Source organism: Pseudomonas sp. ok266 (assembly GCF_900110195.1).
Taxonomy (GTDB): domain Bacteria; phylum Pseudomonadota; class Gammaproteobacteria; order Pseudomonadales; family Pseudomonadaceae; genus Aquipseudomonas; species Aquipseudomonas neuropathica.
Map to the genome: position 1 here is coordinate 453,671 of NZ_FOCU01000001.1, position 57,034 is coordinate 510,704.

A 57,034-nucleotide genomic window follows, 5' to 3' on the forward strand; every position below is an offset into this window, starting at 1 on the left:
GAGGGCTAGGGTGAGGGCAGCAATATCCACCTGAAACCCTATTCCCAAGAACACCCATTCCCTCCAGAGATTCAAAAGTGGCCCACCCCGCCCAACGCCGCTGGTATCCCATCGTCTTCGCCATCGCCGCGCTGGTGCTGTTGCCCCTGAGCGTTCTGCTGCTCTCCTGGCAGACCATCGATCAACAGATCTGGTCGCACCTGTGGCAAACCCAGATGCCGCGCCTGCTGGGCAATACCCTGACGCTGGTCGTTGGCGTCGGTGTCGGTGTGACGCTGCTGGGTGTTAGCCTCGCCTGGCTCACCAGCCTCTGCGAATTCCCCGGCCGGCGCTGGCTCGACTGGGCGCTGATGCTGCCTTTCGCCATTCCCGCCTATGTGCTGGCCTTCGTTTTCGTCGGCCTGCTCGACTTCGCCGGCCCTGTGCAGACCCTGCTGCGCGAATGGTTCGGCAGCGGCCTGCGGCTGCCGCGCGTGCGCTCCACCGGCGGGGTGATCATCGTGCTGGTGCTGGTCTTCTATCCCTACGTTTATTTGTTGGCGCGCACCGCATTCCTCGCTCAGGGTAAAGGCCTGATGGAAGCGGCGCGGGTGCTTGGCCAATCGCCGTGGCAAGCGTTCTGGCGTGTGGCGTTGCCGATGGCGCGTCCGGCCATTGGCGCCGGCGTGGCACTGGCGCTGATGGAAACCCTGGCGGATTTCGGCGCGGTCTCGGTGTTCAACTTCGACACCTTCACCACCGCCATCTACAAGACCTGGTACGGCTTCTTCAGCCTGTCGAGTGCGGCGCAGCTGGCCAGTCTGTTGCTGCTGGTGGTGATGCTGGTGCTCTACGGCGAACGTCGCGCGCGTGGCGCCAATCGGGCGGGCAACGAGCGGCCACGGGTGAAAGCCCTGTATCACTTGCGCGGGCTCAAGGCGTTCGCGGCGATGAGCTGGTGCGCACTGGTGTTCGCCTGCGCCTTCGTCATTCCGCTGCTGCAACTGATCGTCTGGTTCTGGCAGCGCGGCCGTTTCGATCTGGACGAGCGCTACGCCGGGCTGATCCTGCACACTTTGTATCTGGGCGGCATGGCGGCGCTGATTACCGTAAGCGTCGCGTTGCTGCTGGCCTTCGCTCGGCGACTGGCGCCGACGCCCGCGATCAACTCCGGCGTTGGCCTGGCCAATCTCGGTTACGCCTTGCCGGGTTCGGTGCTGGCGGTGTCGATCATGCTGGCGTTCAGTTATCTGGATCGCGAGCTGGTGATTCCGCTCTCCGGTTGGCTCGGTGGCGCGGGCAAACCGCTGCTGCTTGGCAGCCTGGCGGCGTTGCTGATGGCCTATCTGGTGCGTTTTATTGCGGTGGCGTACGGGCCGCTGGAAAGCAGTCTGGCGCGTATACGGCCGTCTTTGCCCGAAGCAGCACGTAGCCTGGGTGTCAGTGGTCCGCGACTGTTTTTCAAAGTGTATCTGCCGCTGTTGCTGCCCGGCGCGCTGAGCGCGGCGCTGCTGGTGTTCGTCGATGTCCTCAAGGAAATGCCCGCGACCCTGCTGATGCGCCCGTTTGGCTGGGATACGCTGGCGGTGCGGATCTTTGAAATGACCAGTGAAGGTGAATGGGCGAGGGCGTCTTTGCCAGCGCTGACCCTGGTTCTGGTCGGTCTACTGCCGGTCATCGGACTGATCCGCCGCTCGGCGCATCGAAACACTTAGTCGTCAGTCCTGAATCATGCGGCTACAATGCGCGGCATTCGGTGCGGTTCGTCTGACAGACCCGTTCGCTGAAATCGGCTGAAAGCCTTCTATTTCGCGGCTTTCACCCCGTACAGCGGCTGTCCGCACCTTCGCCACGCCCGGAAGGAGAAACCCATGGGACAGCGTACGCCTCTGTATGACCTGCATCTCGCCCTCGGCGCGAAGATGGTCGATTTTGGCGGTTGGGACATGCCACTGCATTACGGCTCGCAGGTCGAGGAGCACCACGAAGTGCGCCGCGATTGCGGGGTGTTCGATGTTTCCCACATGACCGTGATCGATGTCACCGGCACCCAGGCCAAGGCCTGGCTGCAGCATTTGCTGGCCAATGATGTCGACCGCCTGCACCGCCCCGGCCGTGCGTTGTACAGCACCATGCTCAACGAGCGTGGCGGCATCGTCGATGACATGATCGTCTACCGCCTCGACGACGCTTATCGACTGGTGTTCAACGCTTCGACCCGCGATCAGGATCTGGCCTGGATGAACGCGCAGCGCGGCGATTACGACGTGCAACTGCACGAGCGCTCCGAGCTGGCGATGCTCGCCATCCAAGGCCCACAGGCCCGGCACAAGATTGCCGAACTGGTGACCCAGTCGCGCGCCACGCTGATCCAGCACCTCAAACCCTTCGAAGGCTATACCGACGGTGACTGGTTCATCGCGCGTACCGGTTATACCGGTGAAGATGGCCTGGAAATCTGCCTGCCGGCCAATCAGGCGCCTGGGTTCTTCAACGATCTGGTCGGTGCCGGCATTTCCCCGATCGGCCTCGGTGCCCGCGATACCCTGCGGGTTGAAGCCGGGATGAATCTCTACGGTCAGGACATTCACCAAGACGTTTCGCCACTGGCCTCGAACATGGCCTGGAGCATTGCCTGGGAACCGGCCACCCGCCAATTCATCGGCCGTGCTGCGCTGGAGGCGGAAAAAACTGCCGGCATTGCGCACAAACTGGTTGGTCTGGTCCTGGAAGAACGTGGTGTTTTGCGCGCTCATCAAGTGGTTCGCATCGCCGATGTTGGCGAAGGGGAGATCACCAGTGGTAGTTTCTCTCCTACGCTGAGCAAATCGATTGCCCTGGCGCGTGTTCCGATGGCAACTGCCGACCGCGCCGAAGTGGAAATCCGTGGCAAGTGGTACCCGGTACGGGTGGTCAAACCGACCTTCGTACGCCATGGCAAAACTTTGATCTAACCTTTTCCGGCGGGCATGACCGCTGACCCAATTCCTGAGGACACCGAAGATGAGCAATATTCCCGCTGAACTGCGTTTTGCCGAAAGTCATGAATGGGCACGTCTGGAAGCCGACGGCACCGTCACCGTGGGCATCAGCGATCACGCGCAGGAAGCGCTGGGCGATGTGGTGTTCGTCGAGTTGACTGAAGTGGGTAACAAATTCGCCGCTGAAGATCAGGCGGGTGTGGTTGAGTCGGTGAAAGCCGCTTCCGACATTTACTCTCCGATCGCCGGTGAAGTCATCGCCGTCAACGAAGAGCTGAGTGCTTCTCCGGAACTGCTGAACTCCGATCCGTACGGTGCGTGGATCTTCAAACTCAAGCCAGACAATGCAGCTGATCTGGACAAGCTGCTGGATGCCGCTGCCTACAAGGCTGCCATCGGCGAGTAATTGCCCGGCTACACCGCAAAGCCCCGACTTGTCGGGGCTTTTTTATGGGTGTCTGTCAGGCGTTGTGCAACACCGCATTCACCGCAGCGACCGAGCGCTCGACATCCTCCTTGCTCATCGCGGTAAACATCGGCAGCGACACGATCAGCCGCCCGACACGCTCGGCCACCGGCAACATCCCCTCGTTGAAACCGCGCTCGCGGTACAGACTCAGCAAGTGGATCGGCGGATAGTGATAGCCGATCCCGATACCATGCGCCTGCATCTGCTCCATGAACGTCGCCCGCGCAGGCAAGCCGTCCTTGCGCTCCGGCAGTACCAGTTGGAACAGGTGCCAGTTGCTGTTGGTGAAATCCGCCAGCGGCAGTTGGGCGCCATAGGTCGCTTCAAAGTCAGCGCCAAAGCACTGGAAATAATGCCGCGCCAGTTCACGCCGATGCGCCGTCAGCGCTTCGATATGAGCAAACTGGCCCAGACCGATCGTGGCAGCGACATCGGTCATGTTGAACTTGCCGCCCAGGACATCGACGTCCAGGCCATCGAAACCGTTGCGGGTTACGCCCTGCAAGCGGTACTTCTCCGCTAGCCGCGCTTCCTCAGGTGTGTTCAGCACCAGACAACCCCCCTCGGCGCAGCTGACGTTCTTGTTCGCCTGAAAACTGAACGACACGAAGTCACCGGTGGCGCCGATGCGCTGGCCGTTCCAGCTCGAGCCCAGCGCCTGGGCGGCGTCTTCGACGATGCGCAGATTGTGTTTGCGCGCGATGGCGTACAGGCGATCCATGTCTACGGGCAGACCGGCGAGGTACACCGGAATCACTGCTTTGGTGCGTGGGGTAATGGCCGCTTCCAGTTGGTCCAGGTCGATATTGCGGGTCTGCGGATCGATGTCGGCAAACACGGGTGTGGCGCCGACTTCAAGGATCACGTTGGCTGTGGCCACCCAGGAAATCGGCGTGGTAATCACTTCGTCTCCGGGCCCGATGCCGGCGATGCGCAAGGCGATTTCCATGGTGCAGGTACCGGAATTGAAGGTGCGCACCGGGCGCCCGCCAAAATATTCCGACAACTGTGCTTCGAAGGCCTGAACCTTCGGCCCGCTGGTGATCCAGCCGGAACGCAAGACTTCGCCCACAGCGGCAATCGTCGCTTCGTCGATGACAGGTTTGGAAAACGGCAGAAACGGCAGTGTGCTCATGAGGCTTTGATCATCCGCGAGTTGAACGCCTGACGCAGGCGCCACAGCATGGCCCGGAACGCCCTCGGCCGCCAAGCCGTGCGCGACGATATCGACTGCTATGCTGGTTTGACCGTGTTGCATTGACGCCGAGCGCCAGCCAAGAGAGAGCCCGTCATGTCCCAGTTGCCGTCCCTGAGCCAGTTACGCGACCCCGACGCTTTTTTGCGCCGTCACCTCGGCCCCGATGCTGCCGAACAACAGGCGATGCTCGACAGCCTCGGCCTCGGCAGTCGGGTCGAACTGATCGAACAGACTGTACCGCCGGCCATCCGCCTTAACCGCGCACTGGATCTGCCGCCGGCCCTCGACGAACAAGCGGCGCTGGCCAGACTGCGCGGTTACGCCGAGCAGAATCAGGTCTGGACCAGCCTCATCGGCATGGGCTATCACGGCACCCTCACGCCCACGGTCATCTTGCGCAACGTCCTGGAAAATCCCGGCTGGTACACCGCGTACACGCCGTATCAACCGGAGATCGCCCAGGGCCGGCTCGAAGCGTTGCTGAATTTCCAGCAACTGACCATCGACCTCACCGGTCTGGAACTGGCCAACGCGTCTTTGCTCGATGAGGCCACGGCGGCGGCGGAAGCCATGGCGTTGGCCAAACGCGTAGCCAAATCGAAGAGCAATCTGTTCTTCATTGATGAGAACTGTCATCCACAAACCATTTCGGTGGTGCAGACCCGCGCCGAAGGTTTCGGCTTCGAATTGATCGTCGATGCTGTGGATAATCTCAAACAGCACCAAGTGTTCGGTGCGCTGCTGCAATATCCCGACACCCATGGCGAGGTGCGTGACCTGCGCCCGCTGATCGACCATTTGCATGCGCAGCAAGCGCTGGCCTGCGTCGCCACGGACCTGCTGAGTCTGCTGTTGCTGACGCCGCCGGGTGAGTTGGGCGCCGATGTGGTGTTCGGCTCATCCCAACGTTTCGGTGTGCCGATGGGTTATGGCGGCCCGCACGCGGCGTTCTTTGCCAGTCGCGAGGAATACAAACGGGCGATTCCGGGGCGGATCATCGGCGTGTCGAAAGATGCCCGGGGCAACGTTGCGTTGCGCATGGCGCTGCAAACCCGCGAACAACATATCCGCCGCGAGAAGGCCAACTCGAACATCTGCACGGCTCAGGTGTTGCTGGCCAACATCGCCAGTTTCTACGCGGTGTATCACGGGCCGGAAGGCCTGAAACACATCGCCCAGCGCGTGCATCGGCTGACCTGCATTCTGGCCGCAGGGCTTGAGCGCAAAGGAATCAGTCGGGTCAATGCGCAGTTCTTCGACACACTGACGCTGGACGTCGGCGGTGCGCAAACGGCGATCATCGAAAGCGCTCAAGCCGCACAGATCAATCTGCGGATTCTCGGGCGCGGTCGGGTCGGGCTGAGTCTCGATGAGACCTGCGATGAGAGTACCGTGGCCAAGCTGTTCGATGTCCTGCTTGGCGCCGATCATGGGTTGAACGTCGATGAACTTGATGCTGAAGCCCTGAGTTCGGGCATCCCCGACAACCTCCAGCGCAACACACCGTACTTGCGCCACCCGGTGTTCAACGCCCATCACAGCGAAACCGAGATGCTGCGCTATCTCAAACAACTGGAAAACAAGGATCTGGCGCTCAATCAGTCGATGATCCCGCTGGGCTCCTGCACCATGAAACTCAACGCCACCAGCGAAATGATCCCGATTACCTGGCCGCAATTCGCCAACCTGCATCCGTTCGTGCCGCGTGAGCAGGCGGTCGGTTATACGCTGATGATCGAGGAACTGGAGCGCTGGTTGTGCGCAATCACCGGGTTCGATGCGATCTGCATGCAGCCCAACTCTGGCGCTCAGGGCGAGTACGCCGGGCTGCTGGCGATCCGCAAATACCACGAGAGCCGTCAGCAGGGGGCGCGGGAAATCTGCCTGATTCCGTCCTCGGCCCATGGCACCAACCCGGCTTCGGCGCAAATGGCCGGGATGCGCGTGGTGATCGTCGAGTGCGACGAGGCGGGCAACGTCGATCTGGAGGATCTGCAAGCGAAAGCCGCCGAGGCTGGGGATAAGTTGTCGTGCCTGATGGCGACCTATCCGTCGACCCACGGTGTGTACGAGGAGGGCATCAGCGAGATCTGCGAGGTTATCCACAAGTACGGCGGTCAGGTCTACATGGACGGCGCGAACCTCAACGCGCAGGTCGGGCTGACGCGGCCGGCAGACATTGGCGCCGACGTGTCGCACATGAATTTGCACAAGACTTTTTGCATTCCCCATGGCGGCGGTGGGCCGGGCATGGGGCCGATCGGTATTCGTGCGCATCTGGCGCCGTTCGTCGCCAATCATCCAGTGGTGCCGATCGACGGGCCACTGGCGCAGAACGGCGCGGTCAGCGCGGCGCCTTGGGGCAGCGCGAGCATTCTGCCGATCAGCTGGATGTACATCGCCATGATGGGCCCGCAACTGGCGGATGCCAGCGAGGTGGCGATTCTGGCGGCGAACTATCTGGCGCAGCATTTATCCGGCGCATTCCCGGTGTTGTACACCGGGCGCAACGGGCGGGTCGCTCACGAATGCATTCTCGACCTGCGGCCCTTGAAGGCACTGACCGGGATCAGCGAAGAAGACGTCGCCAAGCGCCTGATGGATTACGGCTTCCATGCGCCGACCATGTCCTTCCCGGTGCCGGGCACGTTGATGGTCGAGCCGACCGAGAGTGAATCCAAAGCTGAACTGGATCGTTTTATCGGTGCGATGCTGAGCATTCGTGCAGAAATCACCGAAGTGCAAAACGGCAACTGGCCGGCCGAGGACAACCCGTTGAAACGAGCGCCGCATACCCTGGCGGATGTCACCGGAGTTTGGGAGCGGCCCTACAGCATCGAGCAGGGCATTACCCCGGATGCGCACACCAAGGCGCACAAGTATTGGCCGGCGGTGAATCGAGTGGATAACGTTTACGGCGACCGAAACCTGTTCTGTGCCTGCGTCCCGGTGGATGATTACCGCTGACATTCAGACTGTATGCGGTCCTTGTGGGAGCGAGCTTGCTCGCGAAGACGGCGTGTCAGTCGCCGCATATTTCGGATGTGAAATTGCCTTCGCGAGCAAGCTCGCTCCCACAGGGTTTAGTGCTGGGCTCAGAAGACAGGCAAAAAAATGCCGCTCGATTGAGCGGCATTTTTGTTGGCGGATGGCTTACTCGGAAGCCACGGCATTCTTCGCCAGGATCGCATTCGCCAATTCCATATCGGTCGCCTGCAGGCCTGGATTGTCGGCGCGGACTTTCTGCATCGCCGCTTCCAGATACGGTCCGCGAATGCCGCCATCACTGGCAACGAAGCTACCGGCATCGTCCTGTGCGGCGATGATCAGCTTGTGATCCTTGAAGGTCAGGTAGGTCGAACCGGTAGTGGCACCGGACGAGATGACGTTACGCCAAAAGCTGTCCGCCATGGCCGAACCAACGGGAAGGGACAGCAAGGCCAGAGTGGCGACAGCAAGTTTGAGACGCATGATGAGATGACTCCAGGGGGTTAACTAGGGCCTTGGATCGCCATTCCCCGATCCGGTTCCGTGGCGGCTTATTTCTGCTCGCTCTGCGGCGTCACCCGCAGCACTTCTTCCACCGTCGTCAGCCCCGCCGCGACTTTCTGTGCCCCGGACAGCCGCAAACTGCGCATGCCTTCCTTGAACGCCTGCCGACGAATCGCCGTGAGGTCGGCGTCCGGGGTGATGAACGCCTTGAGGCTGTCGCTCAGTTGCATGATTTCGTAGACCCCGGCGCGGCCTCGATAGCCGGTATCGCGGCATTCCACGCAACCGATGGCGCGTTGTGCGTTGCCCGGTAGCGGCGCTTGCCACGGGCGGGTCAGGGTTTGCCAATCCTCTTCTTCCAGCGTTAGCGGCGCTTTGCAGTGCGGGCACAAGGTGCGCACCAGACGCTGGGCCATCACGCCGAGCACGGTGGCTTTGATCAGGTAGTGCGGCACGCCGAGTTCGAGCAGACGGCTGATTGCGCTGGGGGCGTCATTGGTGTGCAGCGTCGACAAGACCAGGTGCCCGGTGAGCGCCGCCTGAATCGCCATTTCAGCGGTTTCCAGGTCACGGATCTCGCCGATCATGATGATGTCCGGGTCTTGCCGCATCAGCGCGCGCACCCCGGCGGCGAAACTCAGGTCGATGTTGTGCTGCACCTGCATCTGGTTGAACGCCGGCTCGACCATCTCGATCGGGTCTTCGATGGTGCAGAGGTTCACTTCCGGCGTCGCCAGTTTTTTCAGCGTGGTGTACAGCGTGGTGGTCTTGCCCGAGCCGGTCGGCCCGGTGACCAGAATGATGCCGTTGGGCTGGCGGGTCATGTCTTGCCAGCGGCGCAAATCGTCGGCACTGAAACCCAGCTGGTCGAAATCCTTGAGCAGCACTTCCGGGTCGAAAATCCGCATGACCATTTTTTCGCCGAACGCGGTGGGCAGCGTCGAAAGGCGCAGCTCCACTTCACCGCCGTCCGGGGTCTTGGTCTTGACCCGGCCGTCTTGGGGTTTGCGCTTCTCGGCGACGTTCATCCGCCCGAGGCTTTTCAGGCGACTGACAATTGCCATGGTCACCTGCGGCGGGAATTGATAGACGTTGTGCAGCACGCCGTCGATGCGAAAGCGCACCGTGCCTTGTTCACGCCGAGGCTCGATGTGGATATCGCTGGCGCGCTGCTGGAAGGCGTACTGGAACAGCCAGTCGACGATGTTGACGATGTGCGCATCGTTGGCATCCGGCTCCTGATCGCTGGCGCCGAGGTTGAGCAGTTGTTCGAAGTTGCCAAGGTTACCGCTCTGCTGATCGGCATTGCTGGCGCCGCTGACCGATTTGGCCAAGCGGAAGAACTCGACGCTGAAGCGCTGGATATCCGCCGGGTTGGCCACCACCCGTTTGATCGGCAGTTTCAATACGTGGGTGAGATCGGCCTCCCAGCCGGTGACATAAGGCTGGGCGCTGGCCACGGTCACCGAATCGCGGTCGACCGCCACGGCGAGAATCTTGTGCCGTTGCGCAAAGGCATAGGACATCAACGGCGTGATCGCGGCGACGTTGATCTTCAACGGGTCAATACGCAAGTACGGTTGGCCGGCCTGTTGCGCCAGCCACAGGGTCAGGCTTTCCAGGTCGAGGTGTTTGCCCGGACGGCTGAGGTCGTCCAGTTGCTGGCTGGCGATGAATTCCAGTGGATGCATCTGGCCATGGACGGCGTGGCGACGACGGGCATTCAGCGCCTGCTCGGCCGCGTCCTGGCCGATAAAGCCTTGGGCGACCAGTTCACGCAGCACCTCGTTGAGTTCCAGCCAGCGGTCCTGAGTGGCAAGTTGAACGGACATGCGGGCTTCCTTTTGAGCGACAGTGCGCAAAAGGATAGTCGCGGCCCCGCAGACCGTTGGGCCACTACCCGATGAAGCCGTTGCCGGATTTGTCAGCCAGCGGCTTGCGCGGGGGCATCCCAAGCACTGTCGGCGTTTTGCAGATTGACCGAGCAGACGCTGATCAGGTTACGAAGTTTTTCCGCGATCACTTGCGCGCGATGCCAACTGAGACCGCCCATGACCAGGTCGATCGACAGCAGATCATCCATGCGCTGCACATTGACCTGCTCGGGCGTGAGGAACTGCAGTGCGAACAGGTTGAGCACCCGCACCAGCAGATCCGGCTCGGCCTCGGCGAGGATCTGATACTGCGCCAGGCAATGGGCGTTGCTGACGTTCCAGACGTCGGCGCGGGTAGGCGAGGTGGTTACGGCTTCGAGGTGCGGCATGGCGAGTCTCCAAAATCTCTGGAGGAATTTTTACATTCGACGCCGGGTATTTCTTGGCTATGATCGTCGTTATTGACGATTGATCGAAAGGATCAATTCGCAAAATTTTCGATTAGAGGTTTTTCTATGCACAGTGAGCTGGACAGCTACGACCGCAAGATTCTCGCCCTCCTGCAAGAGGACGCCTCGCTGTCGAGCGCGCAGATCGCCGAGCAGGTCGGGCTGTCGCAATCACCGTGCTGGCGGCGGATTCAGCGGATGAAAGAGGAGGGCATCATTCGCGGCCAGGTGACCTTGCTTGATCGCAAGAAGATTGGCCTGAATACGCAGATCTTTGCCGAGATCAAACTCAACGCCCACGGGCGTTCGAACTTCACCGAGTTCACCGAAGCGATTCGCGGCTTTCCGGAAGTGCTGGAGTGTTATGTGCTGATGGGTGCGGTGGATTTTTTGCTGCGGATTGTTGCGGCGGACATCGAGGCGTATGAGCGATTCTTTTTCGAGAAGTTGTCGCTGGTGCCGGGGATTCAGGAAGTGAATTCGATTGTGGCGTTGTCGGAGATCAAGTCCACCACAAGCTTGCCGGTTTGAAGTAAGGCGGCTGGCCTCTTCGCGAGCAGGCTCGCTCCCACAGGGGATTGCATTCCAATGTGGGAGCGAGCCTGCTCGCGAAAGCGGTATTACATGCGCAGAAGCATTTTCCATGCGCGATTCTGGTAAACCGCAATCGCCTGTTGCTTACGCGCGTCGAGCAGTTCGTCAGTGATCGTCGGCTCGTTGGCCAGTTGCGCCAACTTGTTCAGCTCGCCGTACAGACGATCCATTTCCGGGATTTCCAGCACGTTGCGCGCGTGGTGCAGCCAGACCTGAATGCGCTCGATACGCGGCAGTTGTTCAGCCAGATCTTCCGGCTGCTGCTGATAGCGCTGCAATTGCAGGGCCGTAGCTTCTTCGCCCAACAGGCGCGGCAACCAGCTATGCAACTGCGCACCGCCCTGACGATTGCCGCGAACGTTGCGGTCGGCGGTCCAGGTACGGGCCAGCAACCAGCGTGACGTGCTCAGCGAGAACAGACCCCAGCGCGGATCTTCCAGTTCTTCGAGGAACTGCTCCGGCGCAGCCTTGCGTACGTCTTCATCTTCGATACCGGCCTGTACCAGCGGACGCCAGTCTTCCAGCAATGCATCAAGCGCGACGCGCAAATCGTGAGTCGACTGACGCGGCGCGGCCTGGCCGAGGCTGCTGAGCAGGGCGCGCATTTCCGCGAGGTTCTCGACCCAGTCGAGCAACAGGCGCCAGTGGCCGTTGAAACGGTACTGTTCGGCCAGACGCTGGCTGCTGCCGAGCAAATGCCAGCTCAGCGCGGCGAAGGCGTCGTCGAGTTGGGTTTCCGGGGTCAGCTCCGGCGCCGGCAGGCTCAGCGAATAGCTGTTGGCGTCGTACAGACGATAGCCGCGCTCAGCCTTGCTGATGTCACACGGCATCAACGCCAGGGTTTCAGCCAGTTCGGCGGCCAGTTCCAGCAGCGCGGCAGGCTCGCCCTCGCGCAGTTCCAGTTCCAGCTCGCAGATTTCTTCTTTCTGCTTGCCTACCACAACGTGACCGAGATCCAGCGCGGCTTCGATGACCACTTTGCTCTTGCCACGGCCCCAGGCGATTTCGGCGCGCTCGCGGACGAAGTCGGTGGTGAAGATCGGCTTCAGGGTTTTCTTGTCCAGCTCGGCCAGCGACTCGGGCCAGCATTCGCCGTCGAGCTTTTTCACGTCGAGCTTGGCTTTCGGCAACTTCCAGTCGTATTCATTGCGTTCGGACAGACCAGCAACGCTTTGGCCACGGGTCTTGAGGGTTTGAATGACTTCGTCACCGTCCTTGCGCAGGCGCAGGGCGACTTTGGCCTGGGCCAGATCGCGCTCAGGGGTGTCGAAGTACTGGTTCATCAACTCACGGCGTTCCCAGCCACTTTTGTTGCGTTTTTTCAGTAACGGGTGCTCGCGCAGCGCAGCGAGGGTTTCGCGGCTGACGCGGAGTTTGATTTCGGTTTCTTTCTGCATGGCCGGAAAATCCAGGATCGGGAGCGCAGCCGGGGAATATGTGGCTGCCAAGGCCGTGCAGTGTACAGGACTGATTCGTCCTACGCCCTGCGGCGGTTTATTCCTGACGCCGGATGGTTCTATGATGGACTTCAAATCGGGAGTTGGAGTCAGCGATGCCTTTGCCGTCCATGCAAGACCAGTTCGCTGCGCTGATCGCCGCGCCATCGGTCAGCTGTACCCAACCGAACCTCGACCAATCCAACCGCGCGGTGATCGATTTGCTCGCCGGCTGGCTGGGCGACCTGGGTTTCAATTGCGATATCCAGCAGGTCAGCCCCGGCAAATTCAACCTGCTCGCCAGTTTCGGCAGCGGCCCCGGCGGGCTGGTGCTGGCCGGGCACAGCGACACGGTGCCGTACGACGATGCGTTGTGGCAGACCGACCCGCTGAAACTCACCGAAGTCGATGGCCGCTGGGTTGGCTTGGGCAGTTGCGACATGAAAGGGTTCTTCGCGCTGATAATCGAAGCCGTGCAGCCGCTGCTCGATCAGCCGTTCAAGCAGCCGCTGCTGATCCTCGCCACCTGCGATGAAGAAAGCTCGATGTCCGGCGCCCGCGCACTGGCCGAGGCCGGGCGTCCGCTGGGTCGTGCGGCGGTGATCGGCGAGCCGACCGGGCTCAAACCGATCCGCATGCACAAAGGCATCATGATGGAGCGCATCGACATTCTCGGGCAGAGTGGCCATTCGTCGGATCCGCGCCTGGGCCACAGCGCCCTCGAAGCGATGCACGATGCGATCGGCGAACTGCGCGGCCTACGCCTGCTGTGGCAGCGCGAATTCAACAATCCGCAGTTCAGCGTGCCGCAACCGACGATGAACTTCGGCTGCATCCATGGCGGCGATAATCCCAACCGTATCTGCGGCCAGTGTTCGCTGGAATTCGATCTGCGGCCATTGCCGGGCATGGACCCGAAAGTCTTGCGTGCGGAGATTCTGCGCAAACTCAACCCGGTCGCCGAACGCCACCAGGTGAAGATCGACTACAAACCTTTGTTTCCGGAAGTGCCGTCGTTCGAGCAGGCCGAAGACGCTGAACTGGTGCGTATTGCTGAAAAGCTCACCGGCCACAGCGCCGAAGCAGTAGCGTTTGGCACCGAAGCGCCTTATCTTCAGCGCCTTGGTTGCGAAACCATCGTGCTCGGCCCTGGCGACATTGCCTGTGCGCATCAGCCCGGCGAGTACCTTGAAATGTCACGTTTGCAGCCTACCGTGCATCTATTACGGCAACTGATTGAACATTACTGCCTGACCCCGGACAAAGTTCTATGAATTGAACACTGTCCATGTGGGAGCGAGCTTGCTCGCGAAGGCGTCGGGTCAGTCGACATTGATGTATCTGATACACCGCTTTCGCGAGCAGGTTCACTCCTACAAGGGATCTATGTTTTGCCCGATCAAACGCTGTAAATTGCCAGCAACCCAACCCGTATTCATGAGGAGAGCGCGCGTGTCGCCAAGCCTGTTCCGACGATAACCATCAGCCCGCTGTGCGTTTTCCGTTTCGCCCCTTTTTCGGCTGCTATTTATTACAGGCCCAGGTTCATGCCCGAATACGTCAATTGGCTTCGTCACGCGTCTCCTTACATCAATGCCCACCGCGACTGCACCTTTGTCGTCATGCTGCCTGGCGACGGCGTGGAGCATCCTAATTTCGGCAACATCGTCCACGACATCGTCCTGCTGCACAGCCTCGGCGTGCGCCTGGTGCTGGTGCACGGTTCGCGCCCGCAGATTGAAACCCGCCTTGCCGCCCGTGGCCTGACCCCGCATTACCACCACGGCATGCGCATCACCGATGCCGCAACCCTCGAATGTGTGATCGATGCAGTCGGCCAATTGCGCATCGCCATCGAAGCACGTTTGTCGATGGACATGGCTTCGTCGCCGATGCAGGGCTCGCGTCTGCGCGTGGCCAGCGGCAACCTCGTTACCGCGCGGCCGATCGGTGTGCTGGAAGGCGTCGACTATCACCACACCGGCGAAGTGCGCCGGGTCGACCGCAAGGGCATCAATCGCCTGCTCGACGAGCGTTCGATCGTGTTGCTGTCGCCGTTGGGCTACTCGCCGACCGGTGAAATCTTCAACCTCGCCTGCGAAGACGTCGCCACCCGCGCCGCTATCGACCTGGGCGCGGACAAGCTGTTGCTGTTCGGGGCTGATCTCGGTCTGATCGACGAGAACGGCAAACTGGTGCGTGAGTTGCGTCCACAGCAAGTGCCGGCGCATTTACAGCGTCTGGGCAGCAGCAATTATCAGGCGGAACTGCTTGATGCCGCTGCCGAGGCTTGCCGTGGCGGTGTGGCGCGCAGCCATATCGTCAGTTACGCCGAGGACGGCGCGCTGCTGACCGAGCTGTTCACCCGTGACGGTGGCGGTACGCTGGTCGCGCAAGAGCAATTCGAACTGGTGCGTGAGGCGGCGATTGAAGACGTCGGCGGTTTGCTCGATTTGATCAGCCCGCTGGAAGAGCAGGGGATTCTGGTGCGTCGTTCGCGCGAAGTGCTGGAGCGTGAGATCGAGCAGTTCAGCGTGGTCGAGCGTGAAGGCATGATCATCGCCTGCGCGGCGCTGTATCAGATTGCCGATTCCGATGCCGGTGAGCTGGCGTGCCTGGCGGTGAATCCGGAGTACCGTCATGGCGGTCGCGGCGATGAACTGCTGGAGCGCATCGAAACCCGGGCGCGGGCGCAGGGTTTGAAGACCTTGTTCGTCCTCACCACGCGCACCGCGCACTGGTTCCGTGAGCGTGGGTTCGAACCGAGCAGCGTTGAACGCCTGCCAGCGGCGCGGGCTTCGCTGTACAACTTTCAGCGTAATTCGAAGATCTTCGAAAAGACCCTTTGATTCATCAGGGTGTGGCGAGTGGGGGCCGACTGCGAGGTCCTCACATTGCTGCACCTGTTGTGCATTCCAATCTGAACCTCTCCTACTGATTCCCCTCCGCTGAAATCCCCGGCTGAAATGACTTGGTGCATTCCGGCAAGGACGACGGCTGCGCCGTGCGTGAAAAAATTCTGCCGACACATAAACTGTAACAATTGATCCGGATAGTGCGCTGGGTTAGCTGCTGGGGTGATGAAACTGTTACAGGATTGCTTCAGGGCAAACTCGCTAAACAGGGCAGCTTAATACTCTTCAGGAATTAATCGGCGCGTTGTTGTGGGGAGCACCAGGGCGTGCAAACACGGGCGTTAAATTCCTAAAGGGTATTAGAAAAGAAGGCATCCATTCTTTTCAGATTCATGACGAACTCATGAATCTGCATGGACCAAAAAACCGCTGATTAGACTATGGTCGTAGACACACAAAGTTACGATTGACTTGTGGGTCACGCTCTGGCGCTAATCGCTAACCTTTGGAACCCGGGCATCGATCCGGGCCAGGTCAACAAGAATTAGAAACGAGAGGAGCTTAACAATGAATAAGTCCACCTTGGCCGTGGCTGTGGCCTTTGGGGTATTGGCGCAGCAGGCAGGTGCCGCGGGTTTCATCGAAGACAGCAAGGCTTCTATCAGTTCCCGCACCATGTATTTCAACAACGACAACCGTGATGGCGGCGCAGATCAGCGAGAAGCCGCGCAGGGCTTCAAGTTTGATTACCTGTCCGGTTTCACTCAAGGCACGGTCGGTTTTGGTCTTGATGTGCAGGCGCTCAGCGGCATTCACCTGGATGGTGGCCGTGGGCACCACCCAGACAATAACTCGTTCAGCCCAAGTGACTCCGACGGTTCAGCAACGCAGTCCTGGAGCCGCGTAGCGGGCAACGTGAAGGCACGTCTGTCCAAGACCGAAGCTCACCTGGGTGGCGCTCTGCAACCTAGCTTGCCGATTCTGGTTGCGAACGATAGCCGTCTGCTGCCTCAAACCTTCGAGGGTGGCACGATCACCTCCAAGGAAATCGACAACGTTACTTTCAATGCTGGTCAGCTCGAGCACGCTGTGGGTCGCGCCTCGACAAACAGCACCGGCCTCGCTGTGGCCGGTGGTACGCAGGACAGCAACCAGTTCCGCTATGCCGGTGCTGACTGGAAGGTCACCAAAGACCTGACCCTGCAGTACTACCATTCGAACCTGCAGGATTATTACAAGCAGAACTTCTTTGGTCTGATACACGTGCTTCCGATCGGCACCAACCAGTCGTTCAAGACGGACATCCGCTATTTCGACAGCAGCTCCGATGGCAAGAACGGGGACGCAGGCTACCGCTTCAATAACAACGGTGGTTATGCCAAGAACCCGGGCGAGGTCGATAACAAGACCTGGAGCGCCATGTTCACTTACACCTTGGGTGGCAACGCCTTCTTGCTTGGCCATCAACGTGTCAACGATGACGGTGGCTTCGTCTACCTGAACCAAGGCAACGTGGTCGATGGCAACGGTCGCCCTGAAGGTGCCGGTGGCGCCAGTTTCTATCTGTTCACCGACTCCATGATCAACGGTTTCGTTCGTGCCGGTGAAAATACCACCTTCGGTCAGTACTCCTATGACTTCGCAGGCCTGGGTGTACCTGGCCTCAAAGCCTCGATCGCTTATCTGCATGGTGACAACATCAAGGCAACGAATGGCACCGGCAGCGATATGTCCGAGTGGGAACGGGACATGCGTATCGACTACACCATTCAACAGGGTGCTCTCAAAGGTTTTGGTGTGACACTGCGCAATGGTGTTTACCGCGGCAGCGAAATCAATATTGCCGATCAGGACCAGACCCGCCTGATCTTCAACTACACCTACAGCTTCTTGTAACAAGTCCTGAAAAAAAACCTTGCCCCTCGGCAAGGTTTTTTTTGCGCATTTTTCTATATTCCAAAATATAAGTCTAATGGCGATTTTTATTCTTTTTATGTTCTTCGGCGAAGGCCTAAAGTAGACCCGTGCGGCGTTCAAAATACGCTGCGGTGTTTTGGCATTTTTGTCCCTCGACAATCTGCAGGGTTCAGGAATCGGTGTTGAAGCCGATACCTCCAGTCTGCGCTGCCTATATATATGCCTCGACGCTCTGAAAAAGAGTGAAACAATTCTTTTAAGGACTATGCCGGGGTATCCTTTCGCGGCTTTGACCGGGGGTAGATGGTCCGTCGCGATCAAGCGTTGAGGATTTCGGGCAATAGATCCGGAACCGACAGTAAAAAAAGCAAAAAAATTAGAAACGAGAGGAGCGATACATGAACAAGTCCACCTTGGCCCTGGCTGTGGCCGTAGGGGTTATGGCGCAGCAGGCAGGCGCCGCCGGTTTCATCGAAGACAGCAAAGCTACTTTGGGGCTGCGTAACTTCTACATCAACACTGATAACCGTGATGGCGATACCAAAGCTGCCAAGGCTCAGAACAAGCAAGAAGAATGGGGCCAAGGCTTCGATCTGCGCTTCATCTCCGGTTACACCCAAGGCACCGTAGGCTTCGGTATCGACGCCATCGGCCTGCTGGGCGTGCGCCTGGACTCCGGTGGCGGCACCAACGGTGCTACCGCGACGTCCTATGGCGGCACTGTGTTCCCGAGCGAGTCCAACGGTAAAGCCGTTGATAATTACTCCAGCCTGGGTCTGACTGCTAAAGCCAAGATCTCCCAGACCGAATTGAAATTGGGCACCCTGCAGCCAAAACTGCCAGTGATCGTGACCAATGACGGTCGTCTGCTGCCGCAAACCTTCCAGGGTGGCCAGATCACTTCCAACGAGATCAAGGATCTGACGCTGGTTGCTGGTCAAATCGAGCACGCCAAGGGCCGTAACTCCAGCAACAACGAAGAGTTGTCGATTGCTGGCTCCAACGCTCACACCGCTGCCGGTCGTGACAGCAACAAGTTCATCTACGGTGGTGGTGACTACAAAATCACCAAAGACCTGACTGCCCAGTACTACTACGGCAACTTGCAGGATTACTACAAGCAGCACTTCCTCGGTCTGGTGCACAACTGGGCAATCGGCCCGGGTGTGTTGAAGTCTGACTTCCGTTACTTCAACAGCCGTGACGATGGCGCCAACGGTAACGACCCTGCCTACTACACCACCGGTGACTACGGCACTGGCATCACCAAAGGTAAAGTCGACAACAACCTGTACAGCGGCTTGTTCCTGTACACCGTTGAAGGTCACACCTTCGGTGGCGGTTATCAGGTCAGCAACGGCAACAGCGACTTCCCTTGGCTGAACCAGGGTGACGGCTCGTCGGCTTACATCACTACCGACATGCAGATTGCCAAATTCGCCCGCGCTGGCGAGCGTACCTGGCAAGCTCGCTACTCGTACGACTTCGCCAAAGTTGGCGTACCTGGCCTGACCGCCGGTGTGGTTTACCTGCGTGGCGATAACATCGACACCACTGGTAAAGTCGGCAGCACTGTTCCTCAAACCAGCGTCAATGCCACCGGCCGTTCCGAGTGGGAACGCGACATCACCGTTGGTTACGTAGTACCTGAAGGCCCGCTGAAAAACGTTGGCGTGATGTGGAAAAACGCCATGTGGCGCAACGACATCCCAGGTCAGCGCGACCAGGATGAAAACCGCCTGATCGTCAGCTACTCGATCCCGCTGCTGTAATAGCGCGCCTCGATTCGCTGATGTAAAAAAGCCCCCGTCCGGCATCGCGCCGGACGGGGCTTTTGCGTTTTCGAGTCAGGCTCACCCCCGTAAGCCCTCCCCGAAACATCCCTCTTTACAGCAACTCAAGGCCTTCTCGAACCTTGCGGCCGATGGTCGTCGGGATGCCTGCCAGCGTCCAGTGAACAGATGTTTAATATTCATTAATGATCTAGATATCTAGTTATTTATTCTTTTTCACGATGGCAAATCCCGGGCTACAGTTGAGGTCTCGAACAACTCATCAGGAGCAGCACCATGAGCCTCAGACTCGGCGACATCGCCCCCGATTTCGAACAGGATTCCAGCGCCGGCAAGATTCGTTTTCACGAATGGCTGGGCGATAGCTGGGGCGTGCTGTTCTCCCACCCGGCGGACTTCACCCCGGTGTGCACCACCGAGCTGGGCTTCACCGCCAAGCTCAAGGATGAGTTCAGCAAGCGCGGCGTCAAAGCCATTGCGCTGTCGGTCGACCCGGTGGACTCGCACCACAAGTGGATCGAAGACATCAACGAAACCCAGAACACCATCGTCAACTTTCCTATCCTGGCCGATGCCGATCGCAAAGTTTCCGACCTCTACGATCTGATCCACCCGAACGCCAACGACACGCTGACCGTGCGTTCGCTGTTCGTGATCGATCCGAACAAAAAGATTCGTCTGACCATCACGTATCCGGCGAGCACCGGGCGCAACTTCCACGAGATTCTGCGGGTGATCGATTCGCTGCAGCTCACCGATAACTACAAGGTGGCCACGCCGGCCAACTGGCAGGACGGTGAAGAGGTCGTGATCGTGCCGTCGCTCAAGGATGAGGACGAGATCAAGCAGCGCTTTCCGAAGGGCTATCGCGCGGTGAAGCCGTACCTGCGCCTGACGCCACAGCCGAATAAGTGATCTCACCGTCAGATCGTTCCCACGCTCCGCGTGGGAATGCCGCCCGTGACGCTCCGCGTCACAGTGGACGCGGAGCGTCCATGGATTCATTCCCACGCAGAGCGTGGGAATGATCAGTGGTTGCTACTAAGCAGGGGATTTCAGGCCGTTTCGACGGCCTTTTTTTTCGCCCGAAACAAAGCGAATCGTATATCTCCAAAACGCATAACCAAATGAATAAATATGATTTATGGATATATAAATCAGCTGGTAAGGTCATTCCCATCGAAGCGAGATCGCAACCCGCGAATCGCCTGAAACGCTTAAGGAATTGTCTCGATGCTGGTCGTCTCACTCGGTGGCAGTCCCAGCCTGCGCTCCCGTTCCGGGGTGCTGCTGGAACGCTCGCAACGCTGGTTGCAGGCGCAAGGGGTGGAAGTGGTGAGTTATCAGGTGCGGGACTTCCCGGCTGAAGATTTGCTTCACGCCCGCTTCGACAGCCCGAAGGTGCTCGACCTGCTGCAACAGATCGAAAACGCCGACGGCCTGTTGATCGCCACGCCGGTGTACAAGGCTTCGTTTTCCGGCGCGTTGAAGACGTTGCTGGATCTGCTCCCGGAGCGCGCCCTGAACCACAAGATTGTTTTGCCAATGGCCACCGGCGGCAGCATCGCCCACATGCTGGTGGTCGATTACGCGCTCAAGCCTGTGTTGTCCGCGCTGAAAGCCCAGGAAATGCTCCAGGGGATTTTCGCCGAGGACAGCCAGATCGCTTACGGCGAAGGCAGTGCCGCAGCACAACTGGCACCGGCGCTGGAGCAGCGACTGCATGAAGCGCTGGATCAGTTTGTCGGCGCCATGGCCCGCCGGCCGAAACCGCTGGAACCGGGCCTGTTGAACGAACGTTTGTTGAGTGCTCGCTGGAGCATTTAAAAGCCACACCCGAATTTGCTCCACTCACCTTACTCAGCCGCTAACGGCCAAGCAGGTGCAGCCAAAACCCAACAGCAAAAAGGAGAGCGCTATGCGCACTGTATTTTTGCGTCGTGGTCTGGTCGCTCTGTTTGCTGCGGCTGTCACCTTCGGCGCCATCACTCAAGCTCAAGCCGAGACCCTTCGGATCGGTTATCAGAAATACGGCACGCTGGTGCTGCTCAAAGCCAAGGGCACTTTGGAAAAACGTCTGGCCGCCCAAGACGTCGACGTGCAATGGACTGAATTCCCCGGCGGCCCGCAACTGCTGGAAGGCCTGAACGTCGGCTCGATCGACTTCGGTGTCACCGGCGAAACTCCACCGGTGTTCGCTCAGGCGGCCGGCGCCGATCTGCTTTACGTTGCCTACGAACCGCCAGCGCCGAACAGCGAAGCGATCCTTGTGCCGAAAGACTCGCCGATCAAATCGGTGGCCGATCTCAAGGGCAAGAAGGTCGCACTGAACAAAGGCTCCAACGTCCACTACCTGCTGGTGCGTGCACTGGAAGACGCCGGCCTCAAATACACCGATATTCAAACCGTCTTCCTGCCGCCCGCCGATGCCCGCGCCGCGTTCGAACGTGGCAGTGTCGACGCCTGGGTCATCTGGGATCCGTACCAGGCTGCTGCTGAAAAACAGCTGCAAGCGCACACCCTGCGCGACGGTAAAGGCATCGTCGACAACCACCAGTTTTACCTCGCGACCAAGCCTTACGCCGAGAAAAATCCTCAGGTGATCAAGACCCTCGTCGAGGAAGTGCGCGCAGTCGGCGAGTGGTCCAAAGCCAACCCTGAAGACGTGACCCAACAGGTTGCGCCACTGCTCGGTCTGCCGGCGGACATCACCCTGACCTCGGTGAAACGCCAGGGCTACGGCGCACTGTTCCTGACCCCGGAAGTGGTCGCCGCGCAGCAGAAAATCGCCGACACGTTCTTCCAGCTCAAGCTGATTCCCAAGCCATTGAGCATCAAGGATGTGATCTGGACACCACCGGCCGCTGTGGCTAAAGCGCAGTAATTCGAATTCCTAAGGAGACCACTCCATGAGCCTCAATATCTTCTGGTTCCTGCCTACCCACGGCGACGGCCATTACCTTGGCACCGCCGAAGGCGCTCGCGCCGTCGACCACGGTTATCTGCAACAGGTCGCGCAAGCGGCGGATCGTCTGGGATTCGGCGGTGTGCTGATTCCTACCGGCCGTTCTTGCGAAGACTCATGGCTGGTGGCAGCGTCGCTGATCCCGGTGACCCAGCGCCTGAAATTCCTCGTGGCTCTGCGCCCCGGGATCATTTCCCCGACGGTCGCGGCGCGACAGGCTGCGACCCTTGATCGCCTGTCCGGCGGCCGTGCGCTGTTCAATCTGGTCACCGGCGGTGACCCGGAAGAATTGGCCGGCGACGGTCTGTTCCTCAGCCACGAAGAACGCTATCAGGCTTCGGTGGAATTCACCCGCATCTGGCGTCGTGTGCTGGAAGGCGAAACCGTCGATTACGACGGTCAGCACATCAGCGTGAAAGGCGCGAAGTTGCTCTATCCGCCGATCCAGCAACCGCGTCCGCCGCTGTACTTCGGTGGTTCTTCGGAAGCGGCGCAGGATCTGGCTGCAGAACAAGTGGAAATGGTCTTGACCTGGGGCGAGCCGCCCGCAGCGGTTGCGGAGAAGATCGAACAGGTGCGCGCCAAAGCCGCCAAGCTCGGCCGCACCGTGCGCTTCGGCATTCGTCTGCATGTGATCGTCCGTGAAACCAACGCTGAAGCCTGGCAAGCGGCGGATCGGCTGATCTCGCACTTGGACGACGACACCATCGCTCGTGCTCAGGCTTCGCTGGCGCGGTTCGATTCGGTTGGCCAACAACGCATGGCCGCCCTGCACGGCGGCAGTCGCGACAACCTCGAAGTCAGCCCTAACCTCTGGGCCGGCGTCGGTCTGGTGCGTGGTGGTGCCGGTACGGCGCTGGTCGGCGATGGCCCGACCGTGGCCGCGCGTGTGAAGGAATACGCCGATCTGGGCATCGACACCTTTATCTTCTCCGGTTATCCACACCTCGAAGAGTCGTACCGCGTCGCTGAACTGCTGTTCCCGCACCTCGACATCGAGCGCCCGGAACTGCCGAAAAGCGCCGGTTATGTCAGCCCGTTCGGCGAGATGGTCGCCAACGACATTCTTCCCAAAGCCGCGTCGCAGAGCTGAGGCGCGCCATGAAGAAAATCATCCACAGCCTCGCGCCCTGGGCGTTGCCGGTGTTGTTGCTGGCGGTGTGGCAGTTGTCGGTGTCGGCGGGTTGGTTGTCGACACGGATTCTGCCGGCACCGGTGGCGGTGATCGAGGCCGGCGTGAGCCTGGTGCGCAGCGGCGAGATCTGGACGCACCTGGCCATCAGTGGCTGGCGTGCAGCCCTCGGTTTCACCATCGGCGGCAGCATCGGTCTTGCCTTGGGTTTCATTACCGGTCTGTCGAAGTGGGGCGAACGCCTGCTCGACAGTTCGGTGCAGATGATCCGCAACGTGCCGCACCTGGCACTGATTCCGCTGGTGATTTTGTGGTTCGGCATCGACGAGTCGGCGAAGATTTTTCTGGTGGCGCTGGGCACGCTGTTCCCGATCTACCTCAACACTTATCACGGCATCCGCAACGTCGACCCGGCGCTGGTGGAGATGGCGCGCAGCTATGGCTTGAGCGGTTTCAGTCTGTTCTGGCAGGTGATTCTGCCGGGTGCGCTGCCTTCGATTCTGGTTGGTGTGCGTTTCGCGCTGGGCTTTATGTGGTTGACGCTGATCGTCGCCGAAACCATTTCCGCCAGCTCGGGCATCGGCTATCTGGCGATGAATGCCCGCGAGTTCTTGCAGACCGACGTGGTGGTGCTGGCGATCCTGCTTTACGCGGTGCTCGGCAAACTCGCTGACCTTGCGGCACGTGGACTTGAACGTGTGTGGTTGCGCTGGCACCCGGCCTATCAGGTTGCCAAAGGAGGTGCAGCATGACCGCTCAACAACCTCCACGCCTGCTGCGCGGGATTCCGCTGGCAGTGCGCAACCTGCAGAAAACCTTCGGCGCGCGGCAGGTGCTGCGTGACATTGATCTGCACATTCCGGCGGGGCAGTTTGTCGCCGTGGTCGGGCGCAGTGGCTGTGGCAAAAGTACCTTGCTGCGTTTGCTCGCTGGGCTCGATCAACCGACTGGCGGCGATTTGCTCGCCGGTTCTGCGCCGCTCAGCGATGCGCGGGAAGACACCCGATTGATGTTCCAGGAAGCACGTCTGCTGCCGTGGAAAAAGATCATCGACAACGTTGGCCTTGGGCTCAAGGGCAACTGGCGTCAGCAAGCACTGGATGCGCTGGAAGCAGTCGGTCTGGCGGATCGTGCCAATGAGTGGCCGGCGGCGTTATCTGGCGGACAGAAGCAGCGGGTTGCACTGGCGCGGGCGCTGATCCATCAACCGCGTCTGCTGCTGCTCGACGAACCGCTCGGCGCACTGGACGCACTGACCCGCATTGAAATGCAGCAACTGATCGAACGTCTCTGGCAGCAACACGGCTTCACCGTGCTGCTGGTGACTCACGACGTCAGTGAAGCGGTGGCGATTGCCGACCGGGTGATTCTGATCGAGGACGGCGAAGTGGGCCTCGATCTGCATGTCGAACTGCCGCGGCCGCGAGTGCGTGGTTCGCACCGACTGGCGGCGCTGGAAACCGAAGTGCTTAACCGTGTTCTCTCCCTGCCCGGCGAACCGCCGGCGCCGGAACCTGTTTCACCACTGCCTACGCAACTGCGTTGGGCTCAATAACTCAAGCAAACGACAGGAATCATTGCCATGACTATCAAAGCCATCAACGTCCGTAACCAGTTCAAAGGCTCGATCAAGGAAATCGTCCTCGGCGACGTGCTGTCGGAAATCGACGTGCAAACCGCTTCCGGCATCGTCACTTCGGTGATCACCACCCGCTCGGTCAAGGAGCTGGAACTGGTGGTCGGCAGCGAAGTGATCGCCTTTGTGAAATCCACCGAGGTGTCGATCGCCAAGTTGTAAACCGGTGAGTAAAAAACAACCCCGGAGGGCGTGAGCCCTTCGGGGTTTTTTGTGCCTGATCTGAAAACTGCGGTGCGGCCTTCGCGAGCAGGCTCGCTCCCACAGGTTCGGTGTTGCCCACAGATGTTGTATTCACTACAAATCACTGTGGGAGCGAGCTTGCTCGCGAAAGGGCCAGTCAGAGCACTAGAGATCTTTTGGGTAGATACGGCGGCAGATACAGGCCGATATAGGCATCAAACACGCGCATGCCTTCCTCGGCCATGCGCGGCGTGATCTGCCCATGCTGCTGCACCGAACGCGCATATACCCGATCACCCAACTCCATCGCCAGGGCGAACACATCGACATCCTTCGGCAGCCTAGGCAATTCGAAGTGATGATCGAACAGCTTGTGCATCAGGTCGCCCAGTTCAATATCGTGCTGACGGTCAGCCTGAGTGACTTCGGTCAGACCATGCTGGGCAAGGATCAACTGCCGTGCCGCCGCGTCTTCATCGTAGATCTCCAGCATCCGTTGCTCAACCAACCGCGACAGATCGCGCCAGTCACGCAAAGCTTCGTGATCGATCGGCGCTTGCAGGCAGGCGCGAAACGCGGCGTGCACATCTGCCGTCAGTGCCTCAAGCAACGCCGGGACGCTGGCGAAGAAGTGGTACACGGAGGAGGGCGGAATCTGCGCGCGCTCGGCGACGCTGTAGATCGACAGACTCGCCACACCCTCGGCGGCCAGCAATGTACGCGCGGCGTCGAGTATCGAATCGATGCGCGCCTGACTGCGGGCACGGGGTTTGCGGACGGGGGCGGGTCGCGTCATGGAAGTCTCCTGCGGGGCAGCGGGCATTGTACGAGCCGGCTTGTGTGTTGTCTTGTCGGCCGCTTTCGTCGGAACGCCGCCCGGAGCAAGCTCGCTCCCACAGGGAGGCTCTGTGTGCACAGTATTCATGTTCACTGGAGATTAATTGTGGGAGCGAGCTTGCTCGCGAACCGCCGCAGGCGGCCATAAAAAAACGCCGTGGGCTGAGTCAGCCGACGGCGTTCTGTTTGGCGCTACAACCGCTTACACGGTATGCAGATACCAGTTGTACTCAAGGTCGGAGATGGAGTGTTCGAACTCCTCCAGCTCGCTTTCCTTGCAGGCGACGAAAATATCGATGTATTTCGGATCGATGTACTTGGCCATCACCTCGCTGTCGTCCAGCTCACGCAGGGCATCGCGCAAGTTGTTCGGCAGGCTTTGCTCGTTCTGCTCGTAGCTGTTGCCTTCGACTGGCGCGCCTGGCTCGATCTTGTTGGTCAGACCGTGATGCACGCCGGCCAGTACCGAAGCCATCAGCAGGTACGGGTTGGCGTCGGCACCGGCCACGCGGTGTTCGATACGCACGGCATCGGCAGAGCCGGTCGGTACGCGAATCGCCACGGTGCGGTTGTCCAGACCCCAGCACGGCGAGTTCGGCACGTAGAACTGTGCGCCGAAACGACGGTAGGAGTTGACGTTCGGGCAGAGGAACGCCATCTGCGCGGGCAGGGTCTCGAGCACACCGCCGATCGCGTGACGCAGCGCGGCGTTCTGCTCGGGATCCTCGCTGGCAAAAATGTTTTTGCCTTCTTTATCCAGAATCGAGATGTGTACGTGCAGACCGTTACCTGCCTGGCCCGGATACGGCTTGGCCATGAAGGTGGTGTCCATTTCATGGTCGTACGCGATGTTCTTGATCAGGCGCTTGAGCAGGACCGCGTAGTCGCAGGCCTTGATCGGGTCGGCTACGTGGTGCAGGTTCACTTCGAACTGCGCCGGGGCACTTTCCTTGACGATGGCGTCGGCCGGAATGCCTTGCTCTTTGGCGCCTTCCAGAATGTCCTGGAGGCAGTCAACGTATTCGTCGAGGTCGTCGATCAGGTAGACCTGCGTCGAGTGTGGGCGTTTGCCGGAGATCGGCGAGCGTGGCGGCTGAGGACGGCCGTTCACGTTCTCCTGGTCGATCAGGTAGAACTCTAGTTCAAATGCGGCGCAAATGGTCAGGCCCAGTTCGTCAAACTTTGCAACAACTTGACGGAGCACTTCGCGCGGATCGGCGAAGAACGGGTCGCCTTCGAGTTCGTGCATGGTCATCAACAGTTGCGCAGTCGGGCGCTTCTGCCATGGCTCGTTGCACAGGGTATCGGGGATTGGATAGCAGATACGATCGGCGTCGCCGATGTCCAGGCCCAGGCCGGTGCTTTCCACCGTCGAACCGTTGATATCCAGAGCAAATAGAGAGGCCGGCAGGTTGATGCCTTTCTCGTAAACCTTGTGGAGGCTGGTGCGTTCAATGCGCTTGCCGCGCACCACACCATTCATATCCGCAATCAGAAGGTCAACGTACAGAACCTCAGGATGTTCCTTAAGGAACGCGTTCGCTTCGTTAAGCTGAACGGCACGCGGGGGTACCGACATGATGCAACACCTTTGTTGTTAAAAATATCAATCATTGATCTTTTCTGGTTTCAGTCAACCCGAACGGCCTGCCGAAGTCAAGCGAGGCCTTTTTTGCCCTAAAAAAGCGCTGTGAGGGCATTTATGGGGCATTTTTGGGCAGTTTTTTGTCCTGAGGAAGCTTGCCACCCGCGGGCTTGAGCAGGCCGTGTTGTATTTTTTACGGGGGTGTTGTGTAAAAAAATGAACAAGGCTAAGCTCCGATCAAACCCATAACAGCAATAATACCGGGGTGCTTCATGTCTCGCCTGCCGTTAATCGGCATCACCGACTGCTCGCAACAGTCCGGTCTGCATGCTCATCACATCAGTGGCGAAAAATCCGTCCGTAGCGCAGCCAGCATGGCTGAACCGTTGCCGACGATGTTCCCGTCCATGGTCGCTCAAGCGCAAGCGTCCGATATTCTGGACGTACGGGACAGCATCCTGTTTATGGCGTCCCCTTCCAATATAGATCGCTTTCACTCCCAAAGCCTGTGTCGCGTGCCCAGCCGTGCTCATGATTCTGCACGCCTCGTCTGTGCACAGGAAATGCAACGCCAGCGTAAAGGGCAGGTAAGCTCCTCTTTCATTGTCTATGCGCGGTGCCAGGCGTAAGCCGGTACTGCGCGAGCAAGCCCCCTTTAACGCGACGCTCAAAGCGTCAAACTTTGCCTGACATCCTGTCAGGAGACTCAGCCCAGAGGCATTTATGAGTAACAACCTCGACCAGCTCACCGATTGGTTGAAAGACCACAAGATCACAGAAGTCGAATGCATGATCGCCGACTTGACCGGTATCACCCGGGGCAAGATCTCGCCGACCAACAAGTTCATCGCCGAAAAAGGCATGCGCCTGCCAGAAAGCGTGCTGTTGCAGACCGTGACCGGCGACTACGTCGAAGACGACATCTATTACGAACTGCTAGACCCGGCCGACATCGACATGATCTGCCGCCCCGACCAGAACGCCGTGTACCTGGTGCCGTGGGCCATCGAGCCGACCGCCCAGGTAATCCACGACACCTACGACAAGCAGGGCAACCCGATCGAGCTGTCGCCGCGCAACGTCCTCAAGAAAGTCCTCAAACTCTATGCCGACAAGGGCTGGCAGCCGATCGTCGCGCCGGAAATGGAGTTCTACCTGACCAAGCGCAGCGACGACCCTGACTATCCGTTGCAGCCTCCGATTGGCCGTTCGGGCCGTCCGGAAATCGGTCGTCAGTCGTTCTCCATTGAAGCGGCGAACGAATTCGATCCGCTGTTCGAAGACGTCTACGACTGGTGCGAACTGCAGGAGCTGGACCTCGACACGCTGATCCACGAAGACGGCACGGCGCAGATGGAAATCAACTTCCGTCACGGTGACGCACTGTCGCTGGCCGACCAGATTCTGGTGTTCAAGCGCACCATGCGTGAAGCAGCACTCAAGCACGACGTGGCCGCGACTTTCATGGCCAAGCCAATGACCGGCGAGCCGGGCAGCGCGATGCATTTGCACCAGAGCATCATCGACATCGAAACCGGCAAGAACGTCTTCTCCAATGAAGACGGGACCATGAGCCAGTTGTTCCTGCATCACATCGGTGGTTTGCAGAAACTGATTCCTGAGTTGTTGCCGCTGTTCGCGCCGAACGTCAACTCGTTCCGCCGCTTCCTGCCGGATACCTCGGCACCGGTGAACGTGGAGTGGGGCGAAGAGAACCGCACCGCGGGCCTGCGCGTACCCGATGCCGGCCCGCAGAACCGCCGTGTGGAAAACCGCTTGCCGGGCGCCGACGCCAACCCGTACCTGGCGATTGCCGCGAGCCTGCTCTGCGGCTACATCGGCATGATCGAAGGCCTGAACCCGAGCGCGCCGGTGGTGGGCCGTGGTTATGAGCGCCGCAACCTGCGCCTGCCACTGACCATCGAAGACGCACTGGAACGTATGGAAAACAGCGCGACCATCGAGAAGTACCTGGGCAAAACCTTCATCACTGGCTACGTCGCGGTAAAACGGGCCGAGCATGAAAACTTCAAGCGCGTGATCAGTTCCTGGGAGCGTGAGTACCTGCTCTTCGCCGTCTGATACGCCGGGCGCGGCTGGCAGCAGCCGCGCCTTCACCGATAACAAGGAGAATTGGCATGACCAGCAACAACCCGCAAACCCGCGAGTGGCAAGCACTCAGCAATGATCACCACCTGGCCCCGTTCAGCGACTTCAAGCAACTGAAAGAGAAGGGCCCGCGGATCATTACCAACGCCAAGGGCGTTTACCTGTGGGACAGCGAAGGCAACAAGATTCTCGACGGCATGGCTGGTCTGTGGTGCGTGGCTATCGGTTATGGTCGTGATGAGCTGGCCGATGCGGCCGCCAAACAAATGCGCGAACTGCCGTACTACAACCTGTTCTTCCAGACCGCGCACCCGCCGGCACTGGAACTGGCCAAGGCGATTGCCGACGTGGCACCGGAAGGCATGAACCACGTGTTCTTCACCGGCTCTGGCTCCGAAGGCAACGACACCATGCTGCGTATGGTTCGCCACTACTGGGCGATCAAAGGCCAGCCGAACAAGAAAGTCATCATCAGCCGCAAGAACGGTTATCACGGTTCGACCGTAGCCGGCGCGAGCCTCGGTGGCATGACGTATATGCACGAACAAGGCGACTTGCCGATCCCGGGCATCGTTCATATCGCGCAGCCGTACTGGTTCGCTGAGGGTGGCGACATGTCCCCGGAAGAGTTCGGTATCTGGGCGGCCAACCAGCTGGAAGAGAAGATTCTCGAAGTCGGCGTCGACAACGTCGGTGCCTTTATTGCCGAGCCGATCCAGGGCGCCGGCGGCGTGATCATTCCGCCAGACAGCTACTGGCCGCGCATCAAGGAAATCCTCGCCAAGTACGACATCCTCTTCGTCGCCGACGAAGTGATTTGTGGTTTCGGCCGTACCGGTGAGTGGTTCGGTAGCGATTTCTACGACCTTGCGCCCGACATGATGACCATCGCCAAAGGCCTGACTTCCGGCTACATCCCGATGGGTGGCCTGATCGTTCGCGACTCCGTTGTGGCGGTGCTCAACGAAGGCGGCGATTTCAACCACGGCTTTACTTACTCCGGTCACCCGGTGGCAGCAGCGGTGGGCCTGGAAAACATCCGCATTCTGCGCGACGAAAAAATTATCGAGAACGCCCGCAACGAAACGGCACCGTATTTGCAGAAACGTCTGCGGGAACTGAGCGATCACCCGTTGGTGGGTGAAGTTCGCGGGGTTGGTCTGTTGGGCGCGATCGAGCTGGTGCAGGACAAGGCCACGCGCAAGCGTTATGAAGGCAAGGGCGTCGGCATGATCTGCCGCCAGTTCTGCTTCGACAATGGCCTGATCATGCGCGCTGTGGGCGACACCATGATCATCGCGCCGCCGCTGGTGATCAGCAAAGCCGAGATCGATGAGCTGGTGACCAAGGCACGCAAGTGTCTGGACCTGACCCTCAGTGCGTTGCAAGGCTAAGTGCTAGGCTCTGAGCGGGGGAGCTGCGGCGCTCTCGCTCAAAGCTGTCAGAAAGGCCGGTCTTTTCTTGAAAGACCGCCTCGGATCTTGCCAGACTAACCGCGGTTCCAGTTGTCCGGGTTCGGCCGCTGAACAAAGTGGTTCAAAAAAGAAAAATTTGGAGCATGACGCATGAAGGCATTAGGTAAAAAGCTTGCTGGCAAGACACTTCTCGCGCTGTCCGTGGCGGGCATGATGGCGGGTGCGGTTCAAGCGGACGACAAAGTACTGCACGTCTATAACTGGTCGGATTACATCGCGCCGGACACCATCGCCAACTTCGAGAAAGAGTCGGGGATCAAGGTGGTCTACGACGTATTCGACAGTAACGAAACCCTGGAAGCCAAACTGCTCGCGGGCAAGTCCGGCTATGACGTGGTCGTACCGTCGAACAACTTCCTGGCCAAGCAGATCAAGGCTGGCGTTTACCAGGAGCTGGACCAGTCCAAGCTGCCTAACTGGAAGAACCTCAACCAGGACCTGCTCAAGGCCGTGTCGGTCAGCGACCCGGGCAACAAGCACGCCTTCCCGTACATGTGGGGCTCGATCGGCATCGGTTACAACGCGGAGAAGGTCAAGGCTGCGCTGGGCGTCGACACCATCGATTCGTGGGACGTGCTGCTCAAGCCGGAGAACATCGCCAAACTCAAGGGCTGCGGCGTGAGCTTCCTCGATTCGCCGACCGAAATGCTCCCGGTAGCGCTGCACTACCTGGGCCTGCCAACCGACAGCCAGAAGAAAGAAGACATCAAGAAAGCCGAGGAACTGTTCCTCAAGATTCGTCCTTCGATCACCTACTTCCACTCCTCCAAGTACATCTCGGACCTGGCCAACGGCAACATCTGCGTAGCGGTCGGCTACTCGGGTGACGTGCAGCAGGCCAAGTCGCGTGCCGCCGAGGCCGGTGACAAGGTGAAAGTCAGCTACGCCATTCCGAAAGAAGGCGCGGGCAGCTTCTTCGACATGGTCGCCATCCCTAAAGATGCCGAAAACGTTGAAGGCGCCTACAAGTTCATGACCTTCCTGCAGAAGCCTGAAGTCATGGCCGGCATCACCAACGCCGTACGTTTCCCGAACGGTAACGCCGCTGCAACCGCACTGGTGGAAAAAGACATCACCAGCGATCCAGGCATCTACCCGCCAGCCGACGTGCAGGCCAAGTTGTATGCGATCGCCGACTTGCCGGCAGCGACCCAGCGTGAAATGACCCGCAGCTGGACCAAGATCAAATCCGGTAAATAAGCCGGTTTGAAGCAGCAACCGCTGGCCGTCGTCCCCGCGAGGGCGGCCAGCGGATCAATTAAATGACAGGAAGTTTTGCAGGAACGGTTTTTCGAGGGTAAGTTGCGCGCCGGTTTTGTTGCCGGGCAGCCATGGCTGTCATGCAGTGCGGGGCAACTTGGGCCCAACTAATTTAGAGGACCTCCACTTGCCTATTTTTTCTTCTTTGCGCAAAGCCCTGCTGGCCACTGCCGGCCTGACGATCGCCGTCGGAGCCCAGGCCGCCGGTACGGTACATATTTATAACTGGTCCGATTACATCGGCGAGACCACGCTGGACGATTTCCAGAAAGAAACCGGGATCAAACCGGTCTACGACGTCTTTGACTCCAACGAAACCCTGGAAGGCAAGCTGCTGGCCGGGCGTACCGGTTACGACGTGGTCGTGCCGTCGAACCACTTCCTTGGCAAGCAGATCAAGGCTGGCGCGTTCCAGAAACTCGACAAGTCGCAGTTGCCCAACTATGCCAATCTCGACCCGGTGCTGCTCAAGCGTCTGGAGCAAAACGATCCGGGCAACCTGTACGCCGTGCCGTACCTGTGGGGCACCAACGGCATCGGTTACAACGTCGACAAGGTCAAGGCAGTGCTCGGTATCGACAAGATCGATTCCTGGAGCGTGCTGTTCGAACCCGAGAACATCAAGAAGCTGCACAGCTGCGGCGTCGCGTTCCTCGATTCGGCGGATGAAATGATGCCGACCGTGCTCAACTACATGGGCCTGAACGCCAACAGCACCAACACCAAGGATTACGAAAAGGCCACGGCCAAACTGCTCGCCGTGCGTCCGTACGTGACCTATTTCCACTCGTCCAAGTACATCGGCGACCTGGCCAACGGCGATATCTGCGTGGCCATCGGTTTCTCCGGGGACATCTTCCAGGCCAAGCACCGCGCCGAGGAAGCCAAGAAGGGCGTGAACATCGCGTACTCGATCCCGAAAGAAGGCGGCGCGCTGTGGTTCGACATGCTGGCGATTCCGAAGGATTCGTCCAGCGTCAAAGAGGCCCACGCCTTCATCAACTATTTGCTGAAACCTGAGGTGATTGCCCAGGTCAGTGATTACGTCGGTTACGCCAACCCCAACCCGGGTTCGGACAAGCTGATGGAACAGTCCATTCGCACCGATGAAGCGGTTTATCCACCGCAAGCAGTACTCGACAAGACCTACGTGTCGACCGAGTTGCCGCCCAATATTCAACGTTTGATGACCCGCAGCTGGACCAAGGTCAAGTCGGGCAAGTAAGGCACAAACTATCCTGGGTTCGTCTGCATTGGGCGAACTGCATTGTTTTTTTCTGGGAGTTTCGTAAATGGCAGTTGCCTCCGGCGCCTATAAGAAAGCCCTCGAGGGCGACCAGACACCGAAACAGGTGTTGGTCAAAATCGACCGGGTCACGAAGAAGTTCGACGAGACGATTGCCGTGGACGATGTGTCCCTGGAAATCAAGAAGGGCGAGATCTTCGCCTTGCTCGGCGGTTCGGGATCGGGCAAATCCACTCTGCTGCGGATGCTGGCAGGGTTCGAACGGCCCACGGAGGGGCGGATTTTCCTCGACGGCGTCGACATCACCGACATGCCGCCGTACGAACGTCCGATCAACATGATGTTCCAGTCGTACGCCTTGTTCCCGCACATGACCGTGGCGCAGAACATCGCCTTCGGCCTGCAGCAGGACAAGATTCCCAAGGCCGAGGTCGATGCCCGTGTGGCCGAGATGCTCAAGCTGGTGCAGATGAGCCAGTACGCCAAGCGCAAGCCGCATCAGTTGTCGGGCGGTCAGCGTCAGCGTGTGGCGCTGGCACGTTCGCTGGCCAAGCGACCGAAGTTGCTGCTGCTCGATGAGCCGATGGGCGCATTGGACAAGAAACTGCGTTCGCAGATGCAGCTGGAACTGGTGGAAATCATCGAGCGCGTCGGCGTGACCTGCGTGATGGTGACCCACGACCAGGAAGAGGCCATGACCATGGCCGAGCGCATCGCGATCATGCACCTGGGCTGGATCGCCCAGATCGGCAGCCCGATCGACATCTACGAAACCCCGACCAGCCGTCTGGTCTGCGAATTTATCGGTAACGTCAACATCTTCGAAGGTGAAGTGATCGACGACGCCGAAGGCCACGCGACCATCACCTGTAAGGATCTCGATCGGCAGATCTACGTCGGCCACGGCATCAGCACCTCGGTGCAGGACAAGTCCGTGACCTACGCGATCCGCCCGGAGAAGCTGCTGGTCACCGCCGACCAGCCGACCTGCGAGTACAACTGGTCCAGCGGCAAGGTGCACGACATCGCCTACCTCGGCGGGCACTCGGTGTTCTACGTTGAATTGCCGAGCGGCAAACTGGTGCAGTCGTTTGTGGCCAACGCTGAACGTCGCGGCGCGCGTCCGACCTGGGGTGATCAGGTCTACGTGTGGTGGGAAGACGACAGCGGCGTGGTACTTCGCTCATGAACATGCGCAAATTCAAACGTCGCATCAACCGAATAATCCCCAATGGCCGGCAACTGGTCATCGGGGTTCCGTTCATCTGGCTGTTTCTGTTCTTCATGCTGCCGTTCTTCATCGTCCTGAAGATCAGTTTCGCCGAAGCCGACGTGGCCATTCCGCCGTACACCGAGATCTACACGTACGCCGAGCAGAAGCTGCAACTGCTGCTGAACCTTGGCAACTACGCGATGCTGGCGGGCGACGAGTTGTACATCGCCGCTTACCTCGGCTCGTTGAAGATGGCGTTCATCAGCACCCTCCTCTGCCTGCTGATCGGCTACCCGATGGCCTACGCCATCGCCACCGCCCGTAAAGAAATGCAAACGGTGTTGGTATTGCTGATCATGATGCCGACCTGGACCGCAATCCTGATCCGCGTTTACGCGTGGATGGGCATCCTCAGCAACAACGGTCTGCTCAATGGTTTCCTGATGAGCATGGGGTTCATCGACGAGCCGCTGCAAATCCTCAACACCAACCTCGCGGTGTACATCGGTGTTGTTTATTCGTACCTGCCGTTCATGATCCTGCCGCTGTACGCCAACCTGGTGAAGCACGACAACAGTCTGCTCGAAGCGGCTTCGGACCTCGGTTCGAGCACCTTCAACAGCTTCTGGAAGATCACTATTCCGCTGTCCAAGAACGGCATCATTGCCGGCTGCATGCTGGTGTTCATCCCGGTGGTCGGTGAGTTCGTGATCCCGGAACTGCTTGGCGGTCCGGAAACCCTGATGATCGGCAAGGTGCTGTGGCAAGAGTTCTTCAACAACCGTGACTGGCCGGTAGCGTCCGCGCTGGCGGTGGTGATGCTGGCGATCCTGATTGTGCCGATCATTCTGTTCAACCGCAGTCAGGCCAAGGAAATGGAGGGTAAAGAATGAAGCGCTTCCGTTTCTCCAGCCTGATGCTGGTTCTGGGTTTGCTGTTCATCTACCTGCCGATGCTGATCCTGGTGATCTACTCGTTCAACGCCTCGAAACTGGTGACGGTGTGGGGCGGCTGGTCGATCAAGTGGTACGTCGGTTTGCTCGACAACACGCAACTCATGGGCTCGGTGTTGCGCTCGCTGGAAATCGCCTGCTACACCGCGGTCGCTGCGGTGGCGCTGGGTACGCTGGCAGCGTTCGTGCTGACCCGTATCACCCGCTTCAAGGGCCGCACGCTGTTCGGCGGTCTGGTCACAGCGCCGTTGGTGATGCCGGAAGTGATCACCGGTCTGTCGCTGTTGCTGCTGTTCGTGGCCATGGCGCAGATGATCGGCTGGCCGCAGGAACGTGGCATCGTCACCATCTGGATCGCCCACACCACATTCTGTGCGGCGTATGTGGCGGTGGTGGTGTCGGCGCGTCTGCGTGAGCTGGACCTGTCGATCGAAGAAGCGGCCATGGACCTCGGTGCACGGCCGTGGAAGGTGTTCTTCCTGATCACCATCCCGATGATCGCGCCGTCGCTGGCGGCGGGCGGCATGATGTCGTTCGCGCTGTCGCTGGATGACCTGGTGCTGGCGAGCTTCGTCTCCGGTCCGGGGTCGACGACCCTGCCGATGGAAGTGTTCTCGGCGGTGCGTTTGGGCGTGAAGCCTGAGATCAACGCGGTGGCCAGTCTGATTCTGCTGGCGGTGTCGATCGTGACCTTCATGGTCTGGTTCTTCAGCCGCCGTGCCGAAGAAGCGCGCAAGAAAGCCATCCAGCAAGCCATCGAAGAAAGCGCAGCCGATTCGTGGAAGCAGCCGGACGTGCGTCGCGCCCCGGCGCCGGAAGCGGCGTAAGCCAAATGGGGTTGATCACAAATCTGTGATCAACCCCAGTCCCTTTGGGAGCGAGCTTGCTCGCGAAGAGGGCGTGTCAGGCACTGAAATGTTGGCTGACCCACCGCATTCGCGAGCAAGCTCGCTCCCTCAGTTGTTTCTGGTGATATTCAAATCCAGGGAGATTGGCGGATGACTTCAACAAAGTTCATCGGCTTGAACCCCGGCTGCTGATCCTTCAGGACATCAGTCTTCACATTGCCAAACGTCGTCTGCGGACGATGCCGCAAGCCATCGGCAAACGCGCAGATGATGCACTCCTTGAAACCTTCCCCACGCGGGTGCGCATGCACCACCGCTTCACGCTGCACAGTGCTGAACGCCGCGTAATCCATCCCCAGCACGTCCATTTCCACACCAGCGGTCACCAGCGCCACTGTTGGACGCAGATGCTTGGGCACGCCCGGCGTGGTGTGCAGGGCAATCGACAGCCAGACCTGCTCGATGTCGTCATCGCTCAACCCGTACGGTTTGAGAAACGCCGCCGCTGCGTTGGCACCGTCCACTTCGAAGCGCTCATCATCACTGCGGTGACCTTCGACCAGACCGAGGTCATGGAACATTGCGCCGACGTACAGCAGCTCCGGGTTGTAAGCCAGTTGCTGGCGCTCGCCGCTCAACGCGCCGAACAGAAAGACCCGGCGCGAGTGGTGGTAGAGCAGGTCGGATTCGATGTCGCGGATGTATTCGGTGGTGGCCCGGGCGAGGGCGCTGTCAGGGATTTTGATGCCGGCGATGGTTGTGGTCATGGCAAGTTTCCTCACTGAAACGCCGTTGTGGCGCTGATGGGGAAAGTCTGTTCCCGGCGCTGGAAGCGGACAATCGATGCATGGCTGCGATCCTTGCCAATCCACCTGCAAATCGTGCCAACTCGGGTCAGACCCAAAGGAGCTTTCCGCCATGACCAAAACCGTCGCCATCGTCGTGTTCCCCGGCGTGCAGTCGCTGGACGTCAGCGGCCCGATGGATGTGTTCGCCGAGGCCAATCGCTTCCTGGCGCCCGAGGATCACTATCGGCTCGAAGTAATCGGCGTCGAGCACGGGCCGATGGCCTGTTCCAACGGTTTGACCCTGAATGCCCATCGCCACTTCAGCGAAGCACTCGACGCCTACGATCTGCTGCTGGTCGCCGGTGGGCCGCAACTGCCCTTCATGGATTTCGGTGCGACGTTCGACGGTTGGCTGCGCGGGGCCTGCGCACGGGCGCAGCGTTTCGGCTCGATCTGCAACGGCGCGTTTATGCTGGCGCGGGCCGGATTGCTGGAGGCGCGCACCGTCACCACCCACTGGAACGATGCCGAGGCGTTGGCGCAGTTGTGTCCGACAACGCAGGTCGTAGCTGATCGCTTGTATGTCGAGGACGGCACGCTCTACACCTCGGCCGGGGTCACGGCGGGAATCGATCTGTCGCTGTACCTGCTGGCGCGGGATCACGGCGCTGAGGTAGCGTTGAGCGTGGCCAAGCGGCTGGTGGTGTTCACCCAGCGTTCCGGTGGGCAGTCACAATTCAGCCCATTCCTCACACCGCACGCGGAGCCGACCTCGGCGGTGGCGATGGTGCAGTTGTATGTGCTGGCCAATCTCACGGGCGATCTGACGATTGCCGATCTGGCCAATGCGGCGAACATGAGTGCGCGCAATTTCTCGCGGGTGTTTGCCCGGGAAGCCAAAGTCACCCCGGCGGAGTTCGTCGAGCGGGCGCGGGTGGATGCGGCGCGGGTGATGCTGGAAAGCACGGCGGCGCCGTTGAAGACGGTGGCCTATCAGTGCGGGTTTCGGGATGCGCAGCATATGCGCGGGGTGTTCAACCGGCGGTTGGGGGTTACGCCGCAGCAGTTTCGGCTGAATTTTGCGGTGCTGCTTTAACCCTCACCCCAGCCCTCCCGAAACGTCGGACCGCCCATAGGGAGAGGGGGCCGATTGGGGGATATTGGCGAGATACGCCGACCTGAGTGAGCGGTTGTGAATCCATAATCGACACCGTTCTTTCAGGTCGATGTATGACAAAAGACACCTCGGTCAGTCCCCTCTCCCCCCGGGAGAGGGTTAGGGTGAGGGGCTTTTAAGGCGCTGCCCGCGCCGGCAACAACTTCAAGGTACTGCGCGTATTCGCTGTCACCTCTTCGGCATTGAAATGCGCCTGCACATACATCCCGTCAACATACGCCTCAGCCTGATCGTCATAGTGACTGTCAAACGGCACACCACTCTGACCGACCGGGTTGATCGTCAAGCCGTGCGCCGGGTCAGCGAAATCCACCAACCGCCGCGTCGACGGCCCATAAGTCACCGGCCACGGCGCCGGGCCGATCCTCGCCGAGAGGTTGTTCGGCACCTCATGACTGCCCGGCGCGGCAAACGGCCCGACATTGAAAATCCGCTCCAGCGGTTTCTGTTGCCCCAACGGATGGCCGTGGGTCAGCGTGTGCGCCGCGCCCCATTTCCACTCGGCCGAATTGTCGCCGAGGGTCAGCTTCAGGTGCTGCATGCTCGCCGCCCACGCCGCGCGCACGACATCGGCACGGGTCTCCTTGTTCGCCGTGTTGCGGTTATCCCACCAAGGTGAATCGGCGTTCGCCGCCAGCTTCGGCAACGCCGCATCGATCACCCGCGTCGACAGCAAGGTGTCGAAAAAATCATTGCCCAACTCATCACGCATCGCCGCATCGGCCAGGTCGTAGAGGAACTGGTTGAACACCGTCGCACTGACCGAGTCCAGCGGATAGTCGCCCGGCCATTGCGCCAGTTGCTCGACCAGTTTCAGTTGCGCCGGATCGCTGACCACCTCGCGCAGCACCGGCAGCAATGGCGCCAGCAAGCGCGGGCCGTAGCCGGTGGCGGTGCCCAGTTGCAGTTTCTGATTAGCTTCGTTGGTCCACTTCACGCTCTTGTCGCTGAGCTGGCGATTGAGTTGCTGGCCGCGATCGGCGAGGTTGTAGTAACCGGGAATCTCCATGCCGGTCGGCGACAGCGGCTGGAAGTTGGCCGAGACGATGTAGCCGCGTGCCGGGTTCTCTTCCTGCGGGTTGGCGCTGAACGGGTAGAAGCCGTCCTTATCCGCCTGATTGCTGCTGCCGTCGAGAATGAATTCCGGCCTCACCCCAGCGGGGCGCTTGGGCAGCAACGCTGAAGCCCACCAGGCGATATCGCCTTTGGCGTTGGCGTAGACGAGGTTCAGCCCCGGCGCCTGCACTTTCGCCGCTGCGGCGCGGGCCTTGGCCAGCGTGTCGGCGCGGTTGAGCTGGTAGAAGCCTTCGAGGATCGGGTTCGGCGTTTCGAGGAAGGCCCACCACATGGCAATCGGCGTTTTGCCGGCAGCGGTGCCGAGGGCATCGTTGACGATCGGGCCGTGGGGCGATTGGCGCAGGGTGAGGGTGACCGGCGGCTGGCCCTTTACATTGATCTGCTGCTGCGTGACGACCATGTCGGTCCACTGGCCGCGATACCAGACCTGATTCTGATTATCCGGGTTGACCTTCTCGGCGATCAGGTCCAGATCGTCGTTCTGGAACATGGTCAGGCTCCAGCCGAAATCCAGGTTGTGCCCCAGAAACGCGAACGGCACCAGCGCCTGATGATGGCCGTACAGCTCGAAGCCCGGCGCCGACAATTGCGCCTCGTACCACACCGACGGCACCGAGAAGCGAATGTGCGGATCACCCGCCAGCAGAGGTTTGCCACTCTGGCTGCGGCTGCCGGCGATGACCCAGGCGTTGCTGCCTTCGAACTGCGGCAGGCCATGGTCGATCAGCGCTTGTTCGCTGAGGCGGGCAAGGGCGTTGAGGTCTTTCCAGTCGCCGGCGGCGAGGACCGGCGCAGGTTTGGCGTGACCGTTGGCCAGCACACCATTGGGTTGCCAGTCGAGATCGAAGACCTTGAGGTAATCAGCGCCGAGTTGATCGCGCACATAGGTCAGCAACGGCTCGGTGCGAAACGCCGCCGCAAAGCTGTAGGCCATGTAGCCGGCGACGCTGATGCTGTCTTCCGCGGTGAACGGCCGCTTGGGGATGCCCAGCACGTCGAACTCGATTGGCGCGGCGTGGGTGTCCTGATATTGGTTAATGCCATCCAGATAGGCTTGCAGGCCCTTCCACGCCGGTGACTGTTTATCGAGACTGGCGACGTAACTGGCCGCGCGTTCACGGATGCGCAGGCTGCGGAACAGTTTGTCGGTGTCGAGCAGTTTCGGCCCGAGCACTTCGGCCAGTTCGCCGCGAGCGAGGCGGCGCATGGCTTCCATCTGGAACAGGCGATCCTGGGCATGCACGTAGCCGAGGGCGCGGTAGAGGTCGGTTTCGTTCTCGGCGCGCAGGTGTGGCACGCCGCGCTCGTCGTAGCGCACGGTCACCGAACCTTGCAGGTTGCGCAGTTCAACCTGGCCCTGGCGTGTGGGTTGTTTGCTGTAGACATACCAGCCGACGCCGGCAAGCAGAACAACGATGAGCAAGCCAAGTACGGTGAACACGCGCTTCATGGTGACTCCTTGTGCAAGCGGGATTGCCGCCCGTCGGGCTGCAAACAATTAGCACAGACCTTCTGTGCCGTGCAGCGCTGTCCTTGAAAAGTCCGGAATGCCTTACGGCGTTTCCACCGGCCACGGGCAATAACAACCGACCGCCAGGGTGTGCGTGGCATCGACCGGGCGATCCTCCGTCAGGGCATTCAAAATCGGTTCGATAAAGCTGTTGCTGGAATTGCAGGTCAGGCCTTCGCTGTAGGGGCCGAAGTACGCCAGCTTACCGCTGCGGTCCCAGATCGCCACGGCCGGGCTGCCCGGAACCTGTTCGGAGCCGGGCAATATCGTGATGGTTTTCAGACTGCTGAGGGTCGTGGGCAACTGACCGTGGCTGCCGGTTTTCTGCACGGCGAAGAACTCCACGCCTTTGCCGCCAAACCGCTCGACCATCTCGGTCAGGTGCTGTTGATTGCCGACGTTGCACGGGCAGGCCGGGTCCCAGAAATGTACCAGGCGAATCTTGCCGGGACCGGCGAGGTTGTCCGGCAGGCGCAGCGGATCACCGGAAAATACCGCCGTGTGTTCGCTGAACGCGCGCAGATAACGCCCCTGAAACCAGTCGTACGCCGCCCACAGTACCCCGGCGCAAATCAGCGCGAGCAGGCTGGCAAACAGTGCGGTGCGGTAGGGCGAACGCATGGTTTTCGTTCCAGAAGAGGTGGGCTAGCTTGCCATGCTTGCTCCGACAGATGAATATCGCAGGCCGATAAAGTCTGTTTACCGCTTTGGAATTCCCGCATGCCTGCCACTTTCGACCCCGATCAAATCCGCGCCAGCCTCAAGCCTTTGGCCGAGTGGCAGCCGTTGTCGGACGAGGCCAAGGCCTACCAGCGCTTCTACCAGACCGACTTTCCCCATCGCGATGTCTGGCGTGGCATGGGCCGTTTCGAAGTCGATGGCTATGAAGTGGTCAGCCATTGCTGGTGGCCGGAGAAGGTCAAGGCGACGCTGTTTCTGCTGCACGGTTACTACGATCACACCGGGCTGTATCGGCATGTGATCGAGTGGGCGCTGGATCAAGACTTTGCGGTAATCGCCTGTGATTTGCCGGGGCATGGTCTGTCGAGCGGGCCGCGTGCGAGCATCCGCGATTTCTCTGAATACCAGGACGTCCTGCAAGCGTTGTTCGCCGAAGCGCAGTCGATCGCGTTGCCGCAGCCGTGGCACTTGTGCGGGCAAAGCACCGGCGGGGCGATTGTGGTTGATCATCTGCTCAACCATGGCGAAAACAGCCCGGCGCAAGGCCAGGTGATTTTGCTGGCGCCGCTGGTGCGTCCAAGGGCATGGGGCTGGTCGCAATTTAGTTATTACCTGCTCCGGCCTTTCGTTCGGGGTGTCACGCGACGCTTTAGCGAGAATTCCAATGACCCGGATTTCCTGCCGTTTCTCCAGGCCGATCCGTTGCAGCCACGGCGCTTGCCGACCAAATGGGTGGGCGCGCTGTCACGCTGGATCATCCGCGTCGAGCACGCGAAAAAAAGTCCGCGACGGCCGCTGATCATTCAGGGACAGGCGGACATGACGGTGGACTGGCAACACAATTTGCAGGTGATGAAGTGGAAGTTCGATCGACCGCAGATCCTGTTGCTGGCCGAGGCGCGGCATCATCTGGCGAATGAAACGGCGGAGATGCGGGAAGAGTATTTCGAGTTTCTGAGCAAGCGCATCAGGGGCCGGAATCTTTAGCGCCTGTGAGGGCCTCTTCGCGAGCAAGCTCGCTCCCACAGGGGGGGGCGGGATGCTCACAAATTTTGTGTCCGCTGAAGATCCAATGTGGGAGTGAGCTTGCTCGCGAAGGCGGTTTGTCAGGCAGCAAGGATCATTGCCCGACCGCCAACCCCGCGCGAATCGCCGCCAACGCTGCCTGGTAATAAGCCTTGCCCTCAGTCGATTCGGCAAATGTCGCAAACTCCTCCAGCTCTTCATCCGACAAGTCGCGATACACGTAGAGCAGCGTGTTGTTGATGTCCGCGCCAATCTGATCCATCAAACGCTGGCGCTGACCATTGAGCATGCCCTGCGCCTGACCGCCACCGAGCAATCCCGGGATCATCGAACTCAAACTGTCCGCCGCCACGCCGGCAATCGCCAGGCTCACTTCGGCGCCGGCCTCACGCGCCGGCAAGGCCTGAGCGAGGTGGCCAATGATCAGCAGACGGCTGTCGCTGGCCTGCATCTTCGGCAAGCCCTTGGCATTTTTCGCCAGTTGATCGCGACGGGTGGCGAGCAATTCAGCCGCGACAATTTTCTTGCCCAGCGGCGATTGAAAGAAAGTCAGGGCCGGTTTTGGATCAGCGAGCTTCTGCCGCAGTTGCGCCTCGGCGCGTTGATCCACAGCTTGCGGGGCGAAGCGCTGGTTGCTGTTGTTCACCAGTGCCTGAAACACGGCGGGCGGCAGGCTGTTCTGGTAGCGCTGCTGCGCAGCAGTCAGGGCGTCATTGAAATGCGCACGTTGATCTGGCCAGCCGGCGACCTTGTATAACTGATCGTGGCCGTCCGCCCAGGCGGGCAAAACGCAGAACATCAACAGTGAAAAAAGCAAACGGCGCATAGGGACTCCTGTCAGCAGCGGACTATTCTCCGTGCGGTGCCGGTACTTGTCGAGAATTCGTAGCAAGCCGCCGCGTGGCTCTGTCGGATTTCTTGCCGCCGACATACTATGCGCGCCATGCAAATATCCTCTGAACACCCACTGCTGTTACGCATCGTCGACGACCTGGCGGAACACGGCTGGTCGCAGCAGAACATATTCCTGCCCGCCGGTTTGACCCGCGAGCTGGCGGCCGAGTGCCGTAAACGTGAGGCCGAGGGTGAGCTGGCGCCGGCGGCTGTCGGTCGCGGGCCGTTTTCAGAGATCCGCGAAGGGATTCGGGGCGACCACATTCAGTGGATCGACCCCGGCCAGGCCGAGGCCAGCGACCGTTATCTGAACTTGATGGAAAGCCTGCGTGAGGCGCTTAACCGTGGCCTGTTTCTCGGGCTTGAGGATTTTGAATGCCATTTCGCGCTGTATCCGCCGGGCGCGTTCTATCGCAGGCATGTCGACCGTTTTCGCGACGATGACAAACGCATGGTGTCAGTGGTGGTCTACCTCAATGATGCCTGGTTGCCGGAGGATGGCGGTCAATTGCGAATGTACCTGAGCGATGAGCGCGTGCACGACGTGCAGCCTACCGGCGGTTGCTTGGTGGTGTTCCTTTCCGGTGAAGTGCCTCATGAAGTGCTGCCGGCGAACCGCGAGCGCCTGTCGCTGACCGGCTGGTTCCGCCGCCGTGGCAACGAGCCGTTCTGAGATGGAAAAGATTCTGGTCAGCCGCTGCCTGTTGGGCCATCGCGTGCGTTACGACGGTGGCGCGAGCGGGCCGTTCGATCTGCTCGAACAGTGGATCGCTGAAGGGCGGGTGGTGCCGCTGTGTCCGGAGGTCGCTGGCGGATTGCCGACGCCACGGGCGGCGGCGGAGATTCCGGGCGGGCAGGGCAGTGAAGTGCTCGATGGCGTCGCATCGGTAATCACCACTGAGAGCGAGGATGTCAGCGCGCAGTTTCTGGATGGTGCGCAGCAGGCGCTGGAGCTGGTGCAGAAATATGGCATCCGCGTGGCGGTGCTTAAGGCCAACAGTCCTTCTTGCGGGAATCTGCTGACGTATGACGGGACGTTCAGCGGAGTGAAAGTCTCCGGCGAAGGCGTAACGGCCGCGTTGCTCAAGCGCCATGGTGTGCAGGTGTTCAGTGAGCTTGAATTGCCTGAGGCTGCGGTGGCTCTGGCGGCTTTGGGCTGATCCGGAATCGTTGCCCTCACCCCAGCCCTCCCGAAACGTCGGACCGCCCGTAGGGAGAGGGGGCCGACCGAGGTGTCTGGCGCTGTCCATCGACCTGAAACACCTTGTCGACTATGGATTCGACACAGCCATGACCGATCGATTATGGAATCGACAAAGCCATGACCAGTCGATTTCGGATTCGGCACATCCATTTCAGGTCGGCGTACCTCTCAAGCATCCCCCAATCAGTCCCCTCTCCCTTTGGGATAGGGCTAGGGTGAGGGGCTTTTAAGGCTTCAACCACTTCTCAGTCAGCGCTGCCAAACGTCCATCCGCCTTGATCCGCTCCATCGCGCTCGCAAGGCTGGCCTGAAACGCCGGATTACCCTTCTGGAACGGAATCGCCAAATCCACCGGCGCTGCCGCTTTCGGCTTCTCTTCCGTAAGCGCCTGCACCAGCACCATCGGCCGTGGCTGCTCATCCTTCTTCGCCAGCAGCTGCGAATCGACCTTGCCGTACGGCTCGCTGAAGTCGAAACGATCCTTGAGTTCGGGTGTCAGTGCTATGTGGTTGAGCGCAACGTCGTACTTGCCGCTTTCAACGCCCTGGAGCAGGTCGGCTTCGTCAGTGACGATGAAGTCGGCGCGCACATCCAGCTCGTTGGCCAGCAGTTGCCCAAGCTCGACCTCGAACCCCGTGAGTGTGTCGCCATCCTTGAAATTGAAGGGCGGTGTATTAGCCTCAAGGGCAATGCGCAGCTCGCCACGGTCATTGACGTCATCAATCAGTTCGGCGTGAGCCAAAGGGCTCAGAAGGGGTAGCAGGCAGATCAGGCCAGGCAGAAAGCGCATGGTCACTCCTTTGAAATCATTATCGCGACGCTCTGAGTGAGGCTCGCTTTGCTATGGTTGTCGAGTGCCTTCGACAACGAATGGTCATGAAGTTGTCATGACCCTGCGGATTTTACGGAAAAACTGGAGAAGAAAATGAAAAGCTTTATGTCACGTGCAGCGCTGGCGGGTGTGCTGATGGGTGTTTCGGTGCTGGCCAGTGCGGCGACACCGGCCCCCAAAGGTGCCGAAGTGTTCATCGTTTCTCCCGAAGACGGGGCCACGGTTTCGCAGACCTTCACCGTCAAATTCGGTACCAAGGACGTCGCGCTGGCACCGGCCGGTGACGTCACCAAGAACACCGGTCACCATCACCTGCTGATCGACGTCGACAAGCTGCCGGCCGCTGGCGCACCGATTCCGAATGACGCCAACCACATGCACTTCGGTAAAGCGCAGACTCAGGCGGACGTCAAGTTGGCGCCGGGCAAGCACACTCTGCAGCTTGAACTGGGCGACAGCGGCCACATGCCGTTCGATCCACCCATCGTCTCGAAGAAAATCACCGTCAACGTCGAATAACGTTTCGGCGTGCATGAAAAAGGGAGCCCGAAGGCTCCCTTTTTTTGTCGCTCAACGCTTGATCAGAACAACACGCGGCTACGGATAGTGCCGTTGATGTGCTGCAGCTTCTCTTGCGCCAGATCCGAGTACTCGGCGTCGACGTCGATTACCACGTAACCGACTTTCTCGTTGGTCTGCAGGAACTGACCGGAGATGTTGATGCCGTTTTCGGCGAAGACCTTGTTGATCTCGCTCATCACACCCGGGATGTTCTCGTGGATGTGCAGCAGGCGGTGCTTGCCAGGGTGAGCCGGCAGGGCCACTTCCGGGAAGTTCACCGACGAAACGGAGGTACCGTTGTCGCTGTACTTGACCAGTTTTTCTGCCACTTCCAGACCGATGTTGGCTTGTGCTTCTGCGGTCGAGCCACCGATGTGCGGGGTCAGGATCACGTTGTCGAGGCCACGCAGCGGGCTTTCGAACTCTTCGTCGTTGGAACGAGGCTCCACCGGGAATACGTCGATGGCCGCGCCGATCAGGTGCTTGTCCTTGATCGCGTCCGCCAGGGCGTCCAGTTCGACCACGGTGCCGCGCGCGGCGTTGATCAGGATGCCGCCCTTCTTGATGGCGCGGATTTCCTTCTCGCCGATCATCCACTGGGTCGCAGCGGTTTCCGGAACGTGCAGGGTGACGATGTCGGACATGCCCAGCAGTTCGGTCAGGCTACCGATTTGAGTCGCGTTGCCCAGTGGCAGCTTGGTCACGGTGTCATAGAAGTACACCTGCATGCCCAGACCTTCAGCCAGAACCGACAACTGCGTACCGATCGAGCCGTAGCCGACGATGCCGAGTTTCTTGCCACGGATCTCGAAGGAGTTGGCTGCGGATTTGATCCAGCCGCCACGGTGGCAGGAAGCGTTTTTCTCAGGGATGCCGCGCAGCAGCAGGATCGCTTCGGCCAGCACCAGCTCGGCGACGGAGCGAGTGTTGGAGTACGGCGCGTTGAACACGGCGATACCGCGCTCGCGGGCAGCACTCAGGTCAACCTGGTTGGTGCCGATGCAGAAACAGCCGACCGCGACCAGCTTCTTCGCATGATCGAAGATCTCTTCGGTCAGTTGGGTGCGCGAACGAATGCCGATGAAGTGAGCGTCAGCGATCTTTTCCTTGAGCTGGGCTTCCGGCAAGGAACCTGTCAGGTATTCGATGCTGGTGTAGCCCGCCGCCTTGAGGACGTCGACAGCCGATTGGTGGACGCCTTCGAGAAGAAGGAACTTGATCTTGCTCTTATCGAGAGAAGTCTTGCTCATCTGCGTAAACCTGTATCCCGGAGAAAAATGGCAGGGAGGGGAGCAGCCTGGAGCTGACCCAAACGGCAGGAAAGCCGTTACCGCAGAACTGGCCTTGGGCACTGGCCTGCGGGGTCGGTATGCTAGCATAGCCTCCCCGCTAAACACTCATTCCTGCGACGTGAAGCGTTCTCAGGATGACCATGAATTGTTCGAGAGTTCTGTCGATGACCAATCCTGCCCTGATTGATGAACTGAAGACCCTGGTCGAGCCTGGCAAGGTCCTGACCGACGCCGACTCCCTGAATGCGTACGGCAAGGATTGGACCAAGCACTTCGCCCCGGCGCCAAGCGCCATCGTGTTTCCCAAGACCATCGAGCAAGTGCAGGCCGTGGTGCGTTGGGCCAACACCCACAAGATTGCGCTGGTGCCGTCGGGCGGGCGCACCGGGCTTTCCGCCGCTGCGGTGGCGGCCAACGGCGAAGTGGTCGTCTCCTTCGACTACATGAATCAGATTCTCGATGTTAACCTCACCGACCGCACTGCCGTGTGTCAGCCGGGCGTGGTCACCGAGCATTTGCAGAACGTTGCCGAAGAAAAAGGCTTGTACTACCCGGTCGACTTCGCCTCGGCAGGTTCCAGTCAGATTGGCGGCAATATCGGCACCAATGCCGGCGGAATCAAGGTGATTCGCTACGGCATGACCCGCAACTGGGTGGCCGGCATGAAAGTCGTCACCGGCAAGGGTGATGTGCTGGAACTGAACAAAGACCTGATCAAGAACGCCACCGGTTACGACCTGCGTCAGCTGTTCATTGGCGCTGAAGGCACGCTCGGTTTCGTCGTCGAAGCGACCATGCGCCTCGATCGTGCGCCGAAAAACCTCACCGCGATGGTTCTCGGCACCGCCGATTTCGACTCGATCATGCCGGTGCTGCACGCCTTCCAGGGCAAGCTCGACCTGACCGCGTTCGAATTCTTCTCCGATAAGGCCTTGGCCAAGGTCATGGGCCGTGGCGACGTACCGGCGCCATTCGAAACCGACTGCCCGTTCTATGCGTTGCTGGAGTTTGAAGCGACTACTGAAGAAGTGGCCAACAGCGCACTGGAAACCTTCGAGCACTGCGTCGAACAGGGCTGGGTGCTCGACGGCGTGATGAGCCAGAGTGAAACCCAGCTGCAGAACCTGTGGAAGCTGCGCGAGTACATCTCCGAAACCATCTCGCACTGGACGCCGTACAAGAACGACATCTCGGTCACCGTGTCGAAAGTGCCAGCGTTCCTGAAGGAAATCGACGCGATCGTCGGCGAACACTATCCGGACTTCGAAATCGTCTGGTTCGGCCACATCGGCGACGGCAACCTGCACTTGAACATTCTCAAGCCGGATAACCTGAGCAAGGACGAGTTCTTCGCCAAATGCGCGACCGTCAACAAGTGGGTGTTTGAAACCGTCGAGAAGTACAACGGTTCGATCTCCGCCGAGCACGGCGTCGGCATGACAAAGCGCGATTACTTGACCTACAGCCGTTCCCCGGTCGAAATCGAGTACATGAAAGCGGTGAAAGCGGTGTTCGACCCGAACGGCATCATGAACCCGGGCAAGATTTTTGCGGTTTGATCGACAATCTTTGATGAATCAATGAAGGCAGGAGTCGGTAAATGAGCTATCAGCACCAGTACGTCGACGGTACGCGCATTCACTTCCCGATCGGGAAAGTCGTGTGCATTGGCCGCAATTACGCCGAACACGCCAAGGAACTGGACAATCCGGTGCCTACCGAGCCGTTGCTGTTCATCAAACCGGGCAGTTGCGTGGTGCCGCTGGAAGGCGGTTTCAGCATTCCGACCGAGCGCGGTTCAGTGCACTACGAAGCGGAAATCGCCGTGTTGATCGGCAAGCCGTTGTCGACCAAGCCGAGCCGTGAAGAAGTGCTCGACGCCATCTCTGGTTTTGCCCCGGCACTGGATCTGACCCTGCGCGACAAACAGGCCGAGCTGAAAGCCAAGGGCCTGCCGTGGGAAATCGCCAAGTCGTTTGACGGCGCAGCGGTGATCGCCCCGTTCGTGGTTGGCAGCACCTTCGCTGACCTGACCGACATCGGCATTCGCCTGACCATCAACGGCGAAGTGCGCCAGGACGGCAACAGCAGCGCGATGCTCAACCCGATCGTGCCGATGATCCAGCACATGGCCGGCTGCTTCTCGCTGCAGGCCGGTGACGTGATCCTCACCGGCACGCCAGTGGGCGTTGGCCCGCTGAACGTTGGCGATGACATCGTTCTCGAACTGGTTGGCGCGAGCAGCTTCAACAGCAGCGTGCGCTAACCGCCACACTACAAATCCTCTGTGGGAGCGAGCCTGCTCGCGAAGGCGCCAGGTCAGTCGACATCATCGTTGCCTGACACTCCGTCTTCGCGAGCAGGCTCGCTCCCACATTGTTTTGGGGTGCCCTGAAGATGGTTGGCAACACACGGCAATCCCGCCATTTGCCGTTTTTTTCACATCCTGTACGGATAATTCCTCTCATTCTGGCGTCTGAGCCGGCCTCTTTGTGCTATTACCCATAGCCTGAATTTTCGGAACGCGTCCCTCGATGTCATCTCAAACTCAGCTCAAACCCACCCGCCGTTCACGTTTCGCCCTGCGCTGGTATGTCTGGCTGTTGCTGGTGCTTGCCGCGGCATATGCCTTGGCGTTTGCCATGCATTGGGATGATCGCGGTGTGCTTTGGCTGCAGGAGCGCTTTGAAAGCCAGGCCGAGCAGAAGGAAAGCATCTGGCTGCCGGACTATCGGGTGGTCATCGATGCCAAACCGCTGAAGGGTATGGAGAAGGACGAGGCTTCGGATCTGGCTTACAACCCGCAGACCAAAACGCTGTTCTCGGTGATGGGCAAGAACCCGTTTCTCGCTGAACTGACGTTACAGGGCGATGTACTGCGCAAAATGCCGCTGGTGGGCTGGAGCAATCCGGAAGGCCTGACGATGATGGAAAACGGCTTGATGGCCATCGTCGACGAGCGTCAGCACATGCTGTCGATCGTCAAAGTCGATGCCGATACTCGCGAGCTGAATATCGCCGACTTCCCGAAATACGACCTCGGCCCGTCGAAAGACCAGAACAAAGCCTTCGAAGCCATTACCTGGGATTCCCACAACCAGCAATTGCTGCTCGGTGAGGAGCGGCCACCGGCGCTGTTCACCTGGAAGAGCGATGGCAGCCAGACCCTCAAGGGCGACAAGCAGAAACTTGCCAGTGATGAACTGGATATTCGCAACCTCTCGGCCTTGGCGATTGACCCGCGCACTCAGCACACACTGGTGCTGTCCGCCGACTCGCATCTGCTGCTGGAACTGGACGAGAAGGGCGAACAGGTCAGCTTCATGACCCTGCTTGGCGGCTTCAATGGCCTGAAAAACACCATTCCCCGCGCCGAAGGCGTGACCATGGACGAGGCAGGTACGCTGTACATGGTCAGCGAGCCCAACCTGTTCTATCGCTTCGAAAAACAGAAATAGCAGCCTTCGGCAGCTCCTACAGGGGTTGGCTTGTGGTTTGAGGCAAGTGGCCATTAAGCTTCAGTTCAGACGGGCGTGATATTTCATCCGCCTGTTTTGATCCCGAGCCATCCACATGCGTCGACTTGCCCGCCCCAAGCCTCTGATTATCTTCCTGTCGGTGATTGCCCTGATCGCGTTGATTGCGATCGGTCAATACATGCGCTTGTTCGAGCGCGCCTGGTTTAACTTGCACACCCTGTGGCAACCGCAGAGTAGCGAGTCGATTGGGCTAAATCAGTACCGCGTGGAGATTGAGGCGCGGGTGATTGACGGGCTGGACGACGATGTTTCGGCGCTGACCTTCGATCCGGTGCGCAAAAGCCTGTTCACCGTGACCAACAAGAATTCCGAGCTGGTCGAACTGTCGCTTGAAGGCAAGATCCTGCGGCGCATTGCCCTGATTGGTTTTGGCGATCCCGAAGCCGTCGAGTACATCAGCGCCGACACCTACGTGATCACTGATGAGCGTCAGCAGCGACTGATCAAGATTCACTTGGAGGCAGGCACCACATTCCTCGACGCGGCGGACGCCGAGCAGATGACCCTCGGCGTGCATATGGCCAGCAACAAAGGTTTTGAAGGCCTGGCGTATGACTCGGTGGGCAAGCGTCTGTTTGTCGCGAAAGAGCGTAATCCGATGCTCATCTACGAAGTGCACGGTTTTCCGCACTTCAATCCGGAAAAGTCCTACGCGGTGCATGTGATCAACGACCCCAAGCGTGACGCTGGGATGTTTGTGCGCGATCTGTCGAGTTTGCAATACGACGAGCGCAGCGGGCATTTGCTGGCGCTGTCGGATGAGTCGCGGTTGATTCTGGAGCTGGATGTCGGCGGACGGCCGTTGAGCACCATGTCCATCAGTGGCGGCCGGCAGGGTTTGAAGAAAACCGTGCCGCAGGCGGAAGGCATTGCGATGGATGATGACGGGACGTTGTATCTGGTGAGCGAGCCGAACCTGTTTTACGTCTTCAAAAAACCAACCCCGAACTAACCAACACCACAAAACACTGTGGGAGCGAGCTTGCTCGCGAAGGCGTCGTGTCAGCCAATGAAGATGTTGGCTGAACTGGCGCATTCGCGAGCAAGCTCGCTCCCACAGGTTTATTCGTCTGCCCATTAATTTCGGGCAGTCTGGGCTTACTCAGCCTTCAGGGTTTTCACACCTTCACTGGTGCCCAGCAACAGCAAGTCCGCCGGACGCGCCGCGAACAAGCCGTTGGTGACCACGCCGACGATCGCATTGATCTGCGCTTCCAGCTCCACCGGGTTGGTGATCTGCAGGTTGAACACATCCAGAATGATGTTGCCGTTATCGGTCAAAACGCCTTCGCGGTACACCGGGTCGCCGCCCAGTTTCACCAATTGACGCGCGACGTGGCTGCGGGCCATCGGGATCACTTCGACCGGCAGCGGGAACTCGCCCAGCACCGGCACCAGTTTGCTGGCGTCGGCGATGCAGATGAAGGTCTTGGCCACGGCGGCAACGATCTTCTCGCGGGTCAGCGCTGCGCCGCCGCCCTTGATCAGGTTCAGGTGCGCGTCGCTTTCATCGGCGCCGTCGACGTAGAACTCCAGGTCGCTGACGGTGTTCAGCTCATACACCGGAATCCCGTGGCCCTTGAGGCGCGCGGCGGTAGCTTCGGAACTGGCCACCGCGCCATCGAAGGCGCCCTTGTGCTGGGCCAGGGCGTCGATGAAGCAGTTGGCGGTGGAGCCGGTGCCGACCCCGACGATGCTCTTGTCGTCGAGTTTCGGAAGGATGAAGTCGACGGCGGCCTGAGCTACTGCCTGTTTGAGTTGATCCTGGGTCATGCGGGCTCCGGAAGCGGGCAAGGTGAGAACGGAAAGGCCGGCATTATAGCCGCAAGCGAGGCTAAAACCTCTGGATTCGTGTGGTCGTCCGGGCAAAAGCCGGGTTAGACTCCTTGGCCCTGCCCAACCCGCTCAGTGATGCTTTCCGATGCTCGAACAGTACGTCAAAAAGATCCTCACCTCGCGCGTTTATGACGTTGCCGTAGAAACCCCGTTGCAGAACGCTCGCCAGCTCTCCGAGCGGCTGGGCAATGACATCTGGCTCAAGCGTGAAGACTTGCAGCCGGTGTTCTCGTTCAAGATTCGCGGCGCCTACAACAAACTCACCCAGCTGACTGACGAAGAGCGTGCCCGTGGCGTGGTCACTGCGTCGGCGGGCAACCATGCGCAAGGTCTGGCCCTGGCGGCGAAAGTGCTGGGCGTCAAAGCCACCATCGTCATGCCCAAGACCACCCCCGAGATCAAAGTCGAAGGCGTGCGCTCGCGTGGCGGCAAAGTAGTGCTGCACGGTGACTCGTTCCCGGAAGCTCTGGCGTACTCGCTGAAACTGGTCGATGAAAAAGGCTACGTCTACATTCACCCGTACGATGATCCGCACACCATTGCCGGGCAGGGCACTGTGGCGATGGAAATTCTGCGCCAGCACCCGCAGCCACTGGACGCGATTTTCGTTCCGGTCGGCGGCGGCGGCCTGATCGCCGGCATCGCTGCCTACGTGAAATACCTGCGTCCGGACATCAAAGTCATCGGCGTCGAGCCGGACGACTCCAACTGCCTGCAAGCGGCAATGGCCGCCGGTGAGCGCGTCGTATTGCCGACCGTGGGCATCTTCGCCGACGGCGTGGCGGTGGCGCAGATTGGCCAGCACACCTTCGACATCTGCAAGGACTACGTCGATGAAGTGATCACCGTCAGCACTGACGAGATCTGTGCGGCTATCAAGGATATCTACGACGATACCCGCTCGATCACCGAACCTGCCGGCGCATTGGGCGTGGCCGGGATCAAGAAGTACGTCGAGTTGCGCGGCGTCAGCGGCCAGACCTTTGTGGCCATCGACTCCGGCGCCAACGTCAACTTCGATCGCCTGCGCCACGTCGCCGAACGCGCCGAACTGGGTGAAGGCCGCGAAGCGATAATCGCTGTGACCATCCCCGAGAAGGCCGGCAGCTTCAAGGCGTTCTGCGAAGCGATCGGCAAGCGCCAGATCACCGAATTCAACTACCGCTACAACACCGGCAGCGAAGCGCACATTTTCGTTGGCGTGCAGACCCATCCGGAAAACGATCCGCGCAGTGCATTGCTGGCGAGCCTGACCGAGCAGGGTTTCCCGGTACTCGACCTGACCGATAACGAACTGGCCAAGCTGCATATCCGCCACATGGTCGGCGGCCACGCGGCGCACGTGATTGATGAAGTGGTGTTCCGCTTCGAGTTCCCGGAGCGTCCGGGCGCGCTGTTCAATTTCCTCAACAAGCTCGGTGGGCGCTGGAACATCTCGATGTTCCACTACCGCAACCACGGCGCTGCCGATGGTCGCGTGGTCGCCGGTCTGCAAGTACCGCACGACGAACGTCATCTGGTGCCGGCGGCGCTTGAGGAAATCGGTTACCCGTACTGGGATGAAAGCGAAAACCCGGCCTATCAGCTGTTTCTTGGCTGAGCGGCTACGCTGATGGGCATGGCCCAAGGAAGAGAATTACATGGAAACCCTGACCACCCTGAAAGTCCTTCACGTCGCGGCGACCGTGGTCATACTCGCGAGCGGGCTGGGGCTTGCCGCCCTGACCTGGCGTAATCGCAGCGAAGGGCCGGCCAGCACGATGCAGCGTCCCTGGCTGTTTATCTGGTGTTTGATGCTGATCGGTATGCTGAGCATGCCTTTCACCGGCTGGTGGCTGGTGCACCTGATCGGCTGGCCATTGGGGCAGTTGTGGATTCTGGGGTCCAGCGTGATTTATGCCGTGGCCACGTTGAGTGCAGTGTGGTTGTTGGTGCGGCTTAATCGGCTGTGGACAACGGGGGTTGGCAACTGGAAATTCAATCTGGCCCTGGCGATTGTCAGCGGCGTCGGGTTTCTCGCCATTGCCGGGTTGATGGGGGCCAAGCCTGTTTAAGGCTTGAGACCGTGTCGACCCCATTCGCGAGCAGGCTCACTCCTACATTGGAATGCGTTCCCCTGTAGGAGTGAGCCTGCTCGCGATAGCGATTTCAGTCGCGCAGAGTAATAACCGGCCAGCCACGCTTCTCGGCTTCAGCACGCAGATTCGGATCCGGATCCACCGCGACCGGATTCGCCACCTGCTCCAGCAGCGGCAAGTCATTCATCGAATCGCTATAAAAATAGCTGTCATCCAGCGAATACCCGGTTTCCTCCAGCCAACGGTTCAGGCGCGTGACCTTGCCTTCGCGAAAGCACGGAATGTCGGTGCTGCGCCCGCTGTAGCGGCCATCAACCATCTCGCATTCGGTGGCAATCAGGGTTTCAACGCCCAGACGCACAGCAATCGGCGCGGTGACGAAGCGGTTGGTCGCGGTGATGATCACCAGTTTGTCGCCGGCGTCCCGGTGTTTTTTCAGCAGTTCCAGCGCCTTCGGCAATACGATCGGCTCAATGCAGTCGCGCATGTAATCGCTGTGCCATTGCTCAAGCACGGCCATTTCGGTGCGGCCGAGGATCTCCAGGCAGAAGTTCAGGTACGCGGCGTTATCCAGTTTGCCTGCCAGGTAATCCTGATAAAACTCGTCGTTGCGCGCCTTGTACGCAATCGGGTCGAGGAAGCCGCGTTCACACAGATAGTCGCCCCAGGCGTGATCGCTGTCGCCGCCCAGAAGGGTGTTGTCCAAATCGAATAGAGCCAGGCGCATTGCAGTTACCCGCTGAAAAGTCAGTAAAAAGGCGACAAGAATACGGTCTTTTCACAAGAGTGCACATAAGGTAGGAAGCCTCGTTGCCGCCTTATCAACCTTTGTGGAACAATGCGGCGACATGCGTTTGCGAGGTTGTTGCCGTGATCGACCCCGATGGTTTCCGCCCCAATGTCGGGATCATTCTGACGAATGACGCCGGCCAGGTGCTATGGGCTCGCCGTATCAATCAAGATGCCTGGCAGTTTCCGCAAGGGGGAATCAACCCTGAAGAGACGCCGGAAGACGCCTTGTACCGCGAGCTGAACGAAGAAGTTGGCCTGGAACGTGAAGATGTTGAAATACTGGCCTGTACCCGGGGCTGGTTGCGCTATCGTTTGCCGCAACGTCTGGTGCGTACGCACAGCCAACCGCTGTGCATCGGCCAGAAACAGAAATGGTTTCTCCTGCGCCTGATCTCCAACGAGCAGCGGGTGCGGATGGATTTGACCGGTAAACCGGAGTTCGATGGCTGGCGCTGGGTCAGCTATTGGTATCCGTTGGGCCAGGTGGTGACATTCAAGCGCGAGGTGTATCGCCGCGCCCTCAAAGAGCTTGCCCCGCGCCTTTTAGCGCGCGACTGACGACGGAGTTCGACCCCGAGCCATGCTCAATACGCTGCGCAAGATCGTCCAGGAAGTTAACTCCGCCAAGGATCTCAAGGCGGCGTTGGGGATTATTGTGTTGCGCGTCAAAGAGGCCATGGGCAGCCAGGTCTGCTCGGTCTACCTGCTTGATCCCGAGACCAACCGCTTCGTCCTGATGGCCACCGAGGGCTTGAACAAGCGCTCGATCGGCAAGGTCAGCATGGCACCCAACGAAGGTCTGGTCGGTCTGGTCGGCACGCGTGAAGAACCCCTGAACCTCGAAAACGCTGCGGATCACCCGCGCTACCGCTACTTCGCCGAAACCGGTGAAGAGCGTTACGCCTCGTTCCTCGGTGCACCGATCATTCACCACCGCCGCGTCGTCGGCGTGTTGGTCATCCAGCAAAAAGAACGCCGCCAGTTCGACGAGGGTGAAGAAGCCTTCCTCGTGACCATGAGCGCCCAGCTTGCAGGCGTTATCGCCCATGCCGAGGCCACCGGTTCGATCCGTGGTCTGGGCCGTCAGGGCAAGGGTATTCAAGAAGCCAAGTTCGTCGGCGTGCCGGGCTCGCCGGGTGCGGCGGTCGGTACCGCGGTGGTCATGCTGCCGCCGGCCGATCTCGACGTGGTGCCCGACAAGACCATCACCGACATCGACGCTGAACTGGCGCTGTTCAAGACCGCCATCGAAGGCGTGCGCGCCGACA

The 57,034-nt window shown here is 59.8% G+C and carries 52 protein-coding genes (1 of these 52 only partly in view); 37 read left to right on the plus strand and 15 right to left on the minus strand.

Going from position 1 to position 57,034, the window contains the following annotated elements; genetic code table 11:
* Positions 1–77 precede the first annotated feature (77 nt).
* From BMY54_RS02165 to gcvH, 3 genes are all read left to right on the plus strand, one after another.
* On the plus strand, positions 78–1,694 hold the full coding sequence (locus BMY54_RS02165) for an ABC transporter permease (protein WP_093429761.1): 1,617 nt from the start codon (positions 78–80) through the stop codon (positions 1,692–1,694).
* A gap of 156 nt (positions 1,695–1,850) precedes the next feature.
* Positions 1,851–2,933: a glycine cleavage system aminomethyltransferase GcvT gene (gene gcvT, locus BMY54_RS02170; RefSeq protein WP_093429762.1), complete on the plus strand. Its 1,083-nt coding sequence runs from the start codon at positions 1,851–1,853 to the stop codon at positions 2,931–2,933.
* Between the two features lie 49 nt (positions 2,934–2,982).
* Entirely contained in the window at positions 2,983–3,366 is a 384-nt protein-coding gene (gene gcvH / locus BMY54_RS02175) for a glycine cleavage system protein GcvH (protein ID WP_034151982.1), read from the plus strand.
* Positions 3,367–3,421: 55 nt separating this feature from the next.
* On the opposite strand, the gene BMY54_RS02180 is transcribed toward gcvH, so the two are convergent.
* Positions 3,422–4,564 (minus strand): DegT/DnrJ/EryC1/StrS family aminotransferase, encoded by a 1,143-nt coding sequence (locus tag BMY54_RS02180; RefSeq protein WP_093429973.1) that lies wholly within the window; start codon positions 4,562–4,564, stop codon positions 3,422–3,424.
* A 156-nt stretch (positions 4,565–4,720) separates the two neighbouring features.
* On the opposite strand from BMY54_RS02180, the gene gcvP reads away from it, so the two are divergent.
* On the plus strand, positions 4,721–7,594 hold the full coding sequence (gene gcvP, locus BMY54_RS02185; RefSeq protein ID WP_093429763.1) for an aminomethyl-transferring glycine dehydrogenase: 2,874 nt from the start codon (positions 4,721–4,723) through the stop codon (positions 7,592–7,594).
* A 186-nt stretch (positions 7,595–7,780) separates the two neighbouring features.
* On the opposite strand, the gene BMY54_RS02190 is transcribed toward gcvP, so the two are convergent.
* The 3 genes from BMY54_RS02190 to BMY54_RS02200 form a co-directional block, all read right to left on the minus strand.
* Positions 7,781–8,101, minus strand: coding sequence for a DUF2388 domain-containing protein (locus BMY54_RS02190; protein WP_171057234.1), 321 nt, complete (start codon positions 8,099–8,101; stop codon positions 7,781–7,783).
* Between the two features lie 65 nt (positions 8,102–8,166).
* Positions 8,167–9,951 (minus strand): type IV pilus assembly ATPase TfpB, encoded by a 1,785-nt coding sequence (locus BMY54_RS02195; protein WP_093429764.1) that lies wholly within the window; start codon positions 9,949–9,951, stop codon positions 8,167–8,169.
* 92 nt (positions 9,952–10,043) lie between these two features.
* Positions 10,044–10,382, minus strand: a complete 339-nt coding sequence (locus BMY54_RS02200; RefSeq protein ID WP_093429765.1) for a hypothetical protein — start codon at positions 10,380–10,382, stop codon at positions 10,044–10,046.
* A gap of 126 nt (positions 10,383–10,508) precedes the next feature.
* On the opposite strand from BMY54_RS02200, the gene BMY54_RS02205 reads away from it, so the two are divergent.
* Positions 10,509–10,973, plus strand: a complete 465-nt coding sequence (locus BMY54_RS02205) for an Lrp/AsnC family transcriptional regulator (RefSeq protein ID WP_016983809.1) — start codon at positions 10,509–10,511, stop codon at positions 10,971–10,973.
* Between the two features lie 89 nt (positions 10,974–11,062).
* Here the strand turns inward: BMY54_RS02205 and BMY54_RS02210 are convergent, their stop codons facing one another.
* On the minus strand, positions 11,063–12,433 hold the full coding sequence (locus BMY54_RS02210) for a CYTH domain-containing protein (RefSeq protein ID WP_007913820.1): 1,371 nt from the start codon (positions 12,431–12,433) through the stop codon (positions 11,063–11,065).
* Positions 12,434–12,588: 155 nt separating this feature from the next.
* Here BMY54_RS02210 and argE point away from each other — a divergent pair, with 155 nt between their 5' ends.
* From argE to BMY54_RS02270, 11 genes are all read left to right on the plus strand, one after another.
* Positions 12,589–13,746 (plus strand): acetylornithine deacetylase, encoded by a 1,158-nt coding sequence (argE, locus tag BMY54_RS02215; RefSeq protein WP_093429766.1) that lies wholly within the window; start codon positions 12,589–12,591, stop codon positions 13,744–13,746.
* A gap of 273 nt (positions 13,747–14,019) precedes the next feature.
* Positions 14,020–15,321 carry an amino-acid N-acetyltransferase gene (gene argA, locus BMY54_RS02220; RefSeq protein WP_064116338.1) on the plus strand — a complete coding sequence of 434 codons (1,302 nt, stop codon included), beginning with the start codon at positions 14,020–14,022 and terminating at the stop codon, positions 15,319–15,321.
* Positions 15,322–15,894: 573 nt separating this feature from the next.
* Positions 15,895–17,223, plus strand: coding sequence for an OprD family porin (locus BMY54_RS02225; protein WP_093429767.1), 1,329 nt, complete (start codon positions 15,895–15,897; stop codon positions 17,221–17,223).
* A gap of 419 nt (positions 17,224–17,642) precedes the next feature.
* On the plus strand, positions 17,643–19,016 hold the full coding sequence (locus BMY54_RS02230) for an OprD family porin (RefSeq protein WP_093429768.1): 1,374 nt from the start codon (positions 17,643–17,645) through the stop codon (positions 19,014–19,016).
* 297 nt (positions 19,017–19,313) lie between these two features.
* Positions 19,314–19,952 (plus strand): peroxiredoxin, encoded by a 639-nt coding sequence (locus BMY54_RS02235; protein WP_016772650.1) that lies wholly within the window; start codon positions 19,314–19,316, stop codon positions 19,950–19,952.
* Positions 19,953–20,270: 318 nt separating this feature from the next.
* Positions 20,271–20,864, plus strand: coding sequence for an NADPH-dependent FMN reductase (gene ssuE, locus BMY54_RS02245; RefSeq protein WP_007913832.1), 594 nt, complete (start codon positions 20,271–20,273; stop codon positions 20,862–20,864).
* Between the two features lie 91 nt (positions 20,865–20,955).
* Complete coding sequence (locus BMY54_RS02250; RefSeq protein ID WP_093429770.1) at positions 20,956–21,921, plus strand: sulfonate ABC transporter substrate-binding protein; 966 nt, start codon at positions 20,956–20,958, stop codon at positions 21,919–21,921.
* A gap of 25 nt (positions 21,922–21,946) precedes the next feature.
* Entirely contained in the window at positions 21,947–23,095 is a 1,149-nt protein-coding gene (gene ssuD, locus BMY54_RS02255; RefSeq protein ID WP_007939251.1) for an FMNH2-dependent alkanesulfonate monooxygenase, read from the plus strand.
* A gap of 8 nt (positions 23,096–23,103) precedes the next feature.
* Positions 23,104–23,886 (plus strand): aliphatic sulfonate ABC transporter permease SsuC, encoded by a 783-nt coding sequence (gene ssuC / locus BMY54_RS02260; RefSeq protein ID WP_093429771.1) that lies wholly within the window; start codon positions 23,104–23,106, stop codon positions 23,884–23,886.
* On the plus strand, positions 23,883–24,689 hold the full coding sequence (gene ssuB, locus BMY54_RS02265) for an aliphatic sulfonates ABC transporter ATP-binding protein (RefSeq protein ID WP_093429772.1): 807 nt from the start codon (positions 23,883–23,885) through the stop codon (positions 24,687–24,689). The genes ssuC and ssuB overlap by 4 nt, the downstream gene beginning before the upstream one ends.
* Positions 24,690–24,716: 27 nt before the next feature.
* Positions 24,717–24,932: a TOBE domain-containing protein gene (locus BMY54_RS02270; RefSeq protein WP_003229256.1), complete on the plus strand. Its 216-nt coding sequence runs from the start codon at positions 24,717–24,719 to the stop codon at positions 24,930–24,932.
* A 178-nt stretch (positions 24,933–25,110) separates the two neighbouring features.
* Here the strand turns inward: BMY54_RS02270 and BMY54_RS02275 are convergent, their stop codons facing one another.
* On the minus strand, positions 25,111–25,749 hold the full coding sequence (locus tag BMY54_RS02275) for a TetR/AcrR family transcriptional regulator (protein ID WP_093429773.1): 639 nt from the start codon (positions 25,747–25,749) through the stop codon (positions 25,111–25,113).
* Positions 25,750–25,992: 243 nt separating this feature from the next.
* Positions 25,993–27,369, minus strand: coding sequence for a glutamine synthetase family protein (locus tag BMY54_RS02280; protein ID WP_038358985.1), 1,377 nt, complete (start codon positions 27,367–27,369; stop codon positions 25,993–25,995).
* A gap of 278 nt (positions 27,370–27,647) precedes the next feature.
* On the opposite strand from BMY54_RS02280, the gene BMY54_RS29735 reads away from it, so the two are divergent.
* The 8 genes from BMY54_RS29735 to BMY54_RS02320 all read left to right on the plus strand — a co-directional run bounded on the left by BMY54_RS29735 (position 27,648) and on the right by BMY54_RS02320 (position 36,458).
* The gene (locus BMY54_RS29735; protein ID WP_139213374.1) at positions 27,648–28,004 is read left to right on the plus strand and encodes a gamma-glutamyl-gamma-aminobutyrate hydrolase family protein; all 357 of its coding nucleotides are present in this window, start codon (positions 27,648–27,650) and stop codon (positions 28,002–28,004) included.
* Between the two features lie 94 nt (positions 28,005–28,098).
* Positions 28,099–29,457: a glutamine synthetase family protein gene (locus tag BMY54_RS02290; RefSeq protein ID WP_093429775.1), complete on the plus strand. Its 1,359-nt coding sequence runs from the start codon at positions 28,099–28,101 to the stop codon at positions 29,455–29,457.
* A 56-nt stretch (positions 29,458–29,513) separates the two neighbouring features.
* Entirely contained in the window at positions 29,514–30,878 is a 1,365-nt protein-coding gene (locus BMY54_RS02295; RefSeq protein ID WP_093429776.1) for an aspartate aminotransferase family protein, read from the plus strand.
* A 171-nt stretch (positions 30,879–31,049) separates the two neighbouring features.
* Positions 31,050–32,159: a polyamine ABC transporter substrate-binding protein gene (locus BMY54_RS02300; RefSeq protein WP_093429777.1), complete on the plus strand. Its 1,110-nt coding sequence runs from the start codon at positions 31,050–31,052 to the stop codon at positions 32,157–32,159.
* 187 nt (positions 32,160–32,346) lie between these two features.
* On the plus strand, positions 32,347–33,444 hold the full coding sequence (locus tag BMY54_RS02305) for a polyamine ABC transporter substrate-binding protein (protein ID WP_093429778.1): 1,098 nt from the start codon (positions 32,347–32,349) through the stop codon (positions 33,442–33,444).
* A 67-nt stretch (positions 33,445–33,511) separates the two neighbouring features.
* Positions 33,512–34,654, plus strand: coding sequence for an ABC transporter ATP-binding protein (locus BMY54_RS02310; RefSeq protein WP_034151965.1), 1,143 nt, complete (start codon positions 33,512–33,514; stop codon positions 34,652–34,654).
* Between the two features lie 35 nt (positions 34,655–34,689).
* Complete coding sequence (locus BMY54_RS02315; RefSeq protein ID WP_175559545.1) at positions 34,690–35,571, plus strand: ABC transporter permease subunit; 882 nt, start codon at positions 34,690–34,692, stop codon at positions 35,569–35,571.
* Positions 35,568–36,458 carry an ABC transporter permease subunit gene (locus BMY54_RS02320; RefSeq protein WP_093429780.1) on the plus strand — a complete coding sequence of 297 codons (891 nt, stop codon included), beginning with the start codon at positions 35,568–35,570 and terminating at the stop codon, positions 36,456–36,458. The genes BMY54_RS02315 and BMY54_RS02320 overlap by 4 nt, the downstream gene beginning before the upstream one ends.
* 149 nt (positions 36,459–36,607) lie before the next feature.
* On the opposite strand, the gene BMY54_RS02325 is transcribed toward BMY54_RS02320, so the two are convergent.
* The gene (locus BMY54_RS02325) at positions 36,608–37,246 is read right to left on the minus strand and encodes an HD domain-containing protein (protein WP_093429781.1); all 639 of its coding nucleotides are present in this window, start codon (positions 37,244–37,246) and stop codon (positions 36,608–36,610) included.
* Positions 37,247–37,397: 151 nt separating this feature from the next.
* On the opposite strand from BMY54_RS02325, the gene BMY54_RS02330 reads away from it, so the two are divergent.
* The gene (locus BMY54_RS02330) at positions 37,398–38,363 is read left to right on the plus strand and encodes a GlxA family transcriptional regulator (protein WP_093429782.1); all 966 of its coding nucleotides are present in this window, start codon (positions 37,398–37,400) and stop codon (positions 38,361–38,363) included.
* 196 nt (positions 38,364–38,559) lie between these two features.
* Here the strand turns inward: BMY54_RS02330 and BMY54_RS02335 are convergent, their stop codons facing one another.
* Both BMY54_RS02335 and BMY54_RS02340 read right to left on the minus strand, forming a co-directional pair.
* On the minus strand, positions 38,560–40,971 hold the full coding sequence (locus tag BMY54_RS02335) for a penicillin acylase family protein (RefSeq protein ID WP_093429783.1): 2,412 nt from the start codon (positions 40,969–40,971) through the stop codon (positions 38,560–38,562).
* A 102-nt stretch (positions 40,972–41,073) separates the two neighbouring features.
* Positions 41,074–41,652 (minus strand): DUF6436 domain-containing protein, encoded by a 579-nt coding sequence (locus BMY54_RS02340; protein WP_093429784.1) that lies wholly within the window; start codon positions 41,650–41,652, stop codon positions 41,074–41,076.
* Between the two features lie 99 nt (positions 41,653–41,751).
* Between BMY54_RS02340 and BMY54_RS02345 the strand changes: the two genes are divergently transcribed.
* Positions 41,752–42,699 (plus strand): phospholipase BipL, encoded by a 948-nt coding sequence (locus tag BMY54_RS02345; protein WP_093429785.1) that lies wholly within the window; start codon positions 41,752–41,754, stop codon positions 42,697–42,699.
* Between the two features lie 133 nt (positions 42,700–42,832).
* Here the strand turns inward: BMY54_RS02345 and BMY54_RS02350 are convergent, their stop codons facing one another.
* Complete coding sequence (locus tag BMY54_RS02350; RefSeq protein ID WP_093429786.1) at positions 42,833–43,564, minus strand: DUF2059 domain-containing protein; 732 nt, start codon at positions 43,562–43,564, stop codon at positions 42,833–42,835.
* A 108-nt stretch (positions 43,565–43,672) separates the two neighbouring features.
* Between BMY54_RS02350 and BMY54_RS02355 the strand changes: the two genes are divergently transcribed.
* Entirely contained in the window at positions 43,673–44,305 is a 633-nt protein-coding gene (locus BMY54_RS02355; protein ID WP_093429787.1) for a 2OG-Fe(II) oxygenase, read from the plus strand.
* A gap of 1 nt (position 44,306) precedes the next feature.
* Entirely contained in the window at positions 44,307–44,792 is a 486-nt protein-coding gene (locus BMY54_RS02360; RefSeq protein WP_093429788.1) for a 2-thiouracil desulfurase family protein, read from the plus strand.
* Positions 44,793–45,062: 270 nt separating this feature from the next.
* Here BMY54_RS02360 and BMY54_RS02365 read toward each other — a convergent pair whose 3' ends face one another.
* A complete protein-coding gene (locus BMY54_RS02365) occupies positions 45,063–45,626 on the minus strand; it encodes a transporter substrate-binding domain-containing protein (protein WP_093429789.1) in 564 nt (187 codons plus the stop codon).
* 135 nt (positions 45,627–45,761) lie between these two features.
* Between BMY54_RS02365 and BMY54_RS02370 the strand changes: the two genes are divergently transcribed.
* Positions 45,762–46,187 carry a DUF4399 domain-containing protein gene (locus BMY54_RS02370; protein WP_093429790.1) on the plus strand — a complete coding sequence of 142 codons (426 nt, stop codon included), beginning with the start codon at positions 45,762–45,764 and terminating at the stop codon, positions 46,185–46,187.
* 62 nt (positions 46,188–46,249) lie between these two features.
* On the opposite strand, the gene serA is transcribed toward BMY54_RS02370, so the two are convergent.
* Positions 46,250–47,479, minus strand: coding sequence for a phosphoglycerate dehydrogenase (serA, locus tag BMY54_RS02375; RefSeq protein WP_008085296.1), 1,230 nt, complete (start codon positions 47,477–47,479; stop codon positions 46,250–46,252).
* 206 nt (positions 47,480–47,685) lie between these two features.
* On the opposite strand from serA, the gene BMY54_RS02385 reads away from it, so the two are divergent.
* The 4 genes from BMY54_RS02385 (at position 47,686) to BMY54_RS02400 (ending at position 52,012) form a co-directional block, all read left to right on the plus strand.
* A complete protein-coding gene (locus tag BMY54_RS02385) occupies positions 47,686–49,080 on the plus strand; it encodes an FAD-binding oxidoreductase (RefSeq protein WP_026000500.1) in 1,395 nt (464 codons plus the stop codon).
* 41 nt (positions 49,081–49,121) lie between these two features.
* Entirely contained in the window at positions 49,122–49,787 is a 666-nt protein-coding gene (locus tag BMY54_RS02390) for a fumarylacetoacetate hydrolase family protein (protein ID WP_093429791.1), read from the plus strand.
* Positions 49,788–50,055: 268 nt separating this feature from the next.
* Positions 50,056–50,979, plus strand: a complete 924-nt coding sequence (locus BMY54_RS02395) for an SdiA-regulated domain-containing protein (protein ID WP_093429792.1) — start codon at positions 50,056–50,058, stop codon at positions 50,977–50,979.
* Between the two features lie 115 nt (positions 50,980–51,094).
* A complete protein-coding gene (locus BMY54_RS02400) occupies positions 51,095–52,012 on the plus strand; it encodes an SdiA-regulated domain-containing protein (RefSeq protein WP_093429793.1) in 918 nt (305 codons plus the stop codon).
* Between the two features lie 146 nt (positions 52,013–52,158).
* Here BMY54_RS02400 and rpiA read toward each other — a convergent pair whose 3' ends face one another.
* Positions 52,159–52,833 (minus strand): ribose-5-phosphate isomerase RpiA, encoded by a 675-nt coding sequence (gene rpiA / locus BMY54_RS02405; RefSeq protein ID WP_007913886.1) that lies wholly within the window; start codon positions 52,831–52,833, stop codon positions 52,159–52,161.
* 148 nt (positions 52,834–52,981) lie between these two features.
* Between rpiA and ilvA the strand changes: the two genes are divergently transcribed.
* Together ilvA and BMY54_RS02415 are read left to right on the plus strand one after the other, a co-directional pair.
* Complete coding sequence (gene ilvA / locus BMY54_RS02410) at positions 52,982–54,496, plus strand: threonine ammonia-lyase, biosynthetic (protein WP_041072159.1); 1,515 nt, start codon at positions 52,982–52,984, stop codon at positions 54,494–54,496.
* Between the two features lie 40 nt (positions 54,497–54,536).
* Entirely contained in the window at positions 54,537–54,950 is a 414-nt protein-coding gene (locus BMY54_RS02415; protein WP_093429794.1) for a DUF2269 family protein, read from the plus strand.
* Between the two features lie 94 nt (positions 54,951–55,044).
* On the opposite strand, the gene BMY54_RS02420 is transcribed toward BMY54_RS02415, so the two are convergent.
* Positions 55,045–55,701 (minus strand): histidinol-phosphatase, encoded by a 657-nt coding sequence (locus BMY54_RS02420; RefSeq protein WP_093429795.1) that lies wholly within the window; start codon positions 55,699–55,701, stop codon positions 55,045–55,047.
* A 143-nt stretch (positions 55,702–55,844) separates the two neighbouring features.
* Here BMY54_RS02420 and BMY54_RS02425 point away from each other — a divergent pair, with 143 nt between their 5' ends.
* Positions 55,845–56,324, plus strand: a complete 480-nt coding sequence (locus BMY54_RS02425; RefSeq protein ID WP_003229203.1) for an RNA pyrophosphohydrolase — start codon at positions 55,845–55,847, stop codon at positions 56,322–56,324.
* Between the two features lie 22 nt (positions 56,325–56,346).
* Positions 56,347–57,034, plus strand: partial view of a phosphoenolpyruvate--protein phosphotransferase gene (gene ptsP, locus BMY54_RS02430; RefSeq protein WP_093429796.1) — the beginning only. The gene runs 1,592 nt beyond the window's last position; the window shows 688 of its 2,280 coding nt (coding positions 1–688); it begins with the start codon at positions 56,347–56,349; its stop codon lies off the right edge, out of view.

What these genes read in the sequence shown, in the direction of transcription:
- gcvT (WP_093429762.1), top strand. Translation starts at nt 1,851, where the DNA reads ATGGGACAGCGTACGCCTCTGTATGACCTGCATCTCGCCCTCGGCGCG.
- gcvH (WP_034151982.1), top strand. Translation starts at nt 2,983, where the DNA reads ATGAGCAATATTCCCGCTGAACTGCGTTTTGCCGAAAGTCATGAATGG.
- BMY54_RS02180 (WP_093429973.1), bottom strand. Translation starts at nt 4,564, where the DNA reads ATGAGCACACTGCCGTTTCTGCCGTTTTCCAAACCTGTCATCGACGAA.
- gcvP (WP_093429763.1), top strand. Translation starts at nt 4,721, where the DNA reads ATGTCCCAGTTGCCGTCCCTGAGCCAGTTACGCGACCCCGACGCTTTT.
- BMY54_RS02195 (WP_093429764.1), bottom strand. Translation starts at nt 9,951, where the DNA reads ATGTCCGTTCAACTTGCCACTCAGGACCGCTGGCTGGAACTCAACGAG.
- BMY54_RS02200 (WP_093429765.1), bottom strand. Translation starts at nt 10,382, where the DNA reads ATGCCGCACCTCGAAGCCGTAACCACCTCGCCTACCCGCGCCGACGTC.
- BMY54_RS02205 (WP_016983809.1), top strand. Translation starts at nt 10,509, where the DNA reads ATGCACAGTGAGCTGGACAGCTACGACCGCAAGATTCTCGCCCTCCTG.
- BMY54_RS02210 (WP_007913820.1), bottom strand. Translation starts at nt 12,433, where the DNA reads ATGCAGAAAGAAACCGAAATCAAACTCCGCGTCAGCCGCGAAACCCTC.
- argE (WP_093429766.1), top strand. Translation starts at nt 12,589, where the DNA reads ATGCCTTTGCCGTCCATGCAAGACCAGTTCGCTGCGCTGATCGCCGCG.
- argA (WP_064116338.1), top strand. Translation starts at nt 14,020, where the DNA reads ATGCCCGAATACGTCAATTGGCTTCGTCACGCGTCTCCTTACATCAAT.
- BMY54_RS02225 (WP_093429767.1), top strand. Translation starts at nt 15,895, where the DNA reads ATGAATAAGTCCACCTTGGCCGTGGCTGTGGCCTTTGGGGTATTGGCG.
- BMY54_RS02230 (WP_093429768.1), top strand. Translation starts at nt 17,643, where the DNA reads ATGAACAAGTCCACCTTGGCCCTGGCTGTGGCCGTAGGGGTTATGGCG.
- BMY54_RS02235 (WP_016772650.1), top strand. Translation starts at nt 19,314, where the DNA reads ATGAGCCTCAGACTCGGCGACATCGCCCCCGATTTCGAACAGGATTCC.
- ssuE (WP_007913832.1), top strand. Translation starts at nt 20,271, where the DNA reads ATGCTGGTCGTCTCACTCGGTGGCAGTCCCAGCCTGCGCTCCCGTTCC.
- BMY54_RS02250 (WP_093429770.1), top strand. Translation starts at nt 20,956, where the DNA reads ATGCGCACTGTATTTTTGCGTCGTGGTCTGGTCGCTCTGTTTGCTGCG.
- ssuD (WP_007939251.1), top strand. Translation starts at nt 21,947, where the DNA reads ATGAGCCTCAATATCTTCTGGTTCCTGCCTACCCACGGCGACGGCCAT.
- ssuC (WP_093429771.1), top strand. Translation starts at nt 23,104, where the DNA reads ATGAAGAAAATCATCCACAGCCTCGCGCCCTGGGCGTTGCCGGTGTTG.
- ssuB (WP_093429772.1), top strand. Translation starts at nt 23,883, where the DNA reads ATGACCGCTCAACAACCTCCACGCCTGCTGCGCGGGATTCCGCTGGCA.
- BMY54_RS02270 (WP_003229256.1), top strand. Translation starts at nt 24,717, where the DNA reads ATGACTATCAAAGCCATCAACGTCCGTAACCAGTTCAAAGGCTCGATC.
- BMY54_RS02275 (WP_093429773.1), bottom strand. Translation starts at nt 25,749, where the DNA reads ATGACGCGACCCGCCCCCGTCCGCAAACCCCGTGCCCGCAGTCAGGCG.
- BMY54_RS02280 (WP_038358985.1), bottom strand. Translation starts at nt 27,369, where the DNA reads ATGTCGGTACCCCCGCGTGCCGTTCAGCTTAACGAAGCGAACGCGTTC.
- BMY54_RS29735 (WP_139213374.1), top strand. Translation starts at nt 27,648, where the DNA reads ATGTCTCGCCTGCCGTTAATCGGCATCACCGACTGCTCGCAACAGTCC.
- BMY54_RS02290 (WP_093429775.1), top strand. Translation starts at nt 28,099, where the DNA reads ATGAGTAACAACCTCGACCAGCTCACCGATTGGTTGAAAGACCACAAG.
- BMY54_RS02295 (WP_093429776.1), top strand. Translation starts at nt 29,514, where the DNA reads ATGACCAGCAACAACCCGCAAACCCGCGAGTGGCAAGCACTCAGCAAT.
- BMY54_RS02300 (WP_093429777.1), top strand. Translation starts at nt 31,050, where the DNA reads ATGAAGGCATTAGGTAAAAAGCTTGCTGGCAAGACACTTCTCGCGCTG.
- BMY54_RS02310 (WP_034151965.1), top strand. Translation starts at nt 33,512, where the DNA reads ATGGCAGTTGCCTCCGGCGCCTATAAGAAAGCCCTCGAGGGCGACCAG.
- BMY54_RS02320 (WP_093429780.1), top strand. Translation starts at nt 35,568, where the DNA reads ATGAAGCGCTTCCGTTTCTCCAGCCTGATGCTGGTTCTGGGTTTGCTG.
- BMY54_RS02325 (WP_093429781.1), bottom strand. Translation starts at nt 37,246, where the DNA reads ATGACCACAACCATCGCCGGCATCAAAATCCCTGACAGCGCCCTCGCC.
- BMY54_RS02330 (WP_093429782.1), top strand. Translation starts at nt 37,398, where the DNA reads ATGACCAAAACCGTCGCCATCGTCGTGTTCCCCGGCGTGCAGTCGCTG.
- BMY54_RS02335 (WP_093429783.1), bottom strand. Translation starts at nt 40,971, where the DNA reads ATGAAGCGCGTGTTCACCGTACTTGGCTTGCTCATCGTTGTTCTGCTT.
- BMY54_RS02340 (WP_093429784.1), bottom strand. Translation starts at nt 41,652, where the DNA reads ATGCGTTCGCCCTACCGCACCGCACTGTTTGCCAGCCTGCTCGCGCTG.
- BMY54_RS02345 (WP_093429785.1), top strand. Translation starts at nt 41,752, where the DNA reads ATGCCTGCCACTTTCGACCCCGATCAAATCCGCGCCAGCCTCAAGCCT.
- BMY54_RS02350 (WP_093429786.1), bottom strand. Translation starts at nt 43,564, where the DNA reads ATGCGCCGTTTGCTTTTTTCACTGTTGATGTTCTGCGTTTTGCCCGCC.
- BMY54_RS02355 (WP_093429787.1), top strand. Translation starts at nt 43,673, where the DNA reads ATGCGCGCCATGCAAATATCCTCTGAACACCCACTGCTGTTACGCATC.
- BMY54_RS02360 (WP_093429788.1), top strand. Translation starts at nt 44,307, where the DNA reads ATGGAAAAGATTCTGGTCAGCCGCTGCCTGTTGGGCCATCGCGTGCGT.
- BMY54_RS02365 (WP_093429789.1), bottom strand. Translation starts at nt 45,626, where the DNA reads ATGCGCTTTCTGCCTGGCCTGATCTGCCTGCTACCCCTTCTGAGCCCT.
- BMY54_RS02370 (WP_093429790.1), top strand. Translation starts at nt 45,762, where the DNA reads ATGAAAAGCTTTATGTCACGTGCAGCGCTGGCGGGTGTGCTGATGGGT.
- serA (WP_008085296.1), bottom strand. Translation starts at nt 47,479, where the DNA reads ATGAGCAAGACTTCTCTCGATAAGAGCAAGATCAAGTTCCTTCTTCTC.
- BMY54_RS02385 (WP_026000500.1), top strand. Translation starts at nt 47,686, where the DNA reads ATGACCAATCCTGCCCTGATTGATGAACTGAAGACCCTGGTCGAGCCT.
- BMY54_RS02390 (WP_093429791.1), top strand. Translation starts at nt 49,122, where the DNA reads ATGAGCTATCAGCACCAGTACGTCGACGGTACGCGCATTCACTTCCCG.
- BMY54_RS02395 (WP_093429792.1), top strand. Translation starts at nt 50,056, where the DNA reads ATGTCATCTCAAACTCAGCTCAAACCCACCCGCCGTTCACGTTTCGCC.
- BMY54_RS02400 (WP_093429793.1), top strand. Translation starts at nt 51,095, where the DNA reads ATGCGTCGACTTGCCCGCCCCAAGCCTCTGATTATCTTCCTGTCGGTG.
- rpiA (WP_007913886.1), bottom strand. Translation starts at nt 52,833, where the DNA reads ATGACCCAGGATCAACTCAAACAGGCAGTAGCTCAGGCCGCCGTCGAC.
- ilvA (WP_041072159.1), top strand. Translation starts at nt 52,982, where the DNA reads ATGCTCGAACAGTACGTCAAAAAGATCCTCACCTCGCGCGTTTATGAC.
- BMY54_RS02415 (WP_093429794.1), top strand. Translation starts at nt 54,537, where the DNA reads ATGGAAACCCTGACCACCCTGAAAGTCCTTCACGTCGCGGCGACCGTG.
- BMY54_RS02420 (WP_093429795.1), bottom strand. Translation starts at nt 55,701, where the DNA reads ATGCGCCTGGCTCTATTCGATTTGGACAACACCCTTCTGGGCGGCGAC.